This window comes from Bradyrhizobium zhengyangense (assembly GCF_022012555.1).
GTDB classification, from domain to species: domain Bacteria; phylum Pseudomonadota; class Alphaproteobacteria; order Rhizobiales; family Xanthobacteraceae; genus Bradyrhizobium; species Bradyrhizobium zhengyangense.
This window is the reverse complement of the sequence record NZ_JAKLTZ010000009.1, coordinates 113,501-171,171: the sequence shown is the minus strand read 5'-3', so window position 1 is coordinate 171,171 and position 57,671 is coordinate 113,501. Positions and strand designations below refer to the sequence as shown.

The following is a 57,671-nucleotide window of genomic DNA, read 5'->3' as shown; positions in this document are numbered from 1 at the left end:
GATGACGATGCTGATCATCGGCTGCAATTACACAGACTCCACCACGTTGATCCTAGTCCTGATGAGCGCCGCCTTTTTCGGCAAGGGCTTTGGATCGCTAGGTTGGACCGTAGTGGCCGATACCGCGCCAAAAGAAGTCATCGGGCTGACCGGCGGCGTCTTCAACGCGATCGGTAATACTGCCGGCATCACGACCCCGGTTGCGATCGGCTACATCCTTGCAGCGACCGGATCCTTCAATGGCGCGCTGCTCTATGTCGGCCTCCATGGCCTACTCGCCATTATCAGCTACTGGGTCATCGTGGGCCCGATTCAACGTGCCGTCATTCAGGAAAGGCCCGAGCTTCCTCGCGCTGCGCCAATACCAGCCGAATAGACGCCGGGCCGCAGAAGAGTATTCAACGACGAAAGAGGACGAACAGATGAACTTTATGCAAAACACGACACGCATCATTGCCAATCCGCTAGCTGCGGGACTTGCGCCCGGCGAAGCCACCACCGATCGAATCGCATGGGTCAAGCTATCGCTGGTTTTCCTTCCACTTGCCGCACCGATCAGCGACGCGAAGGTGCTTACCGGCCGCCAAAAGCCGCTCACGGAGATCGCGTTCCTGTTCGCGGAGATCGAAACCGAGCAGGGCCATAGTGGCATCGGCTATAGCTATTCGAAGCGCGCGGGAGGGCCCGGGCAGTTCGCTCATGCCAAGGAAATTGCCGGTGAACTTATAGGTGAGGATCCCAATGACATCGCGCGCATCTGGGACAAGCTGGTCTGGGCCGGCGCTTCCGTCGGGCGTAGTGGACTGTCAACCCAGGCAATTGCCGCCTTTGACATTGCGTTGTGGGATCTCAAGGCCAAGCGAGCGAAGCTGCCGCTGGCCAAATTGCTCGGCGCCCACCGAGATTCGGTTCGCTGCTACAACACATCCGGCGGCTATCTCTCCATGCCCATCGAGGAGGTCAAGGAGCGCGTCTCGATGGCGCTCGAAAAGGGCATCGGCGCCATCAAGCTCAAAGTCGGCCAGCCCGACCCGATGGTTGATCTCGCCCGCATCGAGGCAGTGCGCAAACATATTGGCGACGTACCGCTGGCGATCGATGCCAATCAGCAATGGGACCGCACGACTGCACTGAGGTTTGGTCGCATTGCCGAGCAGTTCAGCCTGACCTGGATCGAAGAGCCGCTGGATGCTTACGATTACGAAGGGCATGCCGCGCTCGCCAAGGAGCTTGCAACCCCGATCGCCACGGGTGAGATGCTAACAAGCGTCGATGAACATTACGAGCTGATCCGGCACAATTCGGTCGACTTCATTCAGCCAGACGCCCCCCGCGTCGGGGGCATCACCCCCTTCCTGAAGATCCTCGCGCTTGCCGACCATAAGAAGCTGCAGCTCGCTCCCCATTACTGCATGGAGATCCACCTTCATCTGACGGCGGCTTACGGCCGCGAGCCCTGGGTCGAGCACTTCGAGTGGTCGGAAGCCATGTTCAACGAGAAACTCCATGTCGTGAATGGACGCATGATCGTGCCAAACCGACCGGGCCTCGGCTTCAGCCTCTCGGATCAGGCTCGGGCATGGACTCGCGCCACTCACGAAGCCGGAAAGCGGCCCTAATAAACAGAAGGCTGGTCCGGCCCCGCCGGCCCAGCCTTTTGAGGCCGAGTAGACTTAGCAGCACGTTACGAGGAGTTGAACGCATGAACCGCGCAGTGTCACTCAGCCGCCGTACGTTTGTAGGCCTCCTTGCCGCAGCGGGGCTATCGCCACGAGCAGTTGCTGCGCAGAACACAGCTCGCGCGGTCCTCTACGTCGCAGTTGGGTCCGAGCTGATGTGTTACGAGGCCGACGACACGAAGCTCGCCTTGCAGAAAATTGACACTATTCGCGTGCCAGAGGCGGTTCAGTACGCCTGGAAGCATCCATCAAAGCCGCTGCTCTACGTGGCTTTTAGCAACCGGTATACCTCCAAGGCTGACGACCGGCACGGGGTCGCGGTCTATGCGATCGATCAAGACACGGGGCGGCTGCAGCAATTTGGAGAGCCTGTCTTTCTCAAGAACCGCCCAGTTAACCTCACGCTCGATCCGGCAGGGCGCTATCTGCTTGTTGCTTACAACATGCCGTCAGATCTGACCGTCCATGCGCTCGGGGAGAACGGCTCCATCGGAGTTGAAATCAAGCAGTCCGGCTCAATCGATGCCGGCATCTATGCTCACCAAGTCCGTGTCTCACCGTCTGGCAAGCTCGTCGTGCTTCCGACGCGCGGCAACGATCCGGGCGCCGGCAAGCCCGAAGATCCCGGAGCCCTGAAAGTCTTCCGATTTGAAGCGGGGCAGCTTTCGCATGAGACTTCGATCACTAAAGGAAACGGACTTGGCTTCGGCCCGCGGCACGTCGACTTTCATCCGGAAAAACCGTGGATGTTCGTATCGATGGAACGCAACAACCAGCTGCTGGTCTATGGGACGAGTGACGAAGGCATCGATCCTAAGCCGCTGTTCGAAAGATATACTGCTGAAAACCACGAAGCTAGGCTACCGGTCCAGTTCGTCGGCCCCATCCACGTGCACCCCAACGGCCGGTTCGTCTATCTTGCCAACCGCTCGGACGGAACGATCGATTTCGCGGGCCGAAAGGTCCATGGGGAGGGAGAAAATACTGTCGCCGTGTTTTCGATCAATCCCGCAAGCGGAGAGCCGACGCTCATCCAGACCATTGATACCCTGACCTTCCATTGCAGGACATTCTCAATCCATCCGGCCGGACGAATGCTGGTCACAGCTGCGGTTGCGCCGCTTGACGTTCGCGACGGTGGCGCCGTTCGGACGGTTCCAGCAGGGTTGACAGTATTCGACGTCGCCGACGATGGCAAACTGAACTTCGCTCGCAAATACGAGGTCGATATCGGCAAAGATTGGATGTTCTGGTGTGGAATGGTTGCTCTCTGAGCATGCAGCTCTGCACGACGCGCTCGCGGGAGCTCTCGCACGAGCGGGCGCCTTATGTAGGCGAACGAACGAGCTTTGCCAGCTTACGACGTCTGTTGCCTAGTCGGCGCAATCAGAACGGCCCGAATGTCATTGACATTTGTGAGAGTGGGACCTGTTCGAACGAGATCACCAAGACGCTCGAAAAAGGTGTAACTATCGTGAGCCGTCAGAAGCGCGCGGGCATCGAGCTGGCTCGCAGCGGCGCGATGCAAGGTATCTGGCGTCACCAAAGCGCCGGCGGCATCCTCCGTTCCATCAATCCCGTCACTATCCCCGGCAATGGCCCAAATGCCCGCCGCTCCATCAAGGGCCACCGCAAGTCCGAGCAAGAACTCGGTATTGCGACCACCACGACCTGCTCGGCCATGACCGATGCTAACTGTCGTCTCTCCTCCTGAAAGCAGAACGGCCGGCGCCTTTACAGGATGCCCGTGCTGAGCGACCGACCGGGCAATTCCGGCCATCATGGTACCGAGCTCTCGGGCCTCCCCCTCGATTGCGTCCCCAAGTACAACAGCGCTCAATCCCTCGCGCTTGGCGAGCTGCGCTGCAGCATCAAGGGCCGTGAGTGGCGCGGCGATAATACGGACATCTTCGGCAATGTCCCCAGGCTTCGCCGTATCTTGTCCGCCGTCTAGAACGGCTTGCGCAGAGTCGGGCAGCTTGATCCCGAAACGGCGAACGATCTCGCGCGCATTGGCCTTCGTGCTGGCATCCGGCAGCGTCGGGCCGGAGGCGATCGCAGCCGGATCGTCCCCCGGAATGTCTGAGATCACGAGGGTGAGGAGGCGCGCAGGGCGCGCTGCAAGCGCCAGCCGACCGCCTTTGATCGCCGACAGGTGCTTGCGCACCACATTCATCTCCGCAATCGTCGCCCCGCTCGCGAGTAATGCCCGGTTTACCGCTTGCTTGTCCGCGAGGGTCATCGGAGGGGCGGGAAGGGCCATCAGTGCGGACCCGCCACCGGACATCAACGCTAGGACCAGGTCATCCTTCGTCAGCCCTCTGACCGCATCCAGCATCCGCAGCGCCGCGGCCTCGCTCGAGTGGTCCGGGACGGGGTGCGACGCCTCAAGGACTTCGATCCCGCCCGCCGGCACCGCGTGCCCGTGCCGCGTCACAACGACCCCCGACAATTCGACGTCGGGCCAGGCCGCATCGACCACCGCAGCCATTGCCGCGGACGCCTTGCCGGCTCCGACAACAATACAGCGTCCGCTGGGCTTTGGCGGCAGATGCGTCGTGACGGCTATGCGCGGATCAGCGCTCGCGATTGCGGCATCAAAGAGTTGCCGCAGCAAGCTGCGAGCCCGTGCGTCGGTCCACACAGCGGACATTGGGGGGCTTCACGCGTTTTCCGCTTGGATCGCGCTCACGACAGCGTCTGTCACCTTGCGGGTGTTCGCCGATCCTCCAAGGTCTGGCGTATGCAGTTCGGGGTTGGCGGTGACGCGCTCGATTGCCTTCATGAGCCGCTGCGCGGCTGCATTCTCCCCCAGATGCTCAAGCATCATAACCGCCGACCAGAATGTCCCGACGGGATTGGCAATGCCCTTGCCTGTGATGTCGAAGGCGGAGCCATGGATGGGCTCGAACATCGATGGGAATTTGCGCTCGGGATTGAGATTGGCGGTCGGGGCGATGCCAAGCGAACCGGCAAGGGCAGCGGCAAGGTCGGACAGCACATCAGCATGGAGATTGGTAGCCACGATCGTATCGAGGCTCTGCGGGCGCATGACCATGCGCATCGTCATGGCATCGACCAGCATCTTGTCCCACGTCACGTCAGAAAACTCGCGCGCGACCTCCGCTGCAATTTCATCCCACATGACCATTGCATGCCGCTGTGCATTGGATTTCGTCACGACGGTCAACAACTTGCGGGGACGAGACCGTGCAAGGCCGAAGGCAAAGCGCATGATCCGCTCCACACCGGCGCGCGTGAACATAGCGACATCGGTTGCTGCCTCCAAAGGAGATCCCTGATGGACCCGTCCGCCGACGCCCGCATACTCGCCTTCCGAATTTTCCCGAACGATGACCCAGTCGAGCTCCTTGTCCTTGACGGCACGCAAGGGCGAGGTGATGCCGGGAAGGATGCGGGTCGGACGCACATTCGCATATTGATCGAACGGCTGACAGATCGCGAGCCGCAGGCCCCAAAGCGTGATGTGGTCCGGAATTTCTGGGTGCCCTGCGGAGCCAAACAGGATTGCATCGTGATTACGGATCAGATCGCGCCCGTTTTCGGGCATCATGCGGCCATGCCGCTTATAATATTCCCCACCCCAATCAAAGTGGTCGAAGTGAAAGGTGAATGCCCCATCGCGCTTCGCCAGCGCCTTAAGAACTTCGACGCCGGCATCCACAACTTCGGAGCCGATACCGTCGCCTGGGATTGCCGCAACGTTGTAGGTCTTCATGAGAGATATCCTTCCTCTTCCGTATGATTAGTGCGCGACGGCCGCCTGATGGCGGCCGATCGAGCGCGCGAGCAGCAACGTCAGCGTGGCGGACAACAACAAGAGTGCGCAGACGAAATAGAGCCCGCCCTCGAAGCTGCCGGTGAGGTCCTTGATCCATCCGATCATGGCCGGACCGACGAAGCCGCCGAGATTGCCGATGGAGTTGATGGTTGCGATGCCGCTCGCCGCGGCCGGACCGGCCAGGAACAGTGTCGGCATGCTCCAAAGCGGCGGCTTGGCGGCGCTGATGCCGACGTTCACCAGCACCAGCGCAGCGATAACTGAAGCAACGCCAGTCGACATGCCTGCCAGCGCGAGCCCGGCCGCCGCAACGAGGCAAGCGATGACTACATGCCACGTCCGTTCGTTGGTGCGGTCCGAATGCCTTGACCACAGATACATGGCCACCACGGCGATCGTCGGCGGGATCGCATTGAGCGATCCAACCGCCATATTCGACAGGCCGAAGCCTTTGATGATCTGCGGCGCCCATACCCCCAGCGTGTACAGTCCCGCCGACGTGCCGAAGTAGACGAGGGACAAAGCCAGAACGCGTAGATCCGTCAGTCCCCGCCAGACGCTATGGCTCGCCGACCCTGCCTTGGCCGCCCGCTCCGCATTCATGGCCTCGACCAGCCAGGCCCGCTCATCATCGGCAAGCCACTTCGCCTGTTCCGGCCGATCCGTCATGAATCCGAGCACGATGAACCCAAGCACGATGGCGGGTAGCGCCTCGAGGAGAAATAGCCATTGCCACCCCTTAAGGCCGAACAAGCCGTGCAACTCCAGAAGAGCGGCCGAGACGGGCGATCCGAGGACCGTTGAAAGAGGCGCCGCTGCCATGAACAGAGCGGTGATCCCGGCACGCTGGCGCGCGGGAAACCAATAGGACAGATAGAGGATAATTCCTGGGAAGAACCCAGCTTCGGCCGCGCCGAGCAAGAAGCGAAGAACGTAGAAGCTTGTTTGCCCTTGGACGAACGCCATTGCCCCGGATATCAAGCCCCAGGTGATCATGACCCGAGCGATCCACAGTCGGGCTCCCACCTTGTCCAAAATGATGTTGGAGGGCACCTCGAACAGGAAGTAACCCCAGAAGAAAATGCCCGCACCAAATCCGTATACGGAGGAGGAGAAACCAAGATCCTTGTTCATCGTCAGCGCTGCGAAGCCGATGTTCACTCGGTCGATAAACGCGACGAAGTAGAGTAGCATCACGAATGGCACGATCCGGTAAGCTACTCGACGGATCGTGCGCTTCTGAACCTCGTTCACCACCTTGGGCCTCCTCGTTTTTCGGCTGGCGCCCCGGCTGGCAGCCATGCCTTTTATCTACGGCCAGCCTAGAAGGAAGAGACGGCGTCACTCAATACGCCCTTATTTGTACAAAAAAATGGTATAATGGCTCGGATTCGACAAAAGGGCCTGCTCATGGAGCTGCGTCAATTGAGATGTTTCGTCGCCGCCGCCGAGCAGCTGCATTTTGGCCGCGCGGCCCAACACCTGCAGATGCTACCTTCCGCCTTCGGCCGCCACATCAAACTCTTGGAAGAGGATCTTGGTACGCGGCTGTTTGCAAGGACCACGCGAGCCGTCTCTTTGACCGACGACGGCGCGCTACTTCTTCGGGAGGCGCGCATCATTCTCTCAAAGGTCTCGACCGTGGAGGCCGTCTTGCGCGGTCGCTCGCGTTCGGTCGGAGCCCGGAATCTCAAGGTAGGCGCCATAGACAGTGCTGCGGCCGGGCTTATGCCGCAGCTGTTGCGAGACTTCCGCGCGAAATACCCCGACGTCACCGTTCATCTTCTGGAGGAAAAGACGTTCCGGCTGCTTCCCAAGGTCCTTTCCGGAGCGCTCGATCTCGTTTTCATCCGTCCTCCGGAGAAGATGGACCGAAGGCTCGAATGTAAAACTCTGCTCATGGAAACCGCAGTGGTCGCCCTTCCCCGCAGGCACGCGCTTGCACGTAACGAATGTCTGTCGCTCTCGGCGATCGCTCATCAACCGATGATCGTTCCTGATCGGCGATCTCGGCCCCACAGCCACGACTTGACCATGAAGCTGTTCGAGGACGCCGGGCTGACGCCCCGCATCGCTCAGCTCGCCGATGAAAAGCAGACGATCGTGAACATGGTTGCGGCTGGACTGGGACTGGCCGTCGTCCCCCGCTGGACCTCTCGCATGGCTGTTGCGGGCGTTCGCTTTGTTCCGCTCAAGCTGGAGCGCTTTGGAGCAGTTGGACGGCTTCCGCTCGCTGCAAGTTGGCTGCGTGGTTCCCGCGATCCTATTCGCGATACGCTTTTGACGGTCCTCGAAAAGCGGTTGCGGTCTTATGCCAAAGGTGCCTGATGATTCTTGCAGAAAGCCAGGCGCCGAGCTCCGATGCGAGCGCAAATGTCAAGCTCGCCGGTCCGAAAGTGTTTGAACCGTGTTCGGTCGGGTACCGATGGTCATCGTTGAGCGCATCTGGAAAGGGAGGCAAGGAGCACGAATACTCATGAGCCGTCGATTGTCGAGGCATCCTGCAAGCCCACTTCGCGTGCGTTTCGATGTTCATCAGCGCGATCCAAGTTGGACGACCGATCGGGGGTGCGATCCGCTGCTAGCCCCCGAGCCGTAACTATTGCGTTTCACAAACACCTCTGTTCGACCGCGACGGTCGAGGAATGCAGATGACCGAGGCAAGCCTTCTCTTGCACCGGAGCGCATCTCAGATCCTGCGTGACCTTGCCGGTTAGGAAGTCATGGCCGACGGAAAGCATCTCACCAGTGATGTCATCATCGGTGCTACCCCGTCCGTCATTGCATTGGCAGGCGCGGAGCTGATCAGGGCCTACCGGGAGCGTCTGCCCGAGTACGCCCGCACTTGCTAGAGGGACGTTGACGCGCTCGATCGACGTCGCGTTGGTCCACGTCTTCAACCAGAAAGCCCACGCTTAATCAGCAAGCGCCTCGCAGTGGAGCGGCTGTTCGCAATCGGGCCGCCAGAAATGTTCGCCGGCGATCCGGTCAGCCCCGCGAGCCTGCTTGCTATACTCTTTCCCTCTGCTCAAAATCCGATTCGAAGCCTTCTCGACGCCGGTGCCGCGGGCATCGATCTGTCGGTGTCGATTGTGCTGGAGATCGACACGATGATTCCTCTAAAAGACCTCGTCCGGCAGCGCCTTGCCCCGGCGTCCTCCCGTTCTGCGCGGTCAGACATGAGTTCGTGACGGAACTTTGAGCGCCGGCTCAATCGTCAGGCCGAAATCAGAAGGGATCTGGGCCTTATCTGCCTTGCGGATCCGGCCGCCGACGCGCGTCGCCTCCGAGCTGATTGCCCGCTTCGGTATATCCTGCGCAAGATCGTCTCCGGAAAGAGAGGACACGGTTTCGTCGATCCGATAACCGCCTAAGATAGTAGGCCCCTAAATATACAGCGATGGCGCGATGAGGCGGCGCTCCACCAACTTTGGAAGCACAACAAAACCAAGATCCGCGGTGTCTATAACGCGGCCGCTTGAACCCCATGGGCTTCTTCCGAATCTACCTCGAGTGGCCCGAAATGATGTAGCCTTCCGGCCCGGTGGTTTTCCCAGTCTGCCTAACTCCCAAAAAAACGCCCGCCATAGGTGGCGGGCAGTCTGCGGGAGAGAGTAGTGCGATCGGGTGCGACTCAAGCTTCCTTTGCGTAAGCTGCAAGATCGGCCCGCAGCATCTTCAATATGTCGTCTCGGATGGGATCCCTGGTCCCGCGCGACCAAGCAGCCGCAAGGGGAAGTTTGTTCATGTCCGACGCCACGAGCCGGACATAGCGAACCCCGCGGCTCGCCAGGCGCGACGTCCAGCTAGGTACGATAGCGATCCCCAAACCGGCCGACACCAGGTTGACGATCGTTTGCTTTTCCTCCGCAATCTGAGCAATCCGGGCGTCTAGCCCGGCTTCCGCAAAGAGCTTCATCGTTAGATCGTGGCTATGAGGCCTGGACCGCCGTTCGGGAACGATCAGTGGCTCGTTCTTGAGATCCGCAACCTTGACCATCTTCCTCGACGCAAGTCGATGATGGTGCGGAAGGGCTACGACGGCTGTCTCAAAGAAGAGAAATAGAAACTCCAGCCGCTTGTTGGCGTCTTTTGGGGGGCGCACGAAGGCGAGATCAAGCCGTCCGGTCAAAAGGCGCGGCAACAGACGAATGGTCTTATCCTCGACCAGTTGAATCGTTGCATCAGGCCGACGCTTGCGAAAGTCTTTAAGAAGTTTCGGAATAAGTCCGGCGGCAGCACTGTCGATGGCACCAACGCGTATGATTGTTGCCCCTTTGCGCGAGCGCGTCCGAAATCTGACCGCAAGCGCATCGGCTTGCGTCAGCAGCGCACGCGCATCTTTAAGCAAGACAACACCGTCGTCCGTCAGCGCGACGTTTCGCGTCGTGCGCGTCAGAAGCCGCGTGCCGAGATCCTCCTCCAGCAGCCGAACAAACCGCCCCAGGGCCGAGGGAAGCATATTCATTCGTTGCGCCGCTCTTCCGAAGTGAAGCTCTTCGGCTGTTGCTACGAAGCAGCGCAGTTGTTGCAGGTCCATCAGTTCCTCCGTACGACGACGATAACATCAAAAACGCCGGTCTTATTATGTCATTCTTTTGTATAAACGATTGGAGATTGAATCCGCTCTGCCTTGATTGCAGCGTTTTCTCGATAGCGCCGTCGATGCGCAGAACAATCAAACGCCGATCGGGCCAGGAGCCCATCCGGCTTGACGAACGATCTGGAGGTCCGGTTTGCGAAAGTGATGCTGCTCTACTTGGCTGGGACGGAGACGCCGAGTGCGCCAGGCACGATCGTGCGCCGAGCGCGCTAGGCCAGGCACATGCGGCACACTTCGATCCGCTCTTGCCTCGCGGCCCGCGATAGCAACGGCCTTCTTGATCGCGTCGGCGCTCTCATTCGCATCGATTCGATACGCACGAACGTCGGCAATGTCAGGGCTGTTTGATGGGCGGCCCCGCAATTTCGCGAGGTAAAACATGCATCGTCGGCGAGCCAAGATTATTGCGACCGTCGGACCCGCCAGCCGTTCGCCAGAGATGCTCGCGGCATTGGGCCAGGCGGGCGGATACGTTCCGACTTACAGGCAGATCACGCAAGGCGTCATGGCGCAATTCGTCAACTCGAACGAAGATTCAGCCGCCCTATTGGTATTCTTCAGGACTTGCAGGGGCCAAAGATCCGGGTTGGTACCATAAGGAATGGCAGATTTTCCCTCAGTGCCGGTGACGCCGTTCGCTTTGTTCCGTCGGTCGGCGTCCGGGCATATCGATGACATCGTGCGCCTCTCCGATGGGATAGTGATCGCGCGCGTTGATCTTGGCGTCGCAATTCCGCATGCGGAGGTTCCCGGCCGACAAAAGGAATTGATCCGATCGTGCCGCCTCGACGCTCAATGGTTGCTGCGCCGACGCCGACACGCGCCGACACTTCGGATGCGGCCACAGCGATCTATGGCGGAGCCGACGCGATCATGCTGTCCGCGGAATCTGCGACCGCGCAATATCCGTGCGAGGCCGCCACCAACATGAGCCGCATAATCGAAAGCACCGAGCGACATAAAATGTATCGTTCGATCGTCAATGCGTCGGAGCCGGACGAGGAGCAGACCGCCCCGACCGCGGCGGCTGCGGATCTCGCAACGATGATCGGAGCCTCAGCGATCCTCGCCTTCACCTCGAGCGGTACGACTGCAACGCGCATCGCGCGCAAACGTCCCAAGGTACTGATCCTCGCGATCACACCGGAGGAACGGGTCTCGCGCCAACTATGCCTGTTGTGGGGGCGCCCACGGCATGAAGTCCCCCAACATAAGCTCCTACGAGGAGATGGTCGAACGCGCGACGCAAACCGCTCTCAACGTGAACTTTTGCGGAGAATGCCGATGTCATCGTCGCCGTGGCCGGCATACGTTTCGGCGATGCCGGCACAACCAATAATTTACGCGTGGTGACGATTGCTTAAGCGCTTCGCCGCCATCCTGGCCGCCCCCTTCCTCTAACCAGCTGACGTCGCAGCGCGGCCTATGCCGTTTGCCGGCCCAACCTTGCGCAACTGCCCAGCAGATCACGTCCTCGCAAGAAATTATTCTAATCGTTTGTATATTATAATGAGCATTGAGGTCAGCGAGCCAGTGACCTTAAGATTATAGATTAGCGGGCGAATAAGTTCCGTTTTGCAATCGGGAAACGTCGGGGTGAAACCATTAGCACAAGATCTTGAGGTGTTTATCGTTGCGGCGCGGCGGGGAAGTTTTGCTGCGGCGGCGACAGAGTTAGGTGCGTCGCCTGCCTACGTCAGCAAGCGCGTCGCGCTACTTGAGCGGGCACTCGGACGCGTGTTGTTCCTGCGTACCGCTCGACAAGCGGTGCTCAGCAGCGATGGGGAAGTGTTGCTGTCCAAAGCGCAGCGCGTTCTCGATGCCTATGCGGATTTTGTAGCTGACGGTCCTGAGACCGATTCCGTCGCCCGCGGCAGCGTACGAATTACGGCAAGCTCGGGTATTGGCTGCAATCATGTCGCACCACTTGTATCGGAGTTGGCGCTCCTACACCCGGAATTGGATATTCGGCTGGAAATCGTCGATCGGAGCGTGGATCTGGTTGAGGAGAATGTCGACATTGACATTCGGGTCGGCAGGGTACGCGAGCCTCACTTGCTCGTGCATCCTATTGCGCAGGGAAGACGCATTCTCTGCGCGGCTCCCAGCTATCTCAATCGACGCGGCATGCCGGAGGAACTCGGCGATCTCGCTGGACATTCGTGCCTGGTCATGCGCGAACGTGACGAGGTGTTCGAGCGCTGGACTTTGCATGGTCCCATCGGGATGCGCACCATCAACGTCACCGCTGCCCTCTCCACCAACCATGGCGATATCATCCGCAATTGGGCGATTGCCGGCCGTGGGATAATGCTGCGTTCTTATTGGGACGTGGCCAAGGGGCTCGCGAATGGCCAATTAGTCCACGTGCTTCCCCTCTGGTGGCAGCCGGCTGATATATCTGCCGTCACCAAAGTCCGCTCAAGCAGTGTGTACCGATATTATCTTTGCGTCCGCTATATTCGCGAGCGGCTCCGTGACGGGCCATTCGCACTTGCCACAAAGCGATGGCCCGAGACTCCAGGTGAAACAGAGCTCACACTTGAGGAGGCTCCCGCGCTTCATGAGGCCTGAAACCGTGACTGAGTTTGCAGAGCGCCTTCGGGGCGATGCGCATGTCGCAGCCGGCATGGGCGGCCTTGTCGCCGAAAAGCTCACGCTGCGCCAGCTTTTCGAATCGTCCGACCTGTCGGCCCAGGAGTTTGCCGACGCGGTCGCAGCCTTTTTCAAACATGACCGTGCGGCTTTAGCCGACCTCTTGGCTGGGACGAGCTTGGTCGAACACTTCTCGCCTCGCTTCCTCCGGGAAATGGCGATTTTTCCGTATCAGCTCGCGAATGGACGCGCCGTGATTGCCCTGTTCGATCCCACGGACACGGCAGCGATCAGCGCCGCGGAGATTGTACTCGGCCCCGCGGTAAAGGTCGCCATCGCGTCGTTTGAGGACATTGATACCGCGCTCTCTCAGCGCCTTAGCGAAGGCGAGACCACCGCAGCGAATAGGGATAATACCATCGCTGTCCGCGAGGAGGATATCGAAAGCCTCCGCGACCTAGCTAGCGGCGCGCCGGTCGTCCGTGCCGTCTCCGAATTGATCGAAAAGGCCGCCGAGCTTCGCGCCAGTGACATACACATTGAGCCTTTCAGGACGGAACTGGCAGTGCGTATGCGGGTTGATGGCCTGCTTCGCCATATCCCCTCACCATCCCATGTACTCCCACAGGCCATAGTCTCCCGCATCAAGATCCTGGCGGGTCTCAACATAGCCGAGCGCCGATTGCCTCAAGATGGCGCCGCGCGTGTCCAACTTGGGCGAGCTGAAATGGATTTGCGCGTCGCTATCATGCCGACGCAGCATGGTGAGTCTGCCGTCATTCGGCTTCTGCCCAAGGAGCGGGGACTCCTTGCGATCGAGAAGCTCGGCTTTGCGCCCGACGACGAAGCAAAGCTCCGCGCAGTCCTGACGCTCCCGCACGGTCTCATCGTGGTCACCGGACCAACCGGCAGCGGTAAAACCACGACGCTTGCGACCGTGCTCGGCCTCCTCAACGAATCCTCCCGGAAGATACTGACGATCGAGGATCCGGTAGAATACGAAATCAAGGGCATCAATCAGTCCCAGGTAAACTCTGCTATCGGCCTGACTTTCGCGAAGGCATTGCGCGCTTTCGTGCGGCAAGATCCGGATGTCATCATGGTGGGCGAGATCCGTGATGCCGAGACAGCGGAAGTAGCGATCCACGCTGCCCTGACCGGGCACCTCGTCCTGACCACGCTGCACACCGAAACCGCTGCGGCCGCCGTGCCGCGACTGCTGGACCTCGGCGTCGAGGCGTTTCTGTTGAGTTCAACCCTCCGTGCCGTGATCGCGCAGCGGCTGGTGCGGCAGCTTTGCGACCGGTGCAAAACAACGAGCCGGCTCGAGCACTCGGAGTTTGCGGCCGATCGGCGGTACGCCGCGATCGGCCTTCGGGTTGGTGATGAAGTTTACAAGGCAGGCCGATGCGAGCGTTGCGGCGGAACGGGCTACCGCGGCCGCGTTGGCCTGTTCGAGGTCCTTGAAGTGGCCGATGAGGTTCGTCAGCTGATGAATGCGCACTGCGACGCCGTGTCGATTGATCGAACAGCGGTTCGATCTGGAATGACCACCATGATCCAAGACGGCCTCGCGAAATGCCGAGCCGGCGTCACGTCGCCCGCGGAAGTTCTCCGCGTAACGACCATACGATAACGTGATGCAAACCTTTCGCTATCTAGCTATGACCCAGAGCGGTGAGCTCGTAAACGGTATGATCTCCGCGTCCACCGCGAAGGAAGTTTTCGCGCGTATCGAGTATCTCGGTCTCGTTCCGATCGAAACAGTCGCTCAGGACACTAAGGTTGCGGTCGCTCATATCGCTGCTGGTTTTCTTGGGCGACCACGCGCCGAAGACGTGACCATCTTTACACGTGATCTTTCTTTGCTGCTCAAGGCGGGCGCGAGGCTTGACGATGCACTGGAGTTGTTGTGCTCAGATGACGACATCGGCCGCCTGCGCCCGATTGTGAGTAAACTCCGCGTCGCAGTGCTTGCGGGCGAAAGCTTCGCTGAAGCCGTCGGCAAATATCCGAGTTGCTTTCCGCCTATCTATGCGGCGCTCGTGCAAGTCGGCGAAACGTCCGGGAAGCTCGGCCACCTTCTCGATATGCTGGCAAGCGAGCGCGCGCGCACGGAGGCCTTGCGCCGAAGAATTACTGATGCGCTGCAATATCCTGCATTCGTGTTGCTCGCTGCATCCTGCGTGCTGGCATTTTTTGTTCTCGTGGTACTGCCACAGTTCGGAGCTGTGTTGCGCGATTTCGGCGCCAAGCAGGACTCGCTGATTGTCACGGTGCTTGGCGTTTCTGAATGGACGCGCTCCAACGGTCTGGCGATTCTTGGAGTCGCAGGGGCCGCCATCTTTGCAGCCTATGCCGTCCTCCGCCGGCCCGTGATCCGGTTCCGGCTGCTCGCAACACTGATGCGATTGCCGGGCCCCAGTTCGATTTTTCGGGCCTACCAAACTGCGGTGTTCTGCCGCAATCTCGGCATCCTTGCTGGCAGTCAGGTACCTTTGACCACCACCCTGCGCATCCTCGTCGATATCATGTCCTTTTCGGGCGATGTTCCCGCCTGGACAACCGCGGCTGATCAAGTACGACACGGCGCGAAGCTTTCTGACGCCCTTTCCCAGTCAACGGTCTTGCCCATGATGGCGATCCGCATGATCCGCATTGGCGAAGAAACCGGCCAGCTGCCAATACTCGCCGGGCGCATCGCGGAGTTCTACGAAGCCAAGCTACAGAGGAGTCTTGACCGGCTCGTCGCCGTTATCGGACCGGCGGCCGTGATCGGCATTAGCGTGGTTGTCGGCGGTCTCATCGTTTCCATTATGACGGCCCTGCTGTCTATCACTCAACTCGTATCGTGATCTCAAAACAGCGAGCGCAAATGACGCTTATCTCATCCCGCGCAATGGCCTGGCGGCGGCGGTCGTTCGCAGCGGGCGAGAATGGATTCACCTTGGTCGAGATGCTGGTCGTCATTACGATCATCGGGCTGATCATGGGACTGATCGGCCCCCGCGTGTTGAACTATCTCGCTGAGTCCAAGGTCAAGACGGCCAAGATACAAATCCGCAGCCTCGCCAGTTCGCTCGATCTCATGTTTCTCGACACGGGACGCTATCCGTCATCTTCGGAAGGCCTTAACGCCCTGGTAAAACCCGCAGCTTCGATGGCCGGATGGCACGGTCCCTACATCGATGGAAATAGCCTACCGAACGACCCGTGGGGTAGGCCCTATGTTTACCGGTCGCCCAGTGGGAACGCCAAGTTTGAGATCATGTCCTACGGGGCTGACGGGCATGAGGGCGGTGCGGATTCTGCCGCCGATATCTCGTCAAACAGCAATGAGAAATAGCCCGGAAGCACAAAACGGATTTACTTTGCTTGAGATGGTCTGCGTGTTGTCCATCGTCGCAATGCTGGTCGGTATCCTTCTGCCACGGCTTTCGCCTGGAACGTCGCGGCCGCGGCTCGAGGCATCGGCACTCGAAATCGCGTCCCTATTGAAGATCGACCGGAACGCGGCAGTTAAGAGCGGGATGCGCGTGCTGACCAGAATCGACGCGAGCACCCGGCGCCTGCAATCAGGTTCGAACGGCAGCGTTCTCGTGGTACCGGACGATGTGACGCTGGACGCACTATTGCCACGGGATTGCGAAGGACGACCCGCCCTTTCGACCATAAGTTTTTTCCCGAGCGGGTTCTCGTGCGGTGGCACGCTTAGACTCTCGCGTCTGAATACTGTCTACGAAGTTCGTGTGAATTGGCTTACGGGGGGAATCGAGATTGTGCGCGTTCCGGCTGTGTAATGCCTCCCGCAGCGTCGCGGGGTTTACGATCGTCGAGGCATTGGCCGCTCTCGCGATCGCCACCGCCATGCTGGCGGCGATCGGCTCGCTCATGTCGACCAGCATAAAAGGCGCGCGGAGGATTGATGATCGCATGGTCTTGGTGGAGACGGCGCGCACTCTGGCGGCAGCATTGCCGCCGCGCGGCGACGCAACCACGGGCGTAACGTCGGGTGAACTCAACGGCATTGTCTGGCGCGTCGATATATCGCCCTTGCTCAGGACAGCGTCCGACAAGCAGCAATGGGTGCCGAAACGGGTCCGGATCCAGGTTAAATCTTCAGCAGGTACGAGCTTCGCCCTGGAAACTGCGCGTCTGGGCCGGAGGTCGCAGTGATAGCCCGGGATCACCTCTCCCAAGCCTTGCACCGCGCGAGTATCGCGGGGTTCACGCTGTTCGAAGCTCTCGCGGCGATCGTACTTATGGGGATTGTTGTTTTTTGTCTAAGCACAATCGCGACGCATTGGCTACCCAGCTGGGATCGTGGCCTGGCGCGCGCGCAACGCGCCGAGCTTATTGGCATCGCCCTTGACCGTTTAACCGCCGATCTTGCGGCATCGCAGTTCATTTCCGCCAACGGCGGAAGCAAAAAGCCGCTGTTCAACGGCACAGAAGGATCTGTCACTTTTGTGCGCACGGTTACAAGCCCCAACGCCAAGTCGGGCCTCGAGATCGTTAAAATCGAAACAATCAAGGACCCTACTGGTCTCGTCCTCATACGCTCTTCGAGGCCCTTCGTCTTGTTTGAAGGTGCGATTGACCCGTCTGGCTTTGGTAATCCCGTCGTCCTGCTGCGATCGCCCTATCGGGCCGAGTTCGCCTATGCGGGACCCGGCGGCGTGTGGAAGGCGAACTGGCTGAATGTCGGCCACTTGCCGGCCGCCATCCGCCTCACGGTCCAAGATCACACCCTTGGGGAGGCGAGGGTAATCTCGACCACGACGCTTATTCATGTTGACGCGCCTGCACTATGCATCAGCGGAAAGAGCACGGATTGCACGGGAGAGCCCGACACTAGTCCCGATACGGCTCCCGCAGCGGACTCTCTCGAGAGCCGTCGGACCTGAGGCCACAATGATATTTTGCAATCCGCAGGAAGGACACTTATCTGGGGGGCGGGAGGGCTTTATCCTCATTGCGGTCCTCTGGATGTTGATTGCACTCGCGACACTTGCGTCCATCTATTCGATTTACATAGGCAGTTCTTCCTGGTCGAGTTCGGTGATCGAGCGCCGTCTGCAAGCCGATCAATTGGTGTCAGCCAGCCTTAATCTCGCGACCCAACGCCTTGCTGTGGCAGACCAGCGCGATCGACCTACGCATGGCCACTTCAGCTTCCGGCTAGGCCAAGCCAACGCATCGGTCAGATTCGTTTCCGAAGCGGCCCGGCTCGATCTCAATCAGGCCCCGCGCGAACTACTATCGAGTTTCTTCATAGCGATCGGCGCATCGGAGGAGGATGCCCCGCGTTTTGCTGCGCGGATTGTTGGTTGGCGAGAGCGCTTAAGACCATCCGATCGCGCTAATGAAGCGCAGCTTTACCGCGCCGCCGGCCGCGGCTATGGACCGCGAGGCGCTCCCTTCGCACATGTAGGAGAGTTATGGTTAGTTCAAGGTCTGCCGCAGGTCATCATAGAACGAATGTTGCCTCTGGTGACCGTTTACAGCGGCAGGTCCGATATTAACGTCTTCGACGCGCCGCCCGAGCTTGTTGCGGCTTTGCCTGGCATGACCCTAGATCGTCTGAATGGTTTTCTTGGCCAACGGCAGCTCGTGGCTCCCAGTAAGGACGCTCTAGTCCGACTGCTCGGTTCAGATCAAACCGCCGCGACCGCCGATGCAAGTGACGCGTTCCGGCTGGACATAAAAATAGGGGGCGCAGGGGGATGGAATAGCTGTGCGGAAGCGGTCATCTTGCTACAGGGTCCGGACGATCCTTTTCATATCCTTGCCTGGGATGACAGTTTGCGCGGTGACTGTCGTCAGGGCATGGCAACGGCGAACCCGCCATGATCCTGTTTAATTCGATAGCGGCAGGCCTCGCTTCGTGGGTACAAGCCGTGGCGTCCGAAGTTTCATCGCTCTCGAACGGCTTGCGCCGACGCTCGCAGGTTCGGATGGTGGAATTCGAGAAGGATCAATTCACCCTTCATCTCGTGACCGACCCCAAAAACGCGAAAGCGCCTGACCACGCGCTCGCGGTCCTGGAGGGAGCGGTTGCTAGCCCAATCCCTCCAGCATGGAAGTTAGCTCTGACTGGAAGTCAGCTTGAACTTGTCCTTCACCCGGCGCGATTTCTGTTTCGCCCGCTGGATTTGCCGAGGCGCGCTGCCGAATATGCGGCGGGTGTCGTGAGGTCCCAAATCGACCGACTAACCCCGTGGGATGTGCAAGAAGCGGTCTATGGTTGGAGTGCTTCACCTGACGAGACTGGCGACCGCATTCAGCTGACAATCGCTGCCACGCCTCGCGCTAAGCTAACGCCCTTGCTCGATGCTATCGGATCGCTTGGGACTTGGTCAATCCTGGTCTCCACGTCACGTTCGAACGTGCCAATTAGGATCGTTGAGACACAAATACACGGACCGACCGATTTCCGTCGTGTTCGTACGTGCCTGATGGTAGTTCTGCTGTTAAGCGGCTTTGCTGCCACTTCGTCGCTTTGCATTTCAGCGCTCATTTCGGACGGTTTGGCCCTGAGACGGGAAGAACTCTCTCGAAAGATATCGGTGCTCACAAGAGCGTCGCAGAATGTTGTTGCCGAATCCGCTTTGCGAGAGCTCGAACAACAGAAGCGCAACACTCCTTCGCCCGTAATGGCGATTGAGGCGCTGTCGGATCTACTGCCAGACAACACGTTCCTAACGGAGCTGCGTATCGATCACGCGAAACTACAGATAGCGGGCCTTACGAGCGACGCCGCATCGCTCATCCGCCTGATCGAGCAGTCGCCCCAGTTTTCACACGCGATCTTCTTCGCTCCAACCACACGGTCTGAAGGAGCAACCAAAGAGCAATTCCACGTCGAGGCTCAAATCAACCCCGCATTCGCCGCTATCCATGAACCAGACCTACCGCATTAGACGCTACGTCAGCGCCATTCCGTTCGTTGCCACAATTTGTTACGCGGCAATGACGGGATTTCTATTGCTGATCACGGGCTGGACGGCGTTGGACCTGGCGGAACAGCATCGTACGCTGGCGAACGCGAACGAAATGTTCGACAGGTTGCAGTCACAACAGCGGGCGGCCCGCAGCACGAACGACGGGGCGCTCGCTGTGAGTCCACCAGTTGTCGAAGGTCCCACGGTCACAGTCGCGGCCGCCGTGGTGCTGCAGCACGTTTCTGCAGAAGCGACGCGGATGGGAAGCAACATCTTATCGTCGCAGGTCGATCTGCAGGACGCAGGAGCACAACACGGGATCGTCAGAGTCTCTGTCGATCTCGAGATCGAGCAGCCGGCCCTTCAAGGCCTCCTTTACGAGCTGGAGGCGGGATCGCCCTTCCTGTTCATCGATCAATTGGTCATACAGGTACCCGAGTCGTCGACAAGACACGCCGCGACGAAGGTGCGCGTCGCAATTGTCGTCTCCGGATGGTGGCGGAGTGTCAAATGAAGTGCCCCCTCACGATTCAAGCTCTCGCGCTGGCCTTCCTGATCTTGGCAGTCGAATCGGGGAGGCGGCCTGCCGAGGCGAGTCAGACTTCAACGGCTACTGGCCTGAATCCGCCAGTGTCGCCCACAATGGAGTACCTGCTTGCGAAGGAGCCATTCGAGGCTACCCGATCGGAGCATAATCCCATTGCCAAAGTCCCCCTTGCGCAGCTCAATAAAACGCAAGAGCGCCCGCTATTCTCTCCGTCACGCCGCCCTCCGTCTCTGCCGCCGCCGAACGCGCCCACTATCCCCGTTGTCGTCGCGGCTCCCAAGCCGCTCGAGCCTGAGCTTCCGCCATTTGAACTCGTGGGCACGATAACTGGGGGCGCCGACAGCATCGCCGTCTTTGTGAATCGCGCGACTGGCGAGACGGTGAAGTTGCGGCAGGATGAAGTTCAATCAGGATGGACGTTGCGCGACATCGGAGCGCGTGAAGCCACGCTTTCGAACGGCGAGAACATCAAGGTTCTGGCTCTCGCCTTGCCCGGCACGACCGCAGATCCGGCGCCTGTGGAAGCCAGCACCGCTTCAATACGGCATCCTGCGAAGCGTTAAGGGTAAATGCGATTATGTTAGCGGATCAATCGCAACCGCCAAGTGTGCCGCGCTGCGATGGGTCGCCTTCAGGTACACCGACACGACGATCTCGTAGCCGCTCGTGCCATTGCGTGCAATGCCGCAGACCCTACGTTGCAGCGCACAGAGGCAATTCATCTTGACAAGCAACACTTCGTGTCGCTCGACAACACACCTCAGATATTGATGTCCGTCATTCAGTCCCTAGCATCGCGAGAAAGCGCCTTATGAACCGCTTTTCGTTTGGCGCGGCTGGCGGGGGACTTTCAAACATCAATGGCCCGATCCGATCTGTCGCCTATCTACTCGGAAACACGAGCGAGGCTTTTCGAGATGGCGACCTTCACTCTAACGATTGAACAACCGAAAGAGGAACCTTTATATGTTACGCAGGAACTCAATCCCAACCAAGTGTGCCTTGGCTTTGGCCGCGACGCTCATGGCAGGTTCGGCGTTGTCGACCACGGCTCACGCAAACAATGGCGACTTGATCGCAGCGCGTCAGAAATTTTTCGGCGACGAGAACGTCGATCCCGAGTCCGGGCGGGTCAGTCCCGACAAGGTCATCTTGTCGTGGCTCTCGAATTCAACTCTGGCGGCTTCCATTGCCGGCCACGTTTTGCTTTTGGACACTTACGTCACTCGGCTCGAAGTTTCGCCGGGCCGCACGCCCTTCGTTATCGGCGATTTGGTTGCTCTCAAACCAGAAGGCCTTCTAATCGGGCATGGTCACTTCGATCACGCGGACAACGCGGCCTACATCGCTGCGATGACCGGCGCGAAACTCTACGCCACCGCGGAAACCTGCGTTGCCCTGCAAGCCGATTTCGCGCGCGAGCAGGCCGACCCGGCGATTCAAGGTAATCCGGCTACGGCGTTTCCTCACAAGGCGTCGATCTCCTGCAACACGGTCACGACGACCGGTTCGGTTCCCGGCACCCAAATTGTCAAACTGGACTTCCTGGAACCGGACGCCTGCGTAATCGCCTTCCGACACTTGCACTCGGTTGCAGTCCCGGTCGACCCGACCTGGCCGCGGGCACCTAATCCGTCCGTTTATTATGCGGTTGACCCGCGCGATCCGGGGCTGTTTCCGGCCGGAACGCCGCTTGCGCCCGGGAAAAGTGGGACGCTGCCTGGGCAGATCAACATTGCTACCAGCGGCAGTGGTGGTCCGGGTGGCCCTATTCCGCTGTTTTTCGATTTTGTGTTGCGCGAAGGTCGTCACTTCACCTTTGCTTGGTATAACTCGTCGGGAGCACTCAAAGAAGGATTGGGAAGCGGGTGGCCCAACGGCACGCCAGCTGACGGCCAGCGTATCACGAACATCCTGAAGAGTTTACCGGCCACCGATGTGGATGCCGGTACGATTGCGACAGCCAATTTCGATAACAATTCTTATCGTGATCCCTTCGCGTATATTCAAGCGCTGAACCCGAAGATCTTCATTCCGTTGCATCTGACCACCGGGTCGACCTTCAAGGAATCCATCTCGCCCGCCGTTTACGGCGGATACCTGGATCAAATTAAGCGCCTCGGCCTGACACTCGATCAATGGCCAGACACACGATGGCTCGTTGATCCCGAAGATTACGCAAAGCCCATCGTCTACGACATTCGGGACCCGCGCTGGGACAATCCAAAGAAGCTGCCCGCCATCAAGCATTATTGCGGTTCTGATCCAGACGACCACCACGACGACCACGGGAAGCCGTGACCACCGCGCCGACGGCTGCTCGAAAAGAGGAGCCGTCGCGCCCTTCCACGATCCGCGCGCCGGATGCAACTGAAATGATGCAATGAAACGCTCTCTGATTTGGTTCGTAATCGTCGCAACGCTGTGTGTGTGCATCCACGCAAGGCACGTCGACGCTCATCCGGATATATTGGTTCACATGCATGATGCGGTTATCTTTGATGGAAATGGCTCTATCAGCGGCGTCCGCGTATCTTGGACCTACGATAGGGAAACGTCGGTGACGGCATTGCGAAGTAGCGGCCTCAACGAAAGCGCCCCACACCTCGGGCGTGACCAGCTTGATCCGCTGGCCAGGGCGACGGTTAATTCGCTGCGCGCGTCTGACTTCTATACGTTCGCGCGCGTCAATGGCACCAAGCAGCCATTCGATGGCGCATCCGATTCATGGCTCGAGTGGGATGGATCGGTGCTAACATTGCATATGGCTCTCAACTTCAAGCAGCCCGTGAGCAACAGCAATTTCACGCTCGAGCTCTTCGATGAAACAGACGAGATCGAGTTCGATTTCCAAGAAGGAGACGCCGTCATCATGACGAAGGCACCCAAAGACTGCGCGCTCGTCGTCGCACGGCCAGGCGATGCCGCCGCTCAACGGGAACTTCTCGGCGATGCTTATCTCAATCCCAACGTTCAACCGGTCGGTTGGGATGCGCAATACTCAAACAAGGTTTCGGTGCGATGTCTAAGTTAGAGGCAATTACAGCCTTGCTCAACCGAATGAAGTCGCCGCTCGACGCTGAACAAGCTGTCTTATGAGCGATTTCGCGCGCGGAGACATTGCTTTGCAGAATTGTCACGGGCGAAACGAAAGTGTCGGTGCAGCGATATTGTTGCATGCGGCTTAGCCGTTGCGACAACAACATAAGGAGTAACGTCAATCATTGAGAAGATTGGGCGCCGCGCGGTTCACGCGCTCGACGATCTGCTCGCATTTGTAATGAAGACGCGAGAGAGTGAGAGGCTACGCGCTATGTTGACACGCCTGCACCGTTTGCGATGTGGCGCGAAGCTGAAGAAGACAATTGCCCTAGTTGCCGCGGGGGCTCTGACGGGATGCGGCGCGCCACTCACGTGGCAGGACACTCACACCAAACCTGACGTAATGGATGAGGTTCGTAATCAGGATCTGCTTCCCCGATTTCCGGAACGCACCGCAGAAGCCGATCTGCAAGGCACTGTCCGGCCAGGTCGCGCCCAACTCTTTTCGGCCGAGCCGGTCTCTTCTATGCAGGCAATCGTGGCCCCGGCGACGAGTACCGGCACCGGTCCCGGGTATGAACTGAATTTCGAAAACGCCACGATTGCGTCGGTTGCAAAAACTGTACTCGGCGACATCCTGAAGACGAGCTACACAATCGACCCGCGTGCTCAGGGCAATATCAATATTGCGTCGGGAAGGCCGGTTCCGAAGCAGGACTTGCTGTTCGTGTTCGAGAGTGCGCTCCGATTGGCAGGAGTCGCGCTCGTCCGCGACGGCGCCGCTTATCGAATTGTCCCACAGACAGAGGCACTCGCAGCCGGCAGTCTTGATTCGCAGCCTGCAAACGTGGAGCCGGGATTTGGCGTCTCTGTCGTGCCGCTTCAATACATATCGGCCGGGACGCTGATGCAGCTCCTGGATAGTTTTGCTACGAAGCCCGGTGCGGTTCGCGTGGATAAGGCTCGCAACATGCTGCTGGTTCAGGGCACAGGGCCCGAGCGTCGCACGGTCGTCGATACGGCTGTTGGTTTCGACGTTGATTGGATGCGGGGGCAGTCAGTCGGTATCTTTCCACTCCAGAACAGCGCTCCTGAGCCTGTCCTGACAGAACTCGAAAAAATCTTGAATTCAAAGGAAGGCGACGTTGGGCACGATCTTGTCAAGTTTCAGGTAATGGAGCGCCGCAACGCGATTTTGGCGGTAACCTCCAAGCCGCAGCTCCTGCGAACGGTCCAGACTTGGATTGGCCGACTCGACGCATCAGATCCTGCCCGTGTTGTTGTACATGTCCGCCGGGTCAAGTACGGCGACGCCCGGCAGCTCGCGAAAGTGCTCGGCGAAATCTTCGGCGGAGGCAGCTCAAATGCAACCGACAGCGCGGCGGGACAGGTCGCGCCTGGGAGCGGTTTGGTGAGGACATCGTCCAATGCCGACCGACTACCAGCCATCTCAACGACTTCCAGCTCCTCCACAAGCACAAAAGGCAATACTGATTTCGGCGGAGGCGCACTCGGGGGCGGATCGCGAACAGGGAACGACACTGGCGGCTCGGAGCTACAGAGCGCTGGCCTTAGCGGCAGGCCCGTGATGGAGGGGATTCGCATCGCAGCCGACGTTTCCACGAACTCCCTGCTTATCTATGCGAACGCTCAGAATTACCGGACCGTCGAACAGACCATACGCCAGCTCGACCAACCGCAGGCTCAAGTCGCGATCGATGCGACCATCGCTGAAGTTACGCTCAACAACAATCTGAGCTACGGGGTTCAATTTTTCATCCAAAGCAAAAACCTCGGTATGGCTCCCGATCGAGGCTCCGCCCTGAACGTCCCAAGCTCCCCCCCAGGACAGCAGTCGAGCGTCCTCAATGGCGTCGCATCCGCTTTCCTTAACCGCGCCTTCCCAGGCTTTAATTTCCTCGTCGGCCCTGAGGCGCAGCCCAACATGATCATAGATGCGCTGCACGCGGTGACAGATGTCAAGATATTATCGAACCCTTCGCTGGTTGTGATCGACAATCAGGTCGGCACACTACTCGTTGGGAACGAGATCCCGGTATCGACCGGCACCGGCAACGTTCTCAATTCGGCGACCGGCACCAACAACACGATCATCAACTCAATCGACTATCGCAACACCGGCATTATCTTGCGCGTCATTCCTCGGGTTAGTCCCGACGGCAACGTGCGCCTCGATATCGAGCAAGAAATCAGTCAGGCGACGAACGCGACCGCGAACTCGCTCACGCCGACCGTCTCGCAACGCAAAGTGAAGAGCTCTGTCGCCGTGCCGAACGGGCAAACCGTACTCTTGGCAGGCCTCATTCAGGAAAACACTGAAGTCGATCGTGGTGGGATTCCGGTTCTCGACGAGATACCGAAAATTGGCGACCTCCTGTCGCACCAGAACAAGACGACGACCCGGACCGAGCTCATTATCTTCATCCGTCCGCAAGTCATTCGGGACAGCATTGCCGCCCACTACGTCGCCGAGGAGTTTCGGGCAAAGCTGCGCGGAACGGTCGAGTCCCTTCCTTCCAAGGGAAGACAACCGCCACTACTTCAATGAAGGAGCAACGAGGAAAATGCCGGAACGCCTCTCGCGTTGCTCGCAAAAGTTTCTCACGTTCCGAGCACCGACCCACGTCACGGTCACGGCGGCATTCGTCCTCTGCGCCGTCTGCATGGCGACGAGCGTCGCAGCGGATCCGAGCTCCGCAGGCCTCCTCGGGGCGGCATTCTCCGCCGTTGCCATCGCAATCGCCGTTATAGATGCGCGACTCTTCGTAATACCAGACGAACTGACCATCCTGGCGCTTGTACTCGGATTGGCAAACGTGTTCGTGCAACCTCCAGACTGGATGGTGCCGACGCTCGCGACGGCAGCATCGCGCGGAGCGGCATTAGCCGCGATGTTCTGGCTATTGCGCATCGCCTACAGGTCCGTCCGTCTGCGCGACGGCATCGGGTTGGGGGACGTCAAACTCGCCGGCGTTGCTGGAGTCTGGCTCGATTGGAATCTGATTCCAATCGCAATCGAGGTCGCGGCCGGATCAGCTTTAATCGCCTGCGGAATTGCGGCGCTTCTCCGTCGCGACAGCATCCAAGCCATCACCCGGCTGCCGTTCGGTCTGTTCTTCGCGCCAGCCATTTGGGTCACATGGCTGATATGGAAGGTCTGGTGAGGTTCGAATGATCGTTGCAGATTGCAAATCGACTCGGGAACATCTATGAAGAATGCACGCCCCCTGATCGGAACTTTGTTCCTCACACTGTGGACTATCGGCAACGTGTTCGGCGCCGAACTCTCCGAAAACGGGCGCTCATTCGCGCGGCGACATGTTTCGGCGGCGGGCGGTGCGATTGAAGCATGCCGGTCCGCTCGAGCCGCAGCTGTCTTGGGCTTCAGGCACGAACATGGCTTCAATGTCCCGCAGTCCTACGAGATAGCCGCGGCGTATTACCACACGGCAGCCGCATGCGGTGATCCGACAGGCCAATATTTGTTCGGCCTCTCCTACGATAAGGGGCATGGCGTTGCGCAGGATGGCGTTCTTGCGTACATGTGGCTGAATTTGGCTGCCGCCCACGCTCCTCAGCTACGGCGCCCGTATTACCTTCGAACAAGAGACGCGGTAGCCAATAATCTCACGCCTGCACAACTCAGCCAAGCTCAATGGCTAGCCATTCAATGGCGGCCCGGAACGGCACCTTAATCCCACTTTTCGAGGTTCCGACCAGGCCTTCTTCGATCATGTGCGAATGGTGCTAGCCGTCGCTTTTCGCGGCGCAGCTAGGATGCATCTGTAGACTCTCGGTTCGGCGGCGTGGCGGTCGACGTCGGTTCTGATCTGCTCGGGTTCGGCGCACGAGCCACCGGTCTTGCGCGCCTTCTGCTCAATTCCTTCGCTCGGAATAGCGAAATTCACAGCGAGCAGATCATTGCCGTGCCTTCTTAAGTTACGCCTTGCTTGCGTATTCACGTGGAGCCAGCCCGGCAATTTGGCTATAAAATGCGGAAAGTCAGTCCCATGGGCGGGTGACAAGGTCTGCCGGAGTTGCCGCCCCGGCGCCGAGCGGTTTTGGCGGTCCCAATCCGTCCAACATGATTGCATCGCCTTCCGGCGGCACCAACCTACTCCGCATGCGCCGGCTCGGGCTGTCCTGTGTTCGTGCTGAATTCGTTACTGGGCGTCGTTGCCGAGTAAGAACTCTGCGGCGTAGCACTATATATATCGCGTCAGGGCCCAGAGTTGTGTTACCGCACACAGTTCGAGGGGATGACGGAGCGTGCGCGGTAAGACCCTCACGATCCATATTCGGCCGCAGCCAGTCCAAGAAGGATAGCCAGCACGAAACTTCTTGGGCATCGTTTGAACGCGGCTGCTGGAAGTCGCCTGAGTTGCCGATGCGAAGCGCGGGCCCCCGAGCCCTAGAGACCGATCCGGTCACGTCTTGTACAAGCTATACAGATTGGATTCGAAGCTCGCTTCTGCGACCCTGAACCAGGTCACGATGTCCTCACGAAACTTCAGCCATTCGCTGTAGATCTTGCGAAACTCGGCATTCTTCTCCGTCTCTTCGGCGTAGAGCGAGAATGCCGCGCGATAGCCGCCCTCCATGATCTCGCGCGAGAATGGCCTGAGCTCGGTGCCGTTTGCGATCAGCCGACGCAGCGGCGCCATGTTGCTGGCGTCGTAATGCGACAGCATGTCCCAGGAGGCCTCCGCGGCGGCCACCTCGAATGCCCGCTGATAATGAGCAGGCAAGGCCGACCAAGCCTTCGCTCCTACATAGAAGGCCAACTGCCCCGTGCAATCCCACCAGCCCGGGTAATAGTAATATTTTGCGACTTTGTTGAAGCCCAGCTTCTCGTCATCGTAGGGGCCGACCCATTCGACCGCGTCAATCGTGCCTCTTTCTAGTGCAGCATAGGTGTCGCCGCCGGCAATGTTCTGAGGAACGACGCCGAGGCGTGCGACCACGTCGCCCGCAATGCCGGGGATGCGCATCTTGAGGCCCTTCAGATCATTGAGCGTATTGACCTCGCGGCGAAACCAACCGCCCATCTGCACGCCCGTGCTGCCGCCGGGAAAGTTCACGACGCCGTAGGACTTGAAGAACTCCCTGAACAGTTCGAGCCCGCCGCCGCGATACATCCACGACAGATGCTGGCGTGGCGTCATTCCGAACGGCAGCCCGGTGTCGATCGCAAACGCCTTGTTCTTGCCGCTGTAGTAGATCGATGCCGTGTGTCCTATCTCGACCGTTTCGCTCTGCACGGCATCGAGTACCTGCAGGCCTGGCACGATTTCCCCGGGGCCGAACACCTGAATCTGGAAGCCGCCATCCGTCATCTCCTCGACGTGCTTGGCAAGGCGAACGGCGATACCGTGAATGGTGTCGAGGTTCTTGGGATAGCTGGACGCCAGGCGCCAGCGGATCGTGGCCTTTTGCGCTCGGACGACAGAGGGGGCGGTCAGCGGCAACAGGCCGACCGCGGCAACTCCAACAATAGCTCGACGGGTCTTCATGGTTCCACCCTGGTTCTTTATGATTGTTGATTGTCGTAGGTTGGATCGCTGACGGCGTGCCCGCTCCTCCGGCGCGCCGTCCGCCAATCTAGAGCTTCCGTTCCATCACGGCATCGAAATTGGTGACGGGCGGAAAGGCTTCCTTGTCGATGACGACGTCGATCACGAACGGATTGGATGCCTTCATTGCGACCGCCATGGCTGCCACAAATTCCTCGCGATTGGTGGCGCGTGCGCCCCTTGCACCCAGCGCGATTCCGGCCGCGGCGAAGTCGACGCGCCCGAAATCGTTCGCTTCCGCAACCACATTTCCCTTCCAGCGATATTTCTCGTGATATTCGAAGGCGAGCGCGCTGTTGTTCATGACGATGATCACGACCGGCAGCCTGTAGCGAACCGCCGTCTCGACATCAGCCAGGTGATAGCCGGCGCCGCCGTCGCCGGTAATGCATACCACCTTCTCCGATCGCGCGATCTGGACGCCGAGCGAGGCGGGGAGCGCCCAGCCGAGCGATCCGACTGCGCGGAAGAAGGCGTCGTAACGCAGCGTCGGGAACAGCACGCCGGTCCAGGCAGCCATGTAACCTGTGTCTGCGACCAGCGTGATCTCGCTGCCATAGCGGGAGAGCTCGTCGAGCACCGAAAGCGGGGAGAGGGCCGTGTTGCCACCTGACGCAGCGAGTTGTTCGCGGTGATTAGCTGTCCATTTATCAGTATCGCGGCGGCAGCGGTCCAGCCAGGCGGACGATGTCCGCAAATTCTGCTGTTTAACGAGGTCAAGTAGGTCGGTGAGGAAGATCTTGATGTCGGCGCGGACACCGAGGCGTGGCGCGTAGGTGTTAATGAGGGAAGCCGGATCATGGTCGATCTGGATCACGGTCGCCTTGCGGCTCGGCAAAGTGTAGCCGTTGGTTGCCAGTCCGCCCAATCGGGTCCCGAGAGCGAGGGCGCAATCGGCCTCTGCCACGAGCTTGTTGGCGCTCACCGAGGAATAGCGTCCGACGATGCCGCAGAAATTCGGGTGTGACGTCAGAATGGCCGGCTTGCCGCCAGCCGTGGCGACGATCGGGATGCCCGCAAGGTCCGACAGCAGTGCCAGTTCGGCCCACGCGCCGGCAAGCCGCACGCCCTCGCCGACAAACAGAACCGGGCGCTCCGCGCGCTTGAGGAGGTCGAGCGCCGTAGCAACCTCGGTGCCGAGCGCACGCACCTTGCTGGCGGCATTTGAGTAGGAACGTTCTAGCCGGTTCGCGGTTTGCGGGTCCCCGGGCAGCGCGAAGAAATTCTTCGGCACGTCGAGATGGGTGGGTCCGCATGTCGGTGTCGCCGCGATGTGAAGCGCCTGCGAGACGAGACTCCCTGTCATCTCAGGAGCGGCGACGGCACCGTTCCACTTCGTGACGGGCTGGAAAATGACATGTTGGTCGAGGTCCTGATACTCGTTCATGTGCAGGGCTTGCGTCGCGGTCGCTCCTGTCAGCGCGAATACCGGCGATTGGGCCCAGACGGCATCTGCCAGTGCGGCCGCGACGTTGGCGGCGCCGGGCCCGGCCTGCCCATAGGCCGGCGCGACGCGGCCGCTGGCGCGGGCATAACCGTCCGCCATGTAGACCGCGCTGGCCTCGCTGCGTGCGACCACCATTCGAATTCCGGCATCGCGAAGCGCGATCCACAACGGCTGGTCGCCGCCGGTGAGGAGGAAGAAGTTCTCGACACCGGCATGCTTTAGCGCAGCGGTGATGTCGGTGGCCACGTTGTTTGTCATTCTAGTCCTCCCCGCGCGGGTTCGTCGACCTGCAACGTCAATAAAGTATGTCATACCGTATTATTGCAAAAGATATTTTGTCAAACCTCCCTCAGGGCGCGTAGTAAGCAATAGCTTGACCTCACTAAAAGCCAATAATACGATATTATGATTCCAGATATTTATGCTGCAGGGAGGCGTTCCGTGAAGAAGTACCAGATGTATATCGGTGGAAAGTGGGAGGATCCGGCCTCGGGCGAGTGGTTCGAGACCATGAATCCCTACACCGCCGAGCCATGGGCGTTGATCCCGCGCGGCAATGCCGAGGATGCCGCGCGCGCAGTCCAGGCGGCGCATCGGGCGATGAATGTGGGGCCGTGGCCCAAGCTGAATGCAACGCAGCGCGGCGCGCTGATGCGCAAGCTGGGGGACCTGATCGCGGCGAATGCAGAGCGGCTCGCCGAGATCGAAGTGAGGGACAACGGCAAGCTGATCAGCGAGATGCGAGGGCAGCTCAATTACATTCCGCAATGGTACTATTACTTCGGCGGCCTCGCGGACAAGATTCAGGGCTCGGTCATCCCGATCGACAAGCCCAACATGTTCACCTACACCAAGCACGAGCCGGTCGGCGTCGTCGTCGGTATCATCCCCTGGAATTCGCCGTTGATGCTGGTCGCCTGGAAGCTTGCGCCGGCGCTGGCGGCCGGAAATACCGTGGTGCTCAAGCCCTCGGAATTCACCTCCGCATCGCTCCTCGAGATGATGGCGCTGGTGGAGGAGGCGGGCTTCCCCCCTGGGGTCATCAACGTGGTTACCGGCTTTGGCAATGAGGTCGGGCCGGCGCTGGTCGAGCATCCTCAGGTCGCCAAGGTCGCGTTCACCGGCTCCGATGCCACCGGCCAGAAGATCTACAAGGGCGCTGCGCGCGGCCTGAAACGCGTCAGCCTGGAGCTGGGCGGCAAGTCGCCCAATATCGTGTTCGACGACGCCAATCTCGACAATGCGGTCAACGGCGCCATTGCCGGAATCTTCGCGGCCGTCGGGCAGGCGTGCATCGCCGGTTCGCGAATGCTGGTACAGGAATCTGTCCACGACGCCTTCGTCGAAAAGCTCCTGAAGGCGGCGGCCACGATCAAGATGGGCGATCCAATGCAGAACGAAACACAGGTCGGGCCGGTCGCCAACCGGCCGCAGTTCGACAAGGTCCTCGCCTATATGGAGATCGGCAAGAAGGATGGCGCGCATCTGGCACTCGGAGGCGATCGTGCCCATCGGCCGGAATGCGGCAAGGGTCTCTTCGTCGAGCCCACGGTCTTCACCGGCGTCAAGAACAGCATGAGGATCGCGCAGGAGGAGGTGTTCGGCCCGATCCTGTCCGTGATCCCATTTCGCGATGAGGAGGAAGCCGTCGAGATCGGCAACGACATCCTCTTTGGTCTGGCCGCAGGCGTCTGGACGCAGAACATGAAGCGCGCCCATGTCATGGCTGACCGGCTAAAGGCCGGCATGGTCTGGGTCAATACCTACCGCACGGTGAGCTACATGGCCCCGTTCGGCGGTTACAAGCGCAGCGGTCTCGGTCGCGAAAACGGCATCGAGGCCATCAACGAATACATGCAGACCAAGACCGTCTGGATGAGCAGCGGCGACGAGCCCTATCCGTTCGTGCTGCGATAAATCGCTGAGTTAGGTGATCCAGGGCGCATCGTCTCGGGATCAATTGCTAATTGCTCGTAATATAGTACTATAAGATTTAATGGCCCCTGGGACCAACCCGTGGGGAACGAGGAAACAGGGAGGAGCGCCGCATGAGAGCCGCATCGGTCGTCATCTTGGCCATCGCGGGCCTGTGTCTATCGGGCATGCCGGGACAGGCGCAAACAAAGTCAGTCGTCCTGAAGGGAGCCACTCTGATCGACGGAGCGGGTGGAAAGCCGCTTCCCGATTCCGTCTTGGTCATTCGCGACGGACGCATCGCGGCCGTTGGGTCCGTAACGGCGGTGCCGGTGCCATCCGATGCCGATGTCGTTGACCTCAAGGGCAAGTCCATCATCCCCGGCATGATCTCGGATCATTCCCATGTGGGTATCGTCAGGGGCCTCAAGGCGAGTCCGGACAACTATAATCGCGACTACATCTTGTCCCAACTTCGACAGTGGGAGGCCTATGGCGTCACCACGATCACGTCGCTGGGCCTGAACGCACCTGAATTCTACGATCTGCGAGCGGATCTACATGCCGGCAAGGCGCCAGGGGCCGACATCTTTGGCGCCGACCGCGGCATTGGGGTTGCGATGGGAGCACCGCCCGTGGCGATCGTTCCCGTCGGCCCGAACCAGATCTATCGCCCGGATACGCCCGACGCAGCGCGCGAAGCGGTGAGGGAGATGGCGGGACGCAAGACCGACCTGATCAAGATCTGGCTTGACGACTTCGGCAAGCTGCTGCCAGTCAAAGTGAAGCCGGAGGTCTATACCGCCGCCGTCGACGAGGCCCACAAGAACGCGCTTCGGGTCGCCTTCCACATCAACGACCTCGAAGATGCTCAGGCCGCCCTGAAGGCCGGCGCTGACATTCTGGCGCACGGCATCCGTGACAAAGAGATCGATCCGCCGACGATCGAATTGATGAAGAAGAATGCCGCCTGGTACGTTCCCACCTTGGCGCTCGACGATTCAAATTTCATTTTTGCCGACAAGCCGCAGGTCTCGGCGGATCCGTTCGTGAACCGGGCACTGGATCCCGCCGTGAAGACGCAATTGGAGGATCCGGCTTGGCAGCAGAAGGTCCATGACGCACCAGCTTCCGAGCGCGCCCGCAAGGCGCTGGCGATGAACCAGAAGAACCTGATGACGCTTTACAAGGCAGGTATCGGCATCGGGTTCGGATCCGATTCCGGCGTGGGCCTGCGTTTCCCCGGCATTGCCGAACATCGTGAGCTCGATCTCATGGTTGAAGCCGGCCTCACGCCGATGCAGGCGCTGACCATCGCGACCAGCGGCGCGGCGAAGCTGCTCAAGCTGGATGACCGCGGTGTCCTGCTAGCTGGCAAGCTCGCCGATCTCGTCGTGCTCGACGCCGATCCATCGGCCGACATAGCCAACGTCCACAAGATCTCGGCGGTCTGGCACCGCGGAAAACCTGTTGCAGGGCCGATCGCAACGTTTGCGCAGCGATAAGGAGAATGGGCGGGGCCGGCGACGCTTGCATGCCGTCCTGGGCCACCCCCCGAACTGTTGGTCCGAAGTCTTGTTCTCGATCATCACCTCGGGAGAAACACATGGGACAACTGACACGACGTGCCGTGCTCGCCGGCGCACTCGCCACCCCCTTTGTTGCCAGGGCAGAGGACTGGCCTGCGGGTCAGATGAAGTTCATCATCCCGTTTCCTGCCGGCGGAACGCTGGACGCTATCGCCCGTCTGGTTCAGCCGGGTTTGCAGCAGAGACTGGGAACGACGATCATCATCGAAAACCGTCCGGGCGCAGCGGGCAGCATCGGCGCGGCGGCAGTGGCGAAGTCACCGCCAGATGGCCGCACGTGGCTGTTCGTATTCGATACTCACGCGACCAACCCGGTGACGCAGCCGAGCCTGCCATATAATTCCGAGACAGATCTGGATCCGGTCATGCTGGTCGGTACGGCGCCGAACATCATTGCCTGTCAGCCGTCACGCCCTTACCAGACTTTGGCTGAGTTGATCGCTGCGTCGAAAGCCAAGCAGGGCGGCTTCGCATTTGCGTCGGCTGGAACGGCGAGTCTTGGCCATCTCACGATGCTGCTGCTTGCCAAACGCTCCGGCGCGCAGTGGAGCCACGTTGCCTATAAGGGAGCAGCCCCCGCGGTGAACGACGCGATTGCGGGACATATTGACCTGATCATCGCAGCGACCACGGTGCTCAACAGCCAGATCGACGCCAAGTTGCTGCGCCCTCTCGCTCAGACCGGCGCAACACGCCACCCGACCCTTCCCGACGTACCGACGCTCGCCGAAAGCGGGTTTCCCGATCTCGTCGCGACGCCTTGGTGGGGACTGTATGCGCCCGGGAAGACGCCCAAACAGATCATCGCGCGTTTCAATACAGAGATGCGCGCGGTTCTGAAGGACGCCAGCGTGACGGGACGGATCAACGCGATGGGGCTGACGGTCGCTGCGAGCGATCCGGACTACATGCGCAACTTTTACGCGGAGCAGGCGCATATTTGGGGGCAGGTGGTTCGAGACAACGGTCTCCAGGCCGAGGGTGGATAGCAGATAGACCATCGCGCGGACCGGTTTTTACATCGTCACCCTACCGACCGGATTATTTGGTGCCGCGTCACGGCGCGGCCGTCCCCGCGGACGTTTCGCCCGAAGCGCGGCTTCCGCGTCCAGCGCGGCCTGGTGTTCCGCCGCCACCTCCAGCTGCTCCAGCACCTTGAGGGTTGCTCTCGCGCCCATGTTGACGTGATTGACGGCAGCCTGCCACGCCGCCTGCGGCTTCCGTGTGATGATCGCGTCGATTATCGCATGGACCTCGACAGCGTTTTCCTTCAGGCGTTCGGGCTGCGACAGAACAATGGGACGAAGATAGCTGAGACGTGCGCGAATGACGCTCACGAAGCCCTTGACGACGCTGTTGGCCGAAACGCTCATCAGGAATTCGTCGAGCTGATTCTTGCATTCGAGCACCTTAGCAACGCTACCTGATTTGAAGGCGCGGTCCAAATCTCGTTTGAGCCGGTGCAAGTCCTTGATTTCGCGCTCAGAGATCCGCTCGGCGGCGGTCCTTGCCGTCAGCCCTTCCAGCATACCCCTGACTTCATAGTGTTGCCGCGCCTCGTCGGGGGATACCCGCGCCACCACGGGTCCTTGATTGGGGATGTTGTCGACGATGCCCTCGGCCTCCAGTTGCCGCAGGGCTTCACGGACGGCAGTCCTACTGACGCCGGTCCATGCACACAGCTCGCCTTCCTTCAACCGCTCGCCTGGTTGAAAGCGGCCATCAATGATGGCGGTGCGCAGATTGCTTGCGACCTGTTGCCGGAGCGGTGCGGCCTTGGCCGGTACGCGCTGGACTTTGGAAACCTTCACGCAGTAATTCCTTGTACTAATTCGGTAATTGGTATCATACAATACTAGTTGATTATCCTGCTGCCTAGCTGCGATTTAGTCTCCTCAGGCTTGAGACGCTCGGACTGACATTGCCGAATATCCAACTTGCACTGGGCGAGAACGAGCCGCGGTCGAAAGAGTTGCCGCCGCACGCGCCTTGCCATCCTTGCTCACCAGGCGTCAAGGTCGGAAAGGGGTCCTGCGGATTGCGGCTCAACGAAGCACGTTCTCGCGGTCCTTTTCGCAGATCGCCGTTCAGGCCCCGCAGACCCATTCATACCTACGATGCCGGAGAGCTCGGCAGCCGCCGCCCTTGCGATGCGTTTGCCCAAGCTAGCTGGCGAATGGGCGAGGAAGAAACCAACGTCTACTGGTGCGCTCTGCCAGGCTCGCATAAGCTGAGTGGCTAACATGTGAGGGCCAAAAATTCATGCGGCAAGCTCGGTTTGACGGTTGGTTGCAGAGCTGTCGCGGTCCCGTCCGCACAAGCCGAACGGCATTTGCTATGTATCAATTCGCCCGTTCATAAGCCATGGACCTACGACAGCTTCGGTACTTCGTTTTCGTCGCGGATCTGAAGAGCATCGCCCGCGCTTCGGCTCACCTCGGCGTAGCAGGCCCTGCCATCAGCCGGTCAATCAGTGCTCTCGAAGACGAACTGCGAACGCCGCTGTTCGACCGAGACGGGAGAGGCATGCAGATGACGGAAGCAGGCCTCATGCTGCACCGAAGCGCATCCCAAATCCTGCGCGACGTGGAGCTTGTTCGTCAGGAGGTCATGGCCGAAGGAAAACACCTGACCGGCGACGTGATTATCGGAGCCACGCCGTCGGTTATCGCCATGGCGGGAGCGGAGCTCATCAGGGCCTGTCGCGAACGTCTGCCTCGCGTTCGTCCGCGCTTACTTGAGGGATATAGCGCTTATTTGCAAAACTGGGTGCTGACCGGCTCGATCGATGTCGCATTAGTCAACGGCCTTCAGCCAGATAGCCCGCGCCTCGTCAGTGAGTGCCTTGCCGTCGAGCGGCTGTTCGCCATCGGGCCACCAGGGATGTTCGCTGGCGATCCGGTCGGCCTTGCGAGCCTCCTTGAACATGCTCTGCTGCTTCCGTCGGCTCAAAATCCGATCCGAAGTTTGCTGGATGCGGGCGCCGCTGGCCTCAATCTCTCCGTATCCACGGTGCTGGAGATCGATTCCGTTACCCTTCTGAAAGACCTCGTGCGACAGGGCCTTGCTCCCGCTGTCCTCCCCTTCGGCGCTGTCAAATACGAGCTCGAGACTGGCGTCTTGAGCGCCAGCCCCATTGTCACCCCCGAAATCAGAAGCGATCTGGACCTCATTTACCTTGCCGATCGTCCGCCAACGCGAGTGGCATCCGAGGTGATCGACATGCTTCTGGAAATCCTACGCCAGATCGTTTCCAAAAAGGAGCCGAATGGTTTCGTCGAGATCCGGCATCGCGCCAGCGTCCGCCGCAAGGCAAAGACGTAGCCAAATCGCCGACAGCCAGAAGCGCGTGCCCACATAGCTCGATAGTGTCCACTGCTCGTAAAGGCCGGTGCGCAACACTCGAAACGAGGCAATGGTACCGGAGCCAAAGGCCATCATGGGTGTTAAGCGCTGGCGACTTCGCAATGAAGGCGTGATCCCTTTGTCGGCCTAACTGTTTCTGCGCGTTTGAGATGGGGCGTCTGAGGTTGACCTTCGCCAAACCGTCGCACGGATTCCGGCCGCCGTGAACGGCAGCAACTCCAGCCAAGGCTCAATTTCCCAGACCGTGATCTTCACTGGCCTTTCCGCGTCGGAATTGTGGGGCAGGCAGGGGTCAATGTCGATTTCACCAAGCGTAAGTTTCATGTTCATGAGCGCGCCGACGAATACAATCAGCTCGGCCGCCCGAAATCAGGCTCGGAGGAGCGTTCGTCCCATTGCCGCCGATCGCATTCAATGCGTTGCGTGAATGGAGGCTGCAATGTCCCAAGCCCGATCTCGGATCGGTGTTTCCAGTCCGGTGAAGGACGTCGAGATCGTCACCCGCGATTACATGGTCAAACGGGGCCCTGTGACCGGTGCAAATCGCCGCCGGTATCACCAAGTTAGGTAAGGCTCCAACGAGAAGGCCATGGACGCCGCAAAATATCCGGGCTTCACTCTCTTTCGGCACTTCTTTGCGAGCTGATATATAAACCGCAAGGTTGATGGCGGGCTTGAATTGCGGCGCCTAAGGTGGTCCAGGAGCGGCTCGGCCATTCGGTACTGGGGCAGTTGGATTGTGACGCCATTAGAGTGCGTCGATGGCAGTTTCGATAGGGAGGAAAAATGTTCGGGACCCAATCGGACTTTCTATGAATTCCGCTTCTTTCCAAAAAGCGGCAGCCTTCTCATCGATCGCGTGTACCAGGATGGCGCGAATACCGATCGTTTCAGATGCGTGAACGATTTGGTGGAGGGCATGTTGAAGCAGGTCTTGGCCGAGCCCCTTGCCCTTGTAGGTAAGATCTCGCGCCAAGCGGCCTATAATGGCTACAGGTACGGGATTTGGGAGTCCGTGCCTTTTTATGGGCGGCTTGGGAATTGCAGCCCTCTCAACACTTCCAGAGGCGATGCAGTAGTAGCCTACGACCGAATTGCCCTCGCAAACAACATAGGTGCGAGCAGTCTTGCCCTCGCTGTCGAGGGCGCGATTCTTCAACCAATCGGTCAGGGCTTCATTACCGCAATCAAAGCGGCTAAAGTCATGCGTCGGCTTGAGAAGCGTGGGGGAGGTTATGCCCGCACGCTTCCTCGGATGTTCGATTACTTCTGCCAAAGCGGCTTACGCTTCATCAGTGCCTTCAACTTGGTCCCGGCCGGAGGCGGGTTATCAAGTGCATTCAAGAAGGCATCGTGCTTCTCTGGATCAAGGACAAATAACCTTTGGTCCAAAAGCACATCGATGGCATGTTGCCGCGCACTATCCAGCATGAATTCGCTAAGCGTCTTGCCCACCGCCACTGCAGCGGTATCGATCAAGTGCTTTACCTGTGCGGTAGCGCGAATGTGGATATTGGTTTCGCTCCGGACGCGGCGCGACCTTACTCGCGCCGCAGGGCGCTGTAGTGCTGCTTCCATTGCGGTTACTCCTCACTTCTTATGAAGCGTTATATTGCATTCGTGTACACAATGTCAACACGGTTCGAATGGTTCCGAAGAAACTATCCAAAAAAGGGCCGAAGAGGACATAAGTGACCAATGGATCAACCGAAACGTTCACATAACCCAACTTAACTCCCCAAGTCGATTCTCAACGGGCGAGGTCCCTGGCAACGGTCGGAAAACCAAAAGCGGAAAAAACCCAGCTGCGGTCGAGCGGGGTCGCCGCTTGCTTGGTCAATGCCAAACTAAGCCGCTGTCGGCGTCTCAAATGATTGGACATCCCGGCGCAGATGTCGTCGATCGGCGACATTCTAAAATGTTGTCAAACGCTGACATTTCCGATTGTCAGCGAACGGCGACACGGTAATGTAAGCGATCGCTGACATTTGGATGTTCCATGCTCACACGTACCGCAGCCGATCTTGGCGCCGTCATCCGCGACCGGCGCAAGCGCCTCAAGCTCGATCAGTCGACGCTAGCTAAACAGGTTGGTGTCAGTCGCCAATGGATCATCGAAGTCGAGCATGGCCACCAGCGCGCAGAACTCGGGCTCATCCTTCGCGTCCTTGATGCTCTCGGCATCAAGCTCGATGCAGACAGCAATCTCTCCTCGGGCCACGCCGCCCCGAAGTCCGCCGTCGATCTGGATGCCATTGTGGCGAAAGCCAAGAAAGGCAAGCCATAATGGCCGAGCTCATTGCACTCCTTGAACGAAGTCGGTCGCGTCCGTAGTGATGCACGCGGCCGGCTGATCGTCGACGTTGGAAATCAGTGCATTGAACGTCATGCGTCGAAAAAGTTCTTTCGCATCCTTTCCCGGCTCCTCCGTGACCCGGCGCATCTCTTCCGCCATCAACACATAGGACCAGCGATCGCGCATCTCGACGGCTTCATCAGCTCGCAAACCGGTTAGCCCGCTGATCATCCGCGAACGCAAATATCCCTTGCCCGTCTACGTGCGATCAAAGCGCTTGACGAGAAGAACGTCCTTCGCTGCAAACCTTGGCCAACTCGAGCATCGCGCGTTCGACGCGAGTGTTGTTCCAGCGGTCGTCCGGACGATTGAACTTTGCGATCCAGAATCCGTGGTCATCTTCGACGACAGCTTTCGGACGGGCTCCGCCCATGGAGGTGCCGAGCAGCATCCAGTCTCGAACCTGGGCGCCTTCCTCGGTTTTACATCTTCCTAGAGCATCAAGGCTTCGGCGATTTCCTGAAGCTTTGCAAGTTCGAGCGTCTTGTTGAATTTGCGACGTGGTGCCGGAGGTTGTTGACCAAGTCCAAACCAAGCGCCCCTACGCCGTCGTCGGCTGAATTCAGCAGATAGTCGAGTTCGCCAAGCTGGGGAACCCCGGCATGCTTCTCGATGACGCGGCGACCCCAATAGTCCGAGCTTGCATCGCGTAACGCGCCAAAGACCGCCATTCAGTCGGCCTGTTTCGTAAGTCTCATCCGATAATTCAAGCTCGATAGGATCAATCGCGACCGCATCTCCGTTTGAGAGGTACAACTTGCCGTAGACGAAGCGAGCCAATGCATTGCCACGGCGATCCTTAGCGAGCTAGAATCGGGCCGGCGGTTATCGGTTCGGTCTGACACGGCAGCGTGATGTAGACGAAGCATTCGGTGTTGCTTTAGAAGTCATTGTCGAGCCCTCCGGACTTGCGCGCCCGCTTGCGTTCCCGCGTCGCTTGCAGAGCAATCCCTTCCCTGTCCTTTGAGGGGTCAGCGAGTTCTTCGAGGGGCTGGAGCATATCGTAGAGCCACAGCAGCCCGGCATACACCACGATACCCGTCGATGCTTTGCCCTTTTCGGCGTCCATAACAGCGCGCACGCCCGTTCCAATTCTGCTGGCTGCGTCCTGCATGGTCATGTTGCGGCGGATGCGTGCAGTACGCAGATCCGCTCCCAATTGCGTGAGCGTCCGTGACACCGGGTAAGGGGGCGCCTTTTGAAGTTTGTTGGTTGCTACCATGCTCTTGAAGGCCATTAAGCAGATTATTATGCTCTTAAGAGCATACAGCAATTTCCTGCAGTTTGCCATATTTTGCTTTTAAGAGCGCTTTATGTGCGATAATTTGCTCTCAAGAGCACTTATTCCATTTTCTAGTGCCGTAAATATATCAACGGGATATGTAACCAAAATATGCAGCTATTAGTTGTGAAAGTTCCTATGATAATCTATTTGGGAAGCTCTTTGACTCGTCAGGGGCAGCCATTTGGGACCAGCACCGAGGGTGCCGCCAGTCACGACTAACCAGGCGGGTCGGAATCCAGAAACATGTCTGGAGCCAACAACGAACAGCTTCGTCCGCCGCCGAGCTGGGACAAATTCGAGGAAATCTGCGCGGATCATTTTTCGCGCATCTGCAAGGACAACCAACACGACCGTGCCGGGCAAGGCAACTCGGCGTCGATGACTACGGCAAGGATAGCGGAGCTGATGCGAGATGAAGCGTGAGTTGACCTCCGAGATCGTCACGCGCGTTGTCAAGGAGGTGCGAAGCACTAATGTTGTTGCTGGTCCCAGCCCTGCGCAGGCACCGACCGGTCGGTCTGATCCACTGGACAACGGCTGACGGAAGCGCTCGAGCGCGACTACGCTGCGCGTTGCGAACCCCTTCTCCAGCAATCGGTCTTTCCCGAACTCCACAAACGAGACGAGCTCCCGCCGCTCCTTCCGATTTGCTGGAAACGAAAGGCAGGCCGCGTACGCTTCTCCCGGCACAGACGCTCGCGTCCGTGAATCAGTCGCAGAGATCCAGGCTTCGCCATCGTCTCCGGATCTCTCGCGAAATACGGCCTTGCTGACTTTGTCGCGTGACAGATTGGCCCTCCCAGGCTTGTCACCGTACGCATCAAGACTCTGGAGAAGAGGCTGCTTAGATGGGCACGGAACGGGAGGAACTCTTCTCACACGATGATCAAGAAGGGGGCGTCGGGCACGCCGCCGCCGCAGCAGGCAGCCGCGGGCGGAGGACTAATGCTCCCTTAAAGCTGGATTGCCCAAACGGTAATTCGGCTGTCACCCCATAGTCGCTAATCCTACCAAATCCTGAATTTGGAGGAGCGGATGCGTTTAGGCGCCGATATTGGGGGAACTTTCACAGATATCGTCCTGGTCGACGATGAGACCGGTTTATTTCGGCTCGGTAAGGTCCTGACAACTCCAGATCAGCCTGACAATGGCGTAATCAATGGAATTAAGCAGGTCATCAACGGTGATGCAGGCCAAGTTTCGCATGTTGTGCATGGGACGACGCTTTTCACCAACGCGCTGATCGAGAGAAAGGGGGCGCTGACCGCTCTCGTCACGACCCGCGGATTCCGCGATGCCGTCGAAATTGCGCGCGAGCACCGCTACGACATGTACGACCTTCGGCTGCGTCGTCCCGCCCCGATTGCCCGGCGGCGTCACCGGTTTGAGATTGCCGAGCGAATTCTGTCGGATGGAACAATCCGCCAGGCCCCCAACGAAGACGACGTCGCGCGCATCGCCGAGGAGATGCGCAGAATAGGCATCGAAGCGGTTGCCGTCAGTCTCATCAACGCCTACGTTTGTCCGGATCACGAGCGCATCGTTGGCCGCATCCTACGGGAAAAGCTCCCCGGCGTTGCGATAACTCTCTCCAGCGACATCTCCCCGGAAATCAGGGAATTCGAGCGTTCGACGACGGCGCTCTGCAATGTCTATGTCAAGAGCATCGCCGAGAAATATCTGACGCGGCTCGAAGCGCGTACGCGCGACGAGCTCAGCGATGCAGCCGGTCTTTATGTGATGCAATCGAATGGCGGTCTGCTCACCGCCAGCCAAGCCATCGAAGCGCCGATCCGTCTTGTTGAGTCGGGACCTGCGGCCGGCGCGTTGGCTGCGGCACATTATGCCAAGTCACTCGGACTTTCAGACGTGCTCTCTTTTGACATGGGCGGCACCACCGCCAAGGCCTGCCTCATCGTCGATGGCGAGCCTCTGCTGGCCCCGGAATTCGAGGTCGATCGGCAATATCAGTTCAAGAAAGGCAGCGGTCTCCCAGTCAAGGTGCCCGTCATCGAAATGATCGAGATCGGCACGGGCGGCGGTTCGATCGCGCAGATCGATGCACTCGGCCGCCTCAAGGTCGGGCCGCATAGCGCCGGATCCGTGCCAGGACCTGCCTGCTACGGGGCGGGCGGGGAACGACCAACGGTCACTGATGCCGATCTGCTGCTCGGTTACCTCAATGCAGGCTTCTTCCTCGGCGGAGATATGAAGCTCGACAAGACCGCCGCAGAACGTGCCATTAACGAACAAGTCGGGGCCTCGCTTGATCTCGACACGATAGCCGCAGCCTGGGGAATCCATCAACTGGCAAACGAAGCAATGGCTTCTGCTGCACGCATCCACGCCATCGAGCGGGGGCGCACCATTTCCCAGTTTCCGATGTTTGCGTTTGGTGGCGCGGGGCCGGTTCACGCCTACGGCGTCGCGCGCGTCCTGAAGTTGCCGAAGATCATCTATCCGTTCGGTGCGGGCGTCATGTCGGCCGTCGGCTTCCTCACCGCGCCACTGGCATTTGACTTTGTGCGATCAAGCCCGGCACGGCTGGAACAACTGGATTGGGGCGCAGTCAATCGGTCTCTCAAAGAAATGGAGGAGGAGGGGCGAAGCCGTCTTGCTCATTCAATGGGTGATCGAGAGGTCTCGTTCCGTCGCTGGGCCGATATGCGCTACCGCAAGCAAGGCTTTGACATCCGTGTGCCGATTCCCTCCGGTAAACTTGGGCCAGACAGCATCGCGGAAATCACCGCTTCGTTCGAGCGGGTCTACACCGAACTCTACGGACATACCGTACCCAACACGCCAATCGACGTGATGTCATGGCGAGTGGTCGCATCGGGGCCCAAGCCTGACTTCAAGCTACCGGTCAATACGTCGAAGTCCGACGGTCCACTCAAGGGCTCCAGAAAGATCTACGTCCCTGACGCAGGACTCATCGACGTGCCGGTCTACGACCGTTATCGCCTTGGAGCCGGTGATCGCCTGCAGGGGCCAGCCATCATCGAAGAACGTGAATCGACCGTTGTTATCAACGGACCCGGCGAAATTAGCGTCGATCAGAACCGTAATCTCATTGTCGATCTCGAGGTGGCCCGATGAGCGCCAAGGAACTGGACCCCATTACGCTCGATATCATGTGGGGGCGGCTCATTGCCGCCGTGAACGAGCAGGCCGCGGCCCTGATGCGTTCGTCCTTTACGTCCATCGTCCGGGACGCCGAAGACCTTTCTGCGTGCGTGTTCGATCGCCGCGGCCGGATGGTGGCCCAATCGGTCACGGGCTCGCCGGGGCACATCAATTCCATGGCGACAGGAATGGAACACATCTTGAAGACGTTTCCGCTGGATACGCTCCAGCCCGGGGACGTCATCATCACGAATGATCCTTGGATTACGGTCTCTCAGCTTCACGACATCACGATTGCAACGCCCGTATTCCACAATGGGCGAGTCGTTGCGCTTTTTGCAAACTGCTGTCACGCGCTCGATATCGGCGGCAGGGGGCTGTCGTGTGATGCCCGCTCCGTCTATGAGGAGGGTCTCTTCATCCCGATCATGAAGTTGCATTCGAAAGGAGAACCCGTCGAAGCCGTTTATCGGCTGATCGCGGCCAACGTGCGGACCCCCGATGAAGTGATTGGCGATATTCATGCACAGATCACCGCGAACGAAGTCGGAGCAAAGCAGCTCAAGTCTTTCCTCGAAGAGTTCGATCTTGCGGATATCGAAGGGGTGGCAGACGCCATCGTCGCGCGCACCGAAAGGGCGATGAGAGCCGCCATTACGGCTCTGCCCAACGGATCGCATCCGTTCAAGATCACCATTGACGGGTTCGACAAGCCGATCGAGATTCAGGCCAAGGTCACTATCAAGGACGATGAGGTCATCGTCGACTATGAAGGGTCTTCCTCAACGGTTGATCTCGGTATCAACGTCGGTTTCAATTATACCGTTGCTTACACCACCTATGGCGTGAAGTGCGCAATTGCGCCAGACGTGCCCAATAACGCCGGTTCGTTCACGCCGATACGCACGATCGCCGCCGTCGGGTCAATCCTCAACGCTCAGCATCCTGCTGCCGTCGCTGGCCGTCATACGGTCGGTCACTTCCTCCCTTCAGCCATCATGGGCGCGTTGTCAGGTATCCTGCCGGATAAGGTGATGGCACCCGGCGCCGACAGTCTCTGGAATACGCATATCAGCGGCTTCGATAAGCGCGACAATCAGTTCTTCTCGTACACTTGGTTCTCTACCGGCGGAACTGGCGCCCTCAAGGGACTCGATGGCCTCTCGGCCACCTCCTATCCAAGCGGTGTCGCCGGTGTGCCCGTGGAAATCATCGAAGCTTTGACGCCTCTGGTCGTACGGCAAAGAGCGCTTCGACCTGACTCCGGCGGAGCCGGCGAACATCGTGGTGGCTTGGGCCAGACAATGGAAGTCGAGGTTCTGACCGAGAAGCCCTATCTCTTCTCAGGCATGTACGATCGATGTCACTATCCAGCACCAGGTTTGTACGATGGCAAATCCGGCGCGACCGGTTCGATCGCCAGTTCGAATGGCGAGGAGGTCCGCCCCAAGCTGAGCCGCATGTTGCCGCCAGATACGGTTTTAACGCTCTCGCTACCCGGCGGCGGCGGATTCGGTGACGTTAAACGTCGGGACCGGGAGGCGATCCTCAACGACGTGCTGGACGGTTACGTAACGCCGGAGGCGGCGAAACGTGACTACGGCTTTGAATACACTCCTCCTCACAAGTAGCAACGGAGCGCTTGATGCCGATCCAATCCCGCTTTGTCCTGATTGCTTCAATGGACGTCGATCCTGCGCACGAAGATCTCTTCAACGAGGTGTACGATGGGGAACATGTCCCGCATCTCCTGAAAGTGCCAGGGGTTCACAGCGTTACGCGCGTCAAAGGAGTTCCCTTCGCGTTCGCCATTGCCAACGGCATCAAGGATATGCCGGCGCCCAAGCCGATCTATACGGCCATTTATGAGATTGACCATCCGGACGTCTTGAAGAGCGCCGAATGGGCAAAGGCAGTCGAGGCGGGCAGATGGGCAAGCGAAGTGAGGCCGCATACCCGCAATAGGCACCACGCTGTCTATCAGAGGCAATCCACTAGCCCATAGAGCACAATCACCAATCAAACGTCGTGACGCTTGCCGGGGCGCCAACGACGGGCAGATCAAATGATAACGCGCAGGAGATAGGGATGACGACAAGCGCAGAGACGACATTGACGCCGCAGCTCGACACTGTCGGCCCAAGCACGGCAGGAAAGATGACGCGGCTTGCACTCGCCAGCATGGTGGGTACCTCGCTGGAATGGTACGAGTTCGTAATCTACAATTCCATGGCAGCTCTGATCTTCAATAAGCTCTTTTTCCCGTCATTTGATCCGATTGTCGGTACAATTCTTGCGTTTTCGACTTATGCCGTAGGTTACATCTCGCGTCCCATCGGCGGAATTATCTTCGGTCGCCTCGGAGATAAGGTCGGGCGTCGTGCCGTCCTCGTCTATACGCTCGCTTTGATGGGCATTTCTACCCTGGCGATGGGCTTGCTGCCTACGTACGGGAGCATCGGAATCGCCGCGCCCCTGCTGCTCGTTAGTCTCAGGACCATTCAGGGCATCGCGCTCGGTGGCGAGTGGGCTGGCGCCATCCTTCTTTCCGTGGAGCATGGCAAGCCACAAAATCGCGGGCTCAATGCGTCGTGGACGCAAGTCGGCCCCTCTGCCGGTACTCTTCTCGCCGCAGGGGCCATCGCCGTCACGACGACGCTGCTGAATGAGGCCGATTTCCTGTCCTGGGGCTGGCGCCTTCCGTTTCTGGCCAGCACCGTGCTGGTGTTCTTCGGATTCTGGATCCGCTGGAGCGTTGAGGAAACACCCCACTTCCATCAGCTGCAGGCCGGCCATGCGACGACCAAGGCGCCGGTTGCCGAGGTCCTGAGGGACCATTGGCGCAACCTGTTAGTGGCCGGTAGCGTTCGAATCGGTTCGGACGTGGTGTATGGACTGCTTGCCGTATTCACCTTGACGTATGTCACTCAGAAGCTGGGTTTGAGCCGCACATTGGCCCTGACCGCTGTTCTGATCGGCGCCGGCGTGCATGCCATATCCGTTCCCCTGCTTGCGGCGCTCTCTGACCGGATTGGTCGACGCACTGTCTATGGGCTCGGTGCTCTGGCATCTATCATCGGCAGCTTCCTCCTGTTCGGCTTGTTCGATACAAAATCACCAGCCATCATCATTGCCGCAGTTTCAGTCGGCATGGTGTTTCAAGCCGCGATGTTTGGTCCGCAAGGTGCTTTCGTCACTGAGCAGTTTCCAACACGTGTGCGATACACGGGGTCCTCGCTCGCCTACACCTTCGCAGGTGTCCTCGGTGGCGGTTTTGCCCCGCTGATCTTCGCCACCTTGTTGAGAGAGTATCCCGACACGTATGCGATTCCAGCCTACGTGACCGGAGCCCTCGTCATCACGCTCATTGCTTTGTTGGCAGCAACGGAAAAAGCCGGCCGCGAGATCGATTAGCCACCTTGTGCGATTTGGCGCCGCACATTTGCGATGCGGCGCCAGATCGCCGGATTGACCGGATGTGAACCATGAACGTCAAAACCGCGCTTGCCAGCGTGCCAAAGCCGCCTTCCGCTCTCATTGAAGCCTTCAAAGATGCCCCCACTTCGGTCATCTCGGACAATCTCGACCGATTGGCGGGTGCTGTTGGCTTGAGGCCATTCCATCGTTCCGGACGGTTGGTCGGAACGGCTTTCACCGTGCGGACGCGTCCTGGAGACAACCTCGCAATTCACAAGGCGCTTGAACTGGTCGGCCCCGGGGATGTCATCGTCGTGGACGGAGGCGGCGACGAGACGCGGGCACTGGTGGGTGAGATCATGAAGAATATCGCAGAAGAGAGGGGAGCTGCCGGCTATGTAATCGACGGCGCCATCCGAGACGTCGCGGCCTTCAGCGGTTCGGATTTCCCCTGCTTTGCCCGCGCAGTGACCCACCGCGGCCCCTATAAAAGTGGCCCAGGCTGCATCAACGTGCCAGTGTCGATCGGTGGGTCACCGATCGCCCCTGGCGACATCGTCGTTGGCGATGAGGATGGCGTTGTATCCTTTCCGGCCGCGATGGCAGATTCCCTGATTGAGGCTGTTCGTGCCCAGATCGCGCGCGAAGAGGAGACCATGAAGGCTATTCGCGAGGGGCGTTACGAGGGCTCTTACGGACGGTAGTAACCAGAACCAGAGGACGACATGACTGACCAGAAAAAGGAATTTCACAATCTTGATACACCGGATGACGGCTTGCTTCGCGAGCTGGCGCCCGGACTCACCACGCGCATCTTTTCGGGCGAACACGCGATGCTCTCGGTGGTGAGCTTCGCACCGCACGCCGAAGGCGTGCTCCATCATCATCCTGAGGAACAATGGGGCGTGCTGCTGGACGGCACTGCCATTAGGATTCAGGGAGGGGAGGAGATCCCTGTGCGCAAGGGCGACTTCTGGCGTACGCCCGGCAACGTCCCTCACACCATGCGAGCTGGTCCCGAGGGCGCCCGTGTGCTCGACATCTTCAGCCCACCCCGGCCCGAATATAAGAAGCCGGGATCCGGGTTCGGACAGACTTAGCCAGTGGCCTGGCTCTTGCTGCAAAGCGAGAGCCAGCTTTGCCCGTTAACGCTTCAAAGGGAAAGCCGTGCCGGAAAACCGTGAACTGGCCTTGGTTCGGTTGCCGTCACAAGTTGATGGCGTCGAATTGAACCTGTCAGCGATTCATCGCGCCGGAAAAGCGGCGCCAATCGTCTTCCTGCACGGCTTCGGATCTACCAAAGAAGACTACGCTGACATCGTGCGCCACGAAGCTCTCGCGGCGCATCCGTTTCTCGCCTATGACGCACCGGGTTGCGGAGAGACGTATTGCGCGGATCTATCAGACATTTCAATTCCGTTCTTGTTAAAGACTGCGCAGCGCGTAATCGAGCATTTTAAGCTCGACCGATTTCATCTCGTTGGCCACTCCATGGGTGGTCTGACGGCACTTCTGCTCGCGCACAAGTATCCCCAACACGTACTCAGCTTCGTCAATATCGAGGGAAACATTGCGCCCGAGGACTGCTTCCTCAGCAGGCAGATCTTGCAATTTCCGGAGCAGAACGTGGAGCGGTTCTTCGCCGATTTTATCGACCGAACCCGGCATATGCCAGCCTATGCCAGCGCGCTCTACGCTTCCAGTCTTCATCACAAAGTGAGGGCGGCTGCGGTACCTGGAATATTCCGCTCGATGGTCGATCTGTCGGACAGTGGAAAGTTGATGCAAAAGTTTATCGGCCTTCGCTGCCCGAAGATGTTCATGTACGGCGAACAGAATGCGACGTTATCCTATCTCGGCCTGCTTCGCACAAATGGCGTACGCCTTACCGAGATTCCGGCGTGCGGCCATTTCCCGATGTATTCCAATCCGATCGCCATGTGGACGCAAATTGCAGCGTTCCTGGCTGACGTTTAGAGGTCCCGGCGATCGCTAAAGCGCTCACCGAGGCTGTGCGCAATGAGGCCTTCGGCGGCTGAACGCGGGGTTGCTATTCGAGTGGATTCATCAGCAAGATCGTAATGAGCAAAGGAAGCGTCACTGCCGACAAAAGCGTGCCTAAAGCAACCGCAGCAGACGTTGAGTTCGCCAGCAATTTGTACTGCGTGGCGAACAGGTACGCATTGGCCCCTGCCGGCATGGCCGCAAATAGAACGATGACGTCGCCAACCAAGGGCGGCAGATGTAGAACGGGAAAGGCCAGCGTCCAGGCAACAAGGGGCATGATGATGAGCTTCAGAAAGCACATGACCGCGAGGCTCAGTGCTTCTCCGCGGAGTTCGAATCGCATAAGGCCGACCCCCAGCGCGATCAGAGCTGCCGGAGACCCGGCTTGAGCGAGTTGCTCGCAAGTCCGATCTACCAGCGAATTCAGTCCTGCCCCGGTCATTCGCCAAAAGAAGCCAGCTGCAATCGCGATTATGATCGGATTGCGCAAAAGATCTAACAGGAGGCGAAGCACAAGTGCCCAAATCGAGGCGCCATCTTTCCGCTCGATCCAGGCGATCTGAAGTGTTCCGCTGAGCCATAACAACGGTGTGTTAATGGCAAGGATCAGCGCCATTGGCCCCGCCGCCTTCGGACCGAACGCCGTGAGCGCGAGCGGAATACCGAGCATCGCTATGTTGCCGTACACAGCGCTCGTGGCTGCGACAACGCCGGCCGCGGGCGTCACGCGAAGCAGGCGTGCCGACAGAGCTAGAGCGGCGATCCAGGTGAGGGCGACAGCGCCATAGTAGGCGCCCCATGCCAGCAAAGGATTCATAGCAGGAAATTGCGAGATGACGATGGTCCGGAAGAGAAGCGCTGGTATTGCAATCGAGAATGCGAACTCGGAAATGCCCTTCTGCGCACCTTCTGAAACCAGTCCGCTAACAGCTGCGGCGTAGCCCACAGCAATGAGCCCAAAGGTCGGAGCAACGATCGCAAGTACATTCATATCGGGGTTGACGAGCAGACTGATTGTGATGCCGACGATTAGTCCAGACCGGCGCCGCGGTCCACCCGAAATTCAATAGGCAGTCTGTTTGAATTTCGATGAAGCGCAGCGAGCGAAAAAGCGGTGAGGTGCACCTCGCTCTCGACCGCCTGGCACGCGGCTTCGTTCCAGCAGCAGACTAACTTCGATGTCGAGGCGCATGCGCATCAGCTCGCGCTAAGGCCAGTCGTGGCATCCTGGTGAACTTGGCGCGAGGATGCGCGCGCATCAGCCGCCTGATTGCGAATGGCCAATGTCTTCTCCTTGTAAACGATACGGTCAAGATTTGATTAAGAGTCTAAAAGGGGCAGATCCGATTTAGCAGGCCGATCAAAGTGGATCGCTCCGTTTCATTAAGGGGAGCAAGCATTCGGCGGTTATAGGGCGCCGTGAGCCGGACGGCGTCCCTCATCAATTTCTCGCCTTTCGACGTCAATGTGATCTCAATCGCACGCCGGTCGATTTTGGACCGGCTTCGCTTCACCAGACCCGCGTCCTCGAGCTGGTGCAGAATTTTTGTCAAATTCGGGAGTTGAAGCCGCAACAGTGCTGCGATGCTACTCGGAACGACCCCCGGGTTGTCCCGCACCAGCATGAGGATTGCGTAGGTCGCAGGCGTCAGTCCGAGCTCGGCGAAGGTCTCATAGAAGCCGTCGAAGAACTTCAACTGGATCAATCGGATCACGAAGCCCGGGACGTTGCGAAGTGCGGCCAAATCGAGCTGCTTCTCTGCCGCCGTTGTTGCTATTGTCATTAGCTCCCCTGGGTCATCCACGTTCGCATCTATCATGACGCATGCCGAATTGACATCGCCCAATATACTTATAAAATATAAGTATTATGCGGCTGAGACCGCAACGGTAGCCGGGAGGAGTATCCATGAGGGTGACAAGCCTATTGGCGACGTGCGTCTCCTTGCTTGCGCTGATTTGCGGATCGGCCGATGCGCAGGAAACGGTGAAGCTCGGCGTTCTCAATGACCAGTCCGGAGCATTTGCAAGCTATCAGGGCATTGGGTCCGTCATCGCGGCTCAATTGGCTGTCGAGGATTATGGCGGAAAGGCTGGCGGCAGGCAGGTCGAAGTCGTCAGTGCGGATCACCAGAACAAGTCGGACACCGGCGTCAACATCGCGCGTCGCTGGTATGAGAATGAGGGCGTCGATGCAATCTTCGACGTCCCCAACTCGGCGATTGCGCTGGCAGTCGCGGGGATGAGCGCCGAAAAGAACAAGGTGTTCGTCGGCTCTGGCGCCGGTACGGCATTGTTGACTGGAGAAAAGTGTACGCCGAATACGGTGCACTGGACTTACGACACCTATGCTTATGGCCGCGGGCTCGGCAAGACCATCGTCGAGCAGGGCGGCAAAAAGTGGTTCTTCATCACGGCCGATTATGCCTTCGGCCACGATCTGGAGAAGCAGGCGTCCGAATCGGTCAAGGCATCCGGGGGACAGGTCCTCGGAGCCGTCCGTCATCCCCTCGGGACGGCCGACTTCGCCTCGTTCCTGCTGCAGGCGCAGGCTTCCGGCGCCGACATCATCGGTATCGCCAACGCCGGCGACGATACGATCACTTCGATGAAGCAGGCCGCCGAGTTCGGCCTGACCAAAGATCACAAACTGGTCGGTCTGATTCTGGGCATGAACGGCATTCCGTCTCTCGGGCTGCAATTCGCCCAAGGCGCCCAAATCATGAATCCGTTCTACTGGGACCTCAACGAGGCCACCCGGTCCTTCGCCAAGCGCTTCTCGGAGCGCATCCCATCCAAGGCCTATCCCAACGACATGCAAGCCGGCGTCTACGCTGGCGTCATTCACTACCTGAAGGCCGTCGACAAGGTCGGTGGCGCGAAAGACGGTAGGGCGGTCGTTGCCGCCATGAAGGAGCTTCCGACCGACGATTCCTTGTTCGGCAAAGGTTTCATCCGCAAGGACGGACGTAAGATCCATCCGCTCTATCTCCTCCAGGTCAAATCGCCCGACCAGTCGAAATCCAAGTGGGACCTCCTGAAGGTTGTCGGGATCATCAAGGGCGAAGATGCCTTCAGACCCGAGAACGAGGGCAATTGTCCTCTCAGCAAACAATAAGTCGAGGGGCCGCCATGAGCCAGTTTGCTTCTACTCGGATCGATCCGTTCGCTGATGAGGTGCTGAGGGATCCGTATCCGGCGTACCAGACCTTTCGCGAACTGGGACCGGTGTTCAGGATCGAGCCGTACGACATCTGGGCCATGGCGCGGTATGAGCAGGTTGATTCCACGCTCAAGGATTGGCAGACCTTCATCAGCGGAGAGGGCGTCGGCCTAAAGGGTATGAACCCAGCGCTGCCCCGGCCGATGACGCTACAGATCGACCCGCCCGATCACGAGAAGGGACGCCGAATCCTCGCCCGGACCATGTCACCGGGCGTAGCGAAGAACCTGCGCGACACCTTTCAGAAGGAGGCCGAGAGGAAAATCGGCGAGCTCGTCGAGCGGGGGACCTTCGACGCGATGACAGATCTGGCCATAGCTTATCCCCTAAAGGTGTTCCCCGACGCCATTGGCGTCTCAGAGGAGGGACGCGAGAACCTGCTTGCCTGGAGCACGTTCGTCTTCAACAGCTTCGGACCGGATAATCACATTCTCGCCAGATCTCGTGATCCAGGGCTGACCGCGCAGAAATGGATCATGGACCGTTGCGCACGCAGCGCGCTCAGACCCGATGGCATTGGAACGATGATCTACGAAGCTGCTGATGCAGGTGAGATTACTGAACACGAGGCCACGCATTTGGTCCGGCCATTCCTAACTGCGGGTGTCGACACGACGATCAATGGACTGGGGAATACCTTGCTTGCACTCGCAAGCCATCCAATGCAATTCGCCAAACTACACGAGCGCCCGGCACTCGCCCGCAATGCGTTTGAGGAAGGGCTACGCTATGATTCACCTGTGCAGACCTTCTTCCGCACCACCTCGCGTGAAGTGGAAATGGCGGGCGATATCATACCAGCGAGGACCAAAGTGCTGGTCTTCATGGCATCCGCCAACCGTGATCCGGCTCGTTGGCAAGAGCCCGAGCGCTTCGATGTGGAGCGACCTGTAACAGGACATGTGGGCTTCGGCTCCGGCATTCATGCTTGTGTGGGCCAGATGATCGCACGCTTGGAGGGTGAGTTGGTTCTAACGGAACTTGCGAAGCGGGTAAAATCAATTGAACTCATTGCCGAACCCGAGCGCATGCTAAATAACACCCTTCGGGGGCTCAAAAGTATGCCAGTCCGCGTGACTGCTGCCTGAGCGACCAATGGTGGCACTGTCCGATCTTGAGACCACCATCATCGACAGAGCAATTCCCATGCTACCAACTAGGGTCGGCCGCGAGGCGGGCAAGCCGCAGTTGGTTTGCTGCCCTGTTCAACAGCGTAGCCTCTCAGGCCTTGAAACGTCGCAAGACTACCGTTTTCAGGAGGCGCCAAGTCAAGGACAGACAATCGGCAGAATTTCAGCGTTGGTGCCAAACGACAATGAGCGAGACGATCACGCACTTGTCCCGAATTGGGCTCGCGATGCATGCGGCCTGAGCAATACAAAGGCGCAGTGTCAGGTCAAAAAAGACGAGAGGGAGCTCCGCCAAAAGACCGGTTGTCTGCCCCCTCCCTGACTTGGCCGCCACAAGAGTGTAGGGAGGTCCTTTCAGGCATTCGGGCTTTCTAGAATAGCGTGAAAAGCTTCAAAGCCATGATCGGAGTAGGCAAGGCGTTTTGTTGCCTGAGGGCTGTTTTGTTCTCCTGATCTCCTCGTTGAGTCTCTCCTGCCAGCATGTAGACTAGCTTTGCCCCCAATGGCTACATCAGTAGCGGCCCGCCGCGGTGTTGGCGCGAACGGCTCGAAGTGTTAAGGTGCATCAAGACCTCAGCGGGTGGCTTCCGCTTTAAAATAGCCGAGGGGTTCTCGAACCTTGGGCAGCTCCAGATTAGGCAACAGCTTTCAGCTCCTCAATGACGCGGATCAGCTGCGCCGCAGGCTGGGGGTAAGCGATGAAGTAGCCTTGGGCTTGCGTGCAGCGTTGGTCACCAAGAATCCTAAGCTGCTCAGCTGTCTCAACCCCCTCAGCGACAATGGTCATGTCCAAGGCTTGCCCCAACTCGGAAATTGCCCTGACAATCGCCGCCGCGCTCGTCTCGCGGCTGAGATCCTGCACAAAGGATCGGTCGATCTTGATCTTGTCCAATGGGAAGCTCCGCAGATAGCTCAATGCGGAGTAGCCTGTGCCGAAGTCATCTATGGCGATGTGAACTCCTAGCACCCGCAACCTATTGAGAATGTCGCGCGTGATCTCTTCGTCGTGCAGCAGAATGCTCTCGGTAATCTCCAGTTCGAGACGAGACCCATGCAAGCCCGCAGCAGCCAGGGCGCGGGTCACGGACAGTTCCAAGGCTCCGCGCCTGAATTGAACAGACGACAGATTGACCGCAACTCTTACGTCTTGCGGCCATGATGCGGCATCGCGGCAGGCCTGCTGAAGCACCCAATCACCAATCGGAACGATGAGCCCTGTCTCTTCGGCGAGGGGAATAAAGGTCGTAGGGGGTATCGTCCCTTTTTGCGGATGATGCCAGCGTAAGAGCGCTTCGAACGTGACAATCTGCTTGGATTCGATATTCACGATGGGCTGATAAAACAGTTCGAACTCAGATCGTTGCAAAGCCTGGCGAAGGTCTACCTCGAGCTGCAGGCGCTCTTGCAAACGGACGTTCATTTCGTTCTGGAATATTCGATAGGTGCCGCGTCCATCGGACTTTGCCTGATAGAGCGCCACATCGGCATTCTTAATCACTTCGTCTGTTCCGTTTTCGGAGCATGCCGTGATATTTATGCCAATGCTCGTGCCAATCATCACCCGGTGTTCATCGAGGAAGTAGGGTTCGCCAATGGATGCGAGGATTCTCTCAGCGAGGCTGCTGGCGTCCTCAGGATCGGCGGCATCAACCCGCAGAATCGCGAACTCGTCCCCGCCAAGCCGAGCGACGAGGTCTGTCGTCTTGGCGCAAGATTTCAATCGCTGCGCCACCTCAAGCAGCAGGGCATCGCCAACGCCATGTCCAAGCGTATCATTGACGCTTTTGAAGCCATCAAGGTCCAGACACAAAATCGCAATGCGCTTGTGCCGCCCTCGTGTTCCAACCGCGCGCTCCACAAGCTCGTGAAAGCTGCGCCGGTTGGCCAGTCTTGTGAGGGGATCGTGGGCCGCCAGAAATGCAATTTGCGCCTCGTGCAGCTTGCGCTCGGTCACATTCCGGCAGGTGCCTCGATAACCCTGGAATTTACCCCTCGCAAATGTCGGATTGCCGTTGATCTCCAGCCAAAGCTCGTCCCCCGCACGTCCGTCCAAGCAGATTTCGAACCCCCGAAATGGCTTTCGATTGGAAAGAGCCTGCAGATATTCGATCCAGGATTTGCTCGCGAGCGGATTGATCCCCAAGGCCTCCGCCAACTTGATTCCAATTTGGCCGGCCGGCAGCCCGAGGTCTTCCTTGCCGCTTGTAATCGTCAGCTGGTCATCGGTTTCCCAGACGACCTCCGAAGAGGTATCAAGGAAATCGCTCAGGCGTTTGAGCTCGCGCCTCAAACGGTCATTGTCCAATCTAAGCTGCTCGAGCGGGCCGGCTTCGCCAGAGCGACATGATTCTAGCGGGCTAGGCTTTGCTGCAGTCAACCAACAGCGGACATCGTTCATGCAGCTTGCAAGCGCCGCCGCGATAAAGTTGACCGGAAATGCCATTTGCACTGCCCCCAAACAGCGAGGCCGCGATAGTAAGTGGGGGAAGCTGCGAAAAGGTTGCCGGCCTTTGGGGAATTGCGGCGGGGTTAATTGCGGGTTCACGGACCTGCCGAACCACTATGGACAGCGCAAGCCTCGCGAAGTTGATTTATCTTGCAGATATTGCTAACCTGCTTTGCATTTTGGAAAGAATGTTGCATGCGCGACCTGCAAACAGTGCTGATCATCGCGCGGAGCGGCCCTGAATGGGCTGCCATCGCAGACACCTTGTCAGACCAATACGACTACCGCGTTCTTTCCGCCGATTCGGTCGAAAATGCGAGGGCATCCCTGGCCGACGCCCAAGTAGACATTGCTCTCGTCGAGTATGGCGAAGGCAAAGGTCTGAAGTTCCTCGTTGATCTACGAGTATCTCATCCTGACGTGATCCGCATCCTGGCGCTCGAGGCCAAGACCGAGATCGGCCAACGGGAAATGGCGCCCGCCGGCATCTATCAGCTCATCCGTAAGCCGCTGGACGCCAACCAGATTGGACTTATGGTGGAGCGTGGCCTTGAGGCCCGTGAACTTGCCCGTCGACATCGCCTTCTTACACGAGAGTTCAAATTTCCAGCGAATGCCACAGGCATTCACGCAAGGCCCATTCTGCCGATGCAGCCGGAGAGCCGCCGTTTCGAAAAGCTCGTCTACGTCAGTGAAAAACTACACAACCTCAGCGAGCTCGCGCGAAAAGCAGCCAAAACGGAGCTGCCTATCTTGATTCAGGGGGCAACGGGGACGGGCAAAGAGCTTCTCGCTCGCGCCATTCATTACAACTCTGGCCGCCGCGACAGCCCGTTGCTGGTCCAAAACTGCGGGGGGATGTCCGATGAGCTCTTACAATCCGAGCTCTTTGGGCACAAGCGCGGCGCTTTTACGGGCGCTGTCTCAGACCGGCTGGGCCTTTTTCGCGCCGCGGACCGGGGAACGGTATTCCTCGATGAAATATCCGAGGTGTCTTCATCTTTTCAGGTGAGCCTGCTTCGTTTCCTGCAGGAGGGAGAGGTCAAGCCGCTCGGCTCCGACAAGATCGTCACCAGCAATGTCCGCATTATCGCTGCCTCCAACCGTCCTCTCCGCGCGTTGGTCGCCGCGGGCAAATTCCGACAGGATCTCTATTTCCGCCTGCGGGGATTCGAGCTGGAAGTTCCCTCGCTGAGTGATCGCCGAGAGGATATCCCGGTGCTAGCGGAGTTCTTTGCCGCCAAGCACAGCGAGGCGATGGGGCGCAAGATCCTTGGAATTTCTGCAGCCGTTCTCGAAAAGCTCTCCGCTTACGACTTTCCGGGAAACGTTCGAGAACTTGAGAACGAAATCCGCCGCATGGTGTCACTGACGGAGGAGGGGGAGTACGTCACCACCACGCACATGTCGCCCGCTATATTGGCGGCCCCGCCGCGCTCCCGCTTCAAGTCAGCCGGCGGGTACGAGCTGCGGGGCACCACCTTGAAAGAAAAGGTCGAATGCCTCGAAAAGCAAGTTGTCGCCGAAGTGCTGTCGCGGCATCGGTGGAATCAAAGCAA

At 59.0% G+C, this 57,671-nt stretch carries 53 protein-coding genes and 1 pseudogene (2 of these 54 running past the window's edge); 38 read left to right on the top strand and 16 right to left on the bottom strand.

The features are described from left to right. From L6639_RS29325 to L6639_RS29315, 3 genes are all read left to right on the top strand, one after another. A protein-coding gene (locus L6639_RS29325; protein WP_128930054.1) for an MFS transporter crosses the window boundary here: on the top strand, nt 1-376 show its 3' end. 977 nt of this gene lie to the left of the window's left edge; the window shows 376 of its 1,353 coding nt (coding positions 978-1,353); its start codon lies off the left edge, out of view; its stop codon occupies nt 374-376. A gap of 46 nt (nt 377-422) precedes the next feature. After that, nucleotides 423-1,619, top strand: a complete 1,197-nt coding sequence (locus L6639_RS29320) for an L-talarate/galactarate dehydratase (RefSeq protein ID WP_373291656.1) — start codon at nt 423-425, stop codon at nt 1,617-1,619. 83 nt (nt 1,620-1,702) lie between these two features. Continuing rightward, entirely contained in the window at nt 1,703-2,953 is a 1,251-nt protein-coding gene (locus L6639_RS29315; RefSeq protein WP_164933592.1) for a lactonase family protein, read from the top strand. An 83-nt stretch (nt 2,954-3,036) separates the two neighbouring features. Here L6639_RS29315 and L6639_RS29310 read toward each other — a convergent pair whose 3' ends face one another. From L6639_RS29310 to L6639_RS29300, 3 genes are read right to left on the bottom strand one after another with little or no spacing between them, the layout of a single operon-like run. After that, nucleotides 3,037-4,332: a glycerate kinase type-2 family protein gene (locus tag L6639_RS29310; RefSeq protein ID WP_128955144.1), complete on the bottom strand. Its 1,296-nt coding sequence runs from the start codon at nt 4,330-4,332 to the stop codon at nt 3,037-3,039. A gap of 9 nt (nt 4,333-4,341) precedes the next feature. Then, nucleotides 4,342-5,418, bottom strand: a complete 1,077-nt coding sequence (locus tag L6639_RS29305) for a tartrate dehydrogenase (protein WP_128930057.1) — start codon at nt 5,416-5,418, stop codon at nt 4,342-4,344. Nucleotides 5,419-5,445: 27 nt separating this feature from the next. Beyond that, entirely contained in the window at nt 5,446-6,675 is a 1,230-nt protein-coding gene (locus L6639_RS29300; protein WP_371825248.1) for an MFS transporter, read from the bottom strand. 216 nt (nt 6,676-6,891) lie between these two features. Here L6639_RS29300 and L6639_RS29295 point away from each other — a divergent pair, with 216 nt between their 5' ends. Both L6639_RS29295 and L6639_RS29290 read left to right on the top strand, forming a co-directional pair. Beyond that, nucleotides 6,892-7,809: a LysR family transcriptional regulator gene (locus tag L6639_RS29295; RefSeq protein WP_128930059.1), complete on the top strand. Its 918-nt coding sequence runs from the start codon at nt 6,892-6,894 to the stop codon at nt 7,807-7,809. Between the two features lie 608 nt (nt 7,810-8,417). Further along, on the top strand, nt 8,418-8,672 hold the full coding sequence (locus L6639_RS29290) for a type 2 periplasmic-binding domain-containing protein (protein WP_232995554.1): 255 nt from the start codon (nt 8,418-8,420) through the stop codon (nt 8,670-8,672). Nucleotides 8,673-9,115: 443 nt separating this feature from the next. Here the strand turns inward: L6639_RS29290 and L6639_RS29285 are convergent, their stop codons facing one another. Continuing rightward, complete coding sequence (locus tag L6639_RS29285) at nt 9,116-10,021, bottom strand: LysR family transcriptional regulator (protein ID WP_128955145.1); 906 nt, start codon at nt 10,019-10,021, stop codon at nt 9,116-9,118. Nucleotides 10,022-10,463: 442 nt separating this feature from the next. Here L6639_RS29285 and L6639_RS29280 point away from each other — a divergent pair. The 17 genes and pseudogenes from L6639_RS29280 (at nt 10,464) to L6639_RS29200 (ending at nt 26,928) form a co-directional block, all read left to right on the top strand. After that, a pseudogene (locus tag L6639_RS29280) lies at nt 10,464-11,448 on the top strand (pyruvate kinase). 232 nt (nt 11,449-11,680) lie between these two features. After that, nucleotides 11,681-12,658 (top strand): LysR substrate-binding domain-containing protein, encoded by a 978-nt coding sequence (locus tag L6639_RS29275; protein ID WP_128930062.1) that lies wholly within the window; start codon nt 11,681-11,683, stop codon nt 12,656-12,658. Further along, nucleotides 12,648-14,315: a GspE/PulE family protein gene (locus L6639_RS29270; RefSeq protein WP_377818964.1), complete on the top strand. Its 1,668-nt coding sequence runs from the start codon at nt 12,648-12,650 to the stop codon at nt 14,313-14,315. The genes L6639_RS29275 and L6639_RS29270 overlap by 11 nt, the downstream gene beginning before the upstream one ends. A gap of 4 nt (nt 14,316-14,319) precedes the next feature. Then, complete coding sequence (locus L6639_RS29265) at nt 14,320-15,534, top strand: type II secretion system F family protein (RefSeq protein WP_128955146.1); 1,215 nt, start codon at nt 14,320-14,322, stop codon at nt 15,532-15,534. A gap of 20 nt (nt 15,535-15,554) precedes the next feature. Continuing rightward, nucleotides 15,555-16,025 carry a type II secretion system major pseudopilin GspG gene (gspG, locus tag L6639_RS29260; RefSeq protein ID WP_128930065.1) on the top strand — a complete coding sequence of 157 codons (471 nt, stop codon included), beginning with the start codon at nt 15,555-15,557 and terminating at the stop codon, nt 16,023-16,025. Further along, nucleotides 15,907-16,479: a GspH/FimT family pseudopilin gene (locus L6639_RS29255; RefSeq protein WP_313753858.1), complete on the top strand. Its 573-nt coding sequence runs from the start codon at nt 15,907-15,909 to the stop codon at nt 16,477-16,479. The genes gspG and L6639_RS29255 overlap by 119 nt, the downstream gene beginning before the upstream one ends. Then, nucleotides 16,457-16,855, top strand: a complete 399-nt coding sequence (locus L6639_RS29250) for a general secretion pathway protein GspI (RefSeq protein WP_128930067.1) — start codon at nt 16,457-16,459, stop codon at nt 16,853-16,855. Before L6639_RS29255 ends, L6639_RS29250 begins: the two co-directional genes overlap by 23 nt. Continuing rightward, on the top strand, nt 16,852-17,586 hold the full coding sequence (locus L6639_RS29245; protein WP_128930068.1) for a general secretion pathway protein GspJ: 735 nt from the start codon (nt 16,852-16,854) through the stop codon (nt 17,584-17,586). The genes L6639_RS29250 and L6639_RS29245 overlap by 4 nt, the downstream gene beginning before the upstream one ends. Nucleotides 17,587-17,668: 82 nt before the next feature. Then, complete coding sequence (locus L6639_RS29240; protein WP_164933593.1) at nt 17,669-18,532, top strand: type II secretion system minor pseudopilin; 864 nt, start codon at nt 17,669-17,671, stop codon at nt 18,530-18,532. Then, nucleotides 18,529-19,602, top strand: a complete 1,074-nt coding sequence (locus tag L6639_RS29235; protein ID WP_128930070.1) for a PilN domain-containing protein — start codon at nt 18,529-18,531, stop codon at nt 19,600-19,602. Before L6639_RS29240 ends, L6639_RS29235 begins: the two co-directional genes overlap by 4 nt. After that, on the top strand, nt 19,580-20,137 hold the full coding sequence (gspM, locus tag L6639_RS29230; protein ID WP_128930071.1) for a type II secretion system protein GspM: 558 nt from the start codon (nt 19,580-19,582) through the stop codon (nt 20,135-20,137). The genes L6639_RS29235 and gspM overlap by 23 nt, the downstream gene beginning before the upstream one ends. Then, complete coding sequence (locus L6639_RS29225; protein ID WP_128930072.1) at nt 20,134-20,733, top strand: hypothetical protein; 600 nt, start codon at nt 20,134-20,136, stop codon at nt 20,731-20,733. The genes gspM and L6639_RS29225 overlap by 4 nt, the downstream gene beginning before the upstream one ends. A gap of 460 nt (nt 20,734-21,193) precedes the next feature. Beyond that, nucleotides 21,194-22,471, top strand: a complete 1,278-nt coding sequence (locus L6639_RS29220) for an MBL fold metallo-hydrolase (RefSeq protein WP_128955148.1) — start codon at nt 21,194-21,196, stop codon at nt 22,469-22,471. Nucleotides 22,472-22,553: 82 nt separating this feature from the next. Further along, nucleotides 22,554-23,204, top strand: coding sequence for a DUF1007 family protein (locus tag L6639_RS29215; RefSeq protein ID WP_128930074.1), 651 nt, complete (start codon nt 22,554-22,556; stop codon nt 23,202-23,204). Nucleotides 23,205-23,483: 279 nt separating this feature from the next. Beyond that, the gene (gene gspD, locus L6639_RS29210) at nt 23,484-25,781 is read left to right on the top strand and encodes a type II secretion system secretin GspD (protein WP_128955149.1); all 2,298 of its coding nucleotides are present in this window, start codon (nt 23,484-23,486) and stop codon (nt 25,779-25,781) included. A gap of 16 nt (nt 25,782-25,797) precedes the next feature. Continuing rightward, a complete protein-coding gene (locus tag L6639_RS29205; RefSeq protein ID WP_128930076.1) occupies nt 25,798-26,397 on the top strand; it encodes a prepilin peptidase in 600 nt (199 codons plus the stop codon). 45 nt (nt 26,398-26,442) lie between these two features. Next, nucleotides 26,443-26,928: an SEL1-like repeat protein gene (locus L6639_RS29200; protein WP_128930077.1), complete on the top strand. Its 486-nt coding sequence runs from the start codon at nt 26,443-26,445 to the stop codon at nt 26,926-26,928. 732 nt (nt 26,929-27,660) lie between these two features. Here the strand turns inward: L6639_RS29200 and L6639_RS29195 are convergent. After that, nucleotides 27,661-28,746 (bottom strand): TRAP transporter substrate-binding protein, encoded by a 1,086-nt coding sequence (locus L6639_RS29195; protein WP_128930203.1) that lies wholly within the window; start codon nt 28,744-28,746, stop codon nt 27,661-27,663. Between the two features lie 88 nt (nt 28,747-28,834). Further along, nucleotides 28,835-30,511 carry a thiamine pyrophosphate-binding protein gene (locus L6639_RS29190; protein WP_164933594.1) on the bottom strand — a complete coding sequence of 559 codons (1,677 nt, stop codon included), beginning with the start codon at nt 30,509-30,511 and terminating at the stop codon, nt 28,835-28,837. Nucleotides 30,512-30,694: 183 nt separating this feature from the next. Here L6639_RS29190 and L6639_RS29185 point away from each other — a divergent pair, with 183 nt between their 5' ends. The 3 genes from L6639_RS29185 to L6639_RS29175 all read left to right on the top strand — a co-directional run bounded on the left by L6639_RS29185 (nt 30,695) and on the right by L6639_RS29175 (nt 34,745). After that, entirely contained in the window at nt 30,695-32,170 is a 1,476-nt protein-coding gene (locus L6639_RS29185; protein WP_128955150.1) for an aldehyde dehydrogenase, read from the top strand. 131 nt (nt 32,171-32,301) lie between these two features. Next, complete coding sequence (locus tag L6639_RS29180; protein ID WP_128930081.1) at nt 32,302-33,672, top strand: amidohydrolase family protein; 1,371 nt, start codon at nt 32,302-32,304, stop codon at nt 33,670-33,672. A 101-nt stretch (nt 33,673-33,773) separates the two neighbouring features. After that, nucleotides 33,774-34,745, top strand: a complete 972-nt coding sequence (locus L6639_RS29175) for a Bug family tripartite tricarboxylate transporter substrate binding protein (RefSeq protein ID WP_164933595.1) — start codon at nt 33,774-33,776, stop codon at nt 34,743-34,745. A 27-nt stretch (nt 34,746-34,772) separates the two neighbouring features. Here L6639_RS29175 and L6639_RS29170 read toward each other — a convergent pair whose 3' ends face one another. Continuing rightward, a complete protein-coding gene (locus L6639_RS29170) occupies nt 34,773-35,567 on the bottom strand; it encodes a GntR family transcriptional regulator (RefSeq protein ID WP_128930083.1) in 795 nt (264 codons plus the stop codon). Nucleotides 35,568-36,120: 553 nt separating this feature from the next. On the opposite strand from L6639_RS29170, the gene L6639_RS29165 reads away from it, so the two are divergent. Then, a complete protein-coding gene (locus tag L6639_RS29165; protein WP_128930084.1) occupies nt 36,121-37,080 on the top strand; it encodes a LysR family transcriptional regulator in 960 nt (319 codons plus the stop codon). A 790-nt stretch (nt 37,081-37,870) separates the two neighbouring features. Here L6639_RS29165 and L6639_RS29160 read toward each other — a convergent pair. Together L6639_RS29160 and L6639_RS29155 are read right to left on the bottom strand one after the other, a co-directional pair. Next, nucleotides 37,871-38,398: a GNAT family N-acetyltransferase gene (locus L6639_RS29160; RefSeq protein WP_128930085.1), complete on the bottom strand. Its 528-nt coding sequence runs from the start codon at nt 38,396-38,398 to the stop codon at nt 37,871-37,873. Then, complete coding sequence (locus L6639_RS29155) at nt 38,386-38,700, bottom strand: type II toxin-antitoxin system TacA family antitoxin (protein WP_128930086.1); 315 nt, start codon at nt 38,698-38,700, stop codon at nt 38,386-38,388. Before L6639_RS29155 ends, L6639_RS29160 begins: the two co-directional genes overlap by 13 nt. A 421-nt stretch (nt 38,701-39,121) precedes the next feature. On the opposite strand from L6639_RS29155, the gene L6639_RS29150 reads away from it, so the two are divergent. After that, nucleotides 39,122-39,409 (top strand): type II toxin-antitoxin system Y4mF family antitoxin, encoded by a 288-nt coding sequence (locus tag L6639_RS29150; protein WP_128930087.1) that lies wholly within the window; start codon nt 39,122-39,124, stop codon nt 39,407-39,409. Between the two features lie 9 nt (nt 39,410-39,418). Here L6639_RS29150 and L6639_RS29145 read toward each other — a convergent pair whose 3' ends face one another. From L6639_RS29145 to L6639_RS29130, 4 genes are all read right to left on the bottom strand, one after another. After that, nucleotides 39,419-39,649, bottom strand: a complete 231-nt coding sequence (locus L6639_RS29145; RefSeq protein ID WP_188637393.1) for a hypothetical protein — start codon at nt 39,647-39,649, stop codon at nt 39,419-39,421. A 37-nt stretch (nt 39,650-39,686) separates the two neighbouring features. Then, on the bottom strand, nt 39,687-39,869 hold the full coding sequence (locus tag L6639_RS29140; RefSeq protein WP_188637394.1) for a hypothetical protein: 183 nt from the start codon (nt 39,867-39,869) through the stop codon (nt 39,687-39,689). A 49-nt stretch (nt 39,870-39,918) separates the two neighbouring features. Beyond that, nucleotides 39,919-40,149, bottom strand: coding sequence for a hypothetical protein (locus L6639_RS29135; RefSeq protein ID WP_188637395.1), 231 nt, complete (start codon nt 40,147-40,149; stop codon nt 39,919-39,921). Nucleotides 40,150-40,358: 209 nt separating this feature from the next. Next, on the bottom strand, nt 40,359-40,715 hold the full coding sequence (locus L6639_RS29130; RefSeq protein WP_232995558.1) for an XRE family transcriptional regulator: 357 nt from the start codon (nt 40,713-40,715) through the stop codon (nt 40,359-40,361). Between the two features lie 291 nt (nt 40,716-41,006). Here L6639_RS29130 and L6639_RS29125 point away from each other — a divergent pair, with 291 nt between their 5' ends. From L6639_RS29125 to L6639_RS29090, 8 genes are all read left to right on the top strand, one after another. Next, on the top strand, nt 41,007-41,186 hold the full coding sequence (locus tag L6639_RS29125; protein WP_128930088.1) for a hypothetical protein: 180 nt from the start codon (nt 41,007-41,009) through the stop codon (nt 41,184-41,186). Between the two features lie 612 nt (nt 41,187-41,798). Further along, a complete protein-coding gene (locus L6639_RS29120; protein WP_128930089.1) occupies nt 41,799-43,862 on the top strand; it encodes a hydantoinase/oxoprolinase family protein in 2,064 nt (687 codons plus the stop codon). Continuing rightward, nucleotides 43,859-45,520, top strand: coding sequence for a hydantoinase B/oxoprolinase family protein (locus L6639_RS29115; protein ID WP_128955152.1), 1,662 nt, complete (start codon nt 43,859-43,861; stop codon nt 45,518-45,520). The genes L6639_RS29120 and L6639_RS29115 overlap by 4 nt, the downstream gene beginning before the upstream one ends. 14 nt (nt 45,521-45,534) lie before the next feature. Then, complete coding sequence (locus tag L6639_RS29110) at nt 45,535-45,894, top strand: DUF4286 family protein (protein ID WP_128930091.1); 360 nt, start codon at nt 45,535-45,537, stop codon at nt 45,892-45,894. An 83-nt stretch (nt 45,895-45,977) separates the two neighbouring features. Beyond that, a complete protein-coding gene (locus tag L6639_RS29105) occupies nt 45,978-47,303 on the top strand; it encodes an MFS transporter (RefSeq protein ID WP_128930092.1) in 1,326 nt (441 codons plus the stop codon). 71 nt (nt 47,304-47,374) lie between these two features. Continuing rightward, complete coding sequence (locus L6639_RS29100) at nt 47,375-48,010, top strand: RraA family protein (protein ID WP_128930093.1); 636 nt, start codon at nt 47,375-47,377, stop codon at nt 48,008-48,010. Nucleotides 48,011-48,031: 21 nt separating this feature from the next. After that, nucleotides 48,032-48,406: a cupin domain-containing protein gene (locus tag L6639_RS29095; protein WP_128930094.1), complete on the top strand. Its 375-nt coding sequence runs from the start codon at nt 48,032-48,034 to the stop codon at nt 48,404-48,406. Nucleotides 48,407-48,473: 67 nt separating this feature from the next. Then, the gene (locus tag L6639_RS29090) at nt 48,474-49,283 is read left to right on the top strand and encodes an alpha/beta fold hydrolase (RefSeq protein WP_128930095.1); all 810 of its coding nucleotides are present in this window, start codon (nt 48,474-48,476) and stop codon (nt 49,281-49,283) included. Between the two features lie 73 nt (nt 49,284-49,356). On the opposite strand, the gene L6639_RS29085 is transcribed toward L6639_RS29090, so the two are convergent. Beyond that, nucleotides 49,357-50,304 (bottom strand): AEC family transporter, encoded by a 948-nt coding sequence (locus tag L6639_RS29085; RefSeq protein ID WP_128930096.1) that lies wholly within the window; start codon nt 50,302-50,304, stop codon nt 49,357-49,359. Nucleotides 50,305-50,641: 337 nt separating this feature from the next. After that, complete coding sequence (locus tag L6639_RS29080; RefSeq protein ID WP_237864937.1) at nt 50,642-51,133, bottom strand: MarR family winged helix-turn-helix transcriptional regulator; 492 nt, start codon at nt 51,131-51,133, stop codon at nt 50,642-50,644. A gap of 89 nt (nt 51,134-51,222) precedes the next feature. Between L6639_RS29080 and L6639_RS29075 the strand changes: the two genes are divergently transcribed. Next, nucleotides 51,223-52,431: an ABC transporter substrate-binding protein gene (locus tag L6639_RS29075; RefSeq protein WP_128930098.1), complete on the top strand. Its 1,209-nt coding sequence runs from the start codon at nt 51,223-51,225 to the stop codon at nt 52,429-52,431. A gap of 14 nt (nt 52,432-52,445) precedes the next feature. Then, complete coding sequence (locus tag L6639_RS29070; RefSeq protein ID WP_128930099.1) at nt 52,446-53,624, top strand: cytochrome P450; 1,179 nt, start codon at nt 52,446-52,448, stop codon at nt 53,622-53,624. Between the two features lie 676 nt (nt 53,625-54,300). Here the strand turns inward: L6639_RS29070 and L6639_RS29065 are convergent. After that, nucleotides 54,301-56,109 carry a putative bifunctional diguanylate cyclase/phosphodiesterase gene (locus tag L6639_RS29065; protein WP_128930100.1) on the bottom strand — a complete coding sequence of 603 codons (1,809 nt, stop codon included), beginning with the start codon at nt 56,107-56,109 and terminating at the stop codon, nt 54,301-54,303. A gap of 198 nt (nt 56,110-56,307) precedes the next feature. Between L6639_RS29065 and L6639_RS29060 the strand changes: the two genes are divergently transcribed. After that, on the top strand, nt 56,308-57,671 hold the 5' portion of the coding sequence (locus L6639_RS29060) for a sigma-54 dependent transcriptional regulator (RefSeq protein WP_128930101.1). The gene runs 79 nt beyond the window's last position; only the first 1,364 of its 1,443 coding nucleotides appear in the window; the start codon lies at nt 56,308-56,310; its stop codon lies off the right edge, out of view.

What these genes read in the sequence shown, in the direction of transcription:
- L6639_RS29100 (WP_128930093.1), top strand. Translation starts at nt 47,375, where the DNA reads ATGAACGTCAAAACCGCGCTTGCCAGCGTGCCAAAGCCGCCTTCCGCT.
- L6639_RS29135 (WP_188637395.1), bottom strand. Translation starts at nt 40,149, where the DNA reads ATGGCGGTCTTTGGCGCGTTACGCGATGCAAGCTCGGACTATTGGGGT.
- L6639_RS29115 (WP_128955152.1), top strand. Translation starts at nt 43,859, where the DNA reads ATGAGCGCCAAGGAACTGGACCCCATTACGCTCGATATCATGTGGGGG.
- L6639_RS29085 (WP_128930096.1), bottom strand. Translation starts at nt 50,304, where the DNA reads ATGAATGTACTTGCGATCGTTGCTCCGACCTTTGGGCTCATTGCTGTG.
- L6639_RS29235 (WP_128930070.1), top strand. Translation starts at nt 18,529, where the DNA reads ATGATCCTGTTTAATTCGATAGCGGCAGGCCTCGCTTCGTGGGTACAA.
- L6639_RS29315 (WP_164933592.1), top strand. Translation starts at nt 1,703, where the DNA reads ATGAACCGCGCAGTGTCACTCAGCCGCCGTACGTTTGTAGGCCTCCTT.
- L6639_RS29320 (WP_373291656.1), top strand. Translation starts at nt 423, where the DNA reads ATGAACTTTATGCAAAACACGACACGCATCATTGCCAATCCGCTAGCT.
- L6639_RS29145 (WP_188637393.1), bottom strand. Translation starts at nt 39,649, where the DNA reads ATGATCAGCGGGCTAACCGGTTTGCGAGCTGATGAAGCCGTCGAGATG.
- L6639_RS29240 (WP_164933593.1), top strand. Translation starts at nt 17,669, where the DNA reads ATGTTGATTGCACTCGCGACACTTGCGTCCATCTATTCGATTTACATA.
- L6639_RS29080 (WP_237864937.1), bottom strand. Translation starts at nt 51,133, where the DNA reads ATGATAGATGCGAACGTGGATGACCCAGGGGAGCTAATGACAATAGCA.
- L6639_RS29220 (WP_128955148.1), top strand. Translation starts at nt 21,194, where the DNA reads ATGGCAGGTTCGGCGTTGTCGACCACGGCTCACGCAAACAATGGCGAC.
- L6639_RS29105 (WP_128930092.1), top strand. Translation starts at nt 45,978, where the DNA reads ATGACGACAAGCGCAGAGACGACATTGACGCCGCAGCTCGACACTGTC.
- L6639_RS29155 (WP_128930086.1), bottom strand. Translation starts at nt 38,700, where the DNA reads ATGGAAGCAGCACTACAGCGCCCTGCGGCGCGAGTAAGGTCGCGCCGC.
- L6639_RS29075 (WP_128930098.1), top strand. Translation starts at nt 51,223, where the DNA reads ATGAGGGTGACAAGCCTATTGGCGACGTGCGTCTCCTTGCTTGCGCTG.
- L6639_RS29310 (WP_128955144.1), bottom strand. Translation starts at nt 4,332, where the DNA reads ATGTCCGCTGTGTGGACCGACGCACGGGCTCGCAGCTTGCTGCGGCAA.
- L6639_RS29225 (WP_128930072.1), top strand. Translation starts at nt 20,134, where the DNA reads ATGAAGTGCCCCCTCACGATTCAAGCTCTCGCGCTGGCCTTCCTGATC.
- L6639_RS29120 (WP_128930089.1), top strand. Translation starts at nt 41,799, where the DNA reads ATGCGTTTAGGCGCCGATATTGGGGGAACTTTCACAGATATCGTCCTG.
- L6639_RS29065 (WP_128930100.1), bottom strand. Translation starts at nt 56,109, where the DNA reads ATGGCATTTCCGGTCAACTTTATCGCGGCGGCGCTTGCAAGCTGCATG.
- L6639_RS29300 (WP_371825248.1), bottom strand. Translation starts at nt 6,675, where the DNA reads ATGCTACTCTACTTCGTCGCGTTTATCGACCGAGTGAACATCGGCTTC.
- gspG (WP_128930065.1), top strand. Translation starts at nt 15,555, where the DNA reads ATGACGCTTATCTCATCCCGCGCAATGGCCTGGCGGCGGCGGTCGTTC.
- L6639_RS29070 (WP_128930099.1), top strand. Translation starts at nt 52,446, where the DNA reads ATGAGCCAGTTTGCTTCTACTCGGATCGATCCGTTCGCTGATGAGGTG.
- L6639_RS29140 (WP_188637394.1), bottom strand. Translation starts at nt 39,869, where the DNA reads ATGCTGCTCGGCACCTCCATGGGCGGAGCCCGTCCGAAAGCTGTCGTC.
- L6639_RS29205 (WP_128930076.1), top strand. Translation starts at nt 25,798, where the DNA reads ATGCCGGAACGCCTCTCGCGTTGCTCGCAAAAGTTTCTCACGTTCCGA.
- L6639_RS29175 (WP_164933595.1), top strand. Translation starts at nt 33,774, where the DNA reads ATGGGACAACTGACACGACGTGCCGTGCTCGCCGGCGCACTCGCCACC.
- L6639_RS29110 (WP_128930091.1), top strand. Translation starts at nt 45,535, where the DNA reads ATGCCGATCCAATCCCGCTTTGTCCTGATTGCTTCAATGGACGTCGAT.
- L6639_RS29255 (WP_313753858.1), top strand. Translation starts at nt 15,907, where the DNA reads ATGTTTACCGGTCGCCCAGTGGGAACGCCAAGTTTGAGATCATGTCCT.
- L6639_RS29190 (WP_164933594.1), bottom strand. Translation starts at nt 30,511, where the DNA reads ATGACAAACAACGTGGCCACCGACATCACCGCTGCGCTAAAGCATGCC.
- L6639_RS29150 (WP_128930087.1), top strand. Translation starts at nt 39,122, where the DNA reads ATGCTCACACGTACCGCAGCCGATCTTGGCGCCGTCATCCGCGACCGG.
- L6639_RS29215 (WP_128930074.1), top strand. Translation starts at nt 22,554, where the DNA reads ATGAAACGCTCTCTGATTTGGTTCGTAATCGTCGCAACGCTGTGTGTG.
- L6639_RS29195 (WP_128930203.1), bottom strand. Translation starts at nt 28,746, where the DNA reads ATGAAGACCCGTCGAGCTATTGTTGGAGTTGCCGCGGTCGGCCTGTTG.
- L6639_RS29200 (WP_128930077.1), top strand. Translation starts at nt 26,443, where the DNA reads ATGAAGAATGCACGCCCCCTGATCGGAACTTTGTTCCTCACACTGTGG.
- gspD (WP_128955149.1), top strand. Translation starts at nt 23,484, where the DNA reads ATGTTGACACGCCTGCACCGTTTGCGATGTGGCGCGAAGCTGAAGAAG.
- gspM (WP_128930071.1), top strand. Translation starts at nt 19,580, where the DNA reads ATGAACCAGACCTACCGCATTAGACGCTACGTCAGCGCCATTCCGTTC.
- L6639_RS29305 (WP_128930057.1), bottom strand. Translation starts at nt 5,418, where the DNA reads ATGAAGACCTACAACGTTGCGGCAATCCCAGGCGACGGTATCGGCTCC.
- L6639_RS29165 (WP_128930084.1), top strand. Translation starts at nt 36,121, where the DNA reads ATGGACCTACGACAGCTTCGGTACTTCGTTTTCGTCGCGGATCTGAAG.
- L6639_RS29180 (WP_128930081.1), top strand. Translation starts at nt 32,302, where the DNA reads ATGAGAGCCGCATCGGTCGTCATCTTGGCCATCGCGGGCCTGTGTCTA.
- L6639_RS29095 (WP_128930094.1), top strand. Translation starts at nt 48,032, where the DNA reads ATGACTGACCAGAAAAAGGAATTTCACAATCTTGATACACCGGATGAC.
- L6639_RS29285 (WP_128955145.1), bottom strand. Translation starts at nt 10,021, where the DNA reads ATGGACCTGCAACAACTGCGCTGCTTCGTAGCAACAGCCGAAGAGCTT.
- L6639_RS29130 (WP_232995558.1), bottom strand. Translation starts at nt 40,715, where the DNA reads ATGGCCTTCAAGAGCATGGTAGCAACCAACAAACTTCAAAAGGCGCCC.
- L6639_RS29265 (WP_128955146.1), top strand. Translation starts at nt 14,320, where the DNA reads ATGCAAACCTTTCGCTATCTAGCTATGACCCAGAGCGGTGAGCTCGTA.
- L6639_RS29270 (WP_377818964.1), top strand. Translation starts at nt 12,648, where the DNA reads ATGAGGCCTGAAACCGTGACTGAGTTTGCAGAGCGCCTTCGGGGCGAT.
- L6639_RS29295 (WP_128930059.1), top strand. Translation starts at nt 6,892, where the DNA reads ATGGAGCTGCGTCAATTGAGATGTTTCGTCGCCGCCGCCGAGCAGCTG.
- L6639_RS29125 (WP_128930088.1), top strand. Translation starts at nt 41,007, where the DNA reads ATGTCTGGAGCCAACAACGAACAGCTTCGTCCGCCGCCGAGCTGGGAC.